Origin of the sequence: Planomicrobium sp. CPCC 101079 (assembly GCF_007859275.1) — a bacterium.
GTDB lineage: Bacteria > Bacillota > Bacilli > Bacillales_A > Planococcaceae > Planococcus.
The window spans coordinates 1-56,724 of sequence record NZ_VOHC01000031.1; the positions used below are offsets into that span (position 1 = coordinate 1).

The window sequence follows — 56,724 nt, forward strand, 5'->3', positions numbered from 1 at the left end:
GCACGCCGCCAGCGTTCGTCCTGAGCCAGGATCAAACTCTCCATTATAGAAGCTTGATTGCTCATGCTGGCGCTCGCCGTCTTAAAAAGACGCGCGAATCGCTTGATCTAGCGAAGCTTGATCAGTAAGTTGTGCTCCGATTGCCCACGGGCAACCATCGCAGAAATTTTATTGCCGCGTTCGGAACGCGCCAATAAACTGTTGTTGACGTTTTGCTGTTCAGTTTTCAAGGTTCAGTCTGTATAGATTGTTTTGTTTTTGCTACTATATAAGTATAACATAAAAACAAGTAACATTCAAACAAAAAATCAAATAAATATTGTTTTTTATTTAAGGTAGAACAAGTAAATTTAAATAAGATAAAAAATAAAAATATCAAAACATTTAATCGTGATAATATTTTGCTGTCGTTCAAATACTATATAAATATAGCAAAACTCTAAAGAAAAATCAAAGAAGTTGCTTACTCTGTTTGACTGTCAAAAAGACATTATCTAACAGGGATATTTATTATATCACCTTGCCTCTGATTATTCAAGTACCTTGCCTACCATGAATCTTTCAATCAATCATTAATCAAAAAGCCGATTAGTGAATAAAAAATGGAAGGAACACAGTACGTAATGGCAAAACTCCATCAATCTTTTATTTTTCGTCCCCCAACGAACACTCTTGACCATCATGGTCAGCCACTTCCTTTTCTGCCCGCCTGCTTCGTGCCCTGCAGCTCTCAATCTTTAAGAAGAATTTCTGCAAGCCTTGCAGCAAAATGTCCGGGCGGCTCAATGGCTTTCACGTACATCCACATTGTATAGGGATCCTCATCTGCGTACCAGTACAGCAAGAACTCTTTCCATTCCTTCAATACATTTAGGCTGCTGCAAGTAGATTGAATTGGCGTAAAGACCTGAAATACCATATGGATCTTCTTCAAGTTTTTGTATTTTGGAATCTCTTCTTACCGGTCCCTCTATAAGCAACCCGGCACAAGTAGACTGTGTAGCCCGTTTGAATAATATGCTTCATGAGGTTATTAATGCCGGTACACTTATAAATCGTGTTGTATGGAACGCGGCCTTTCGTCACTTGAATAACTGCGCCGCCCAACCGAAAAATATCACCGATAAATATTTTCTCTTCCTCCATGTTTTCAACAAGCAAGTTTTCGCCAAAACTAGTCTGCGGCAAAAGGGTCTCGAATTCCTCGTTCCACTGTTTGTAGCGCTCTGCAAAATACACACTAGACGCCCGGTCGGGTTTACCATGGTTCAGTTTATCAGCAACTCCGTCTCCGTCAAATCCGTCGATTCGCAGCATGGCTTCTTCAACCGGCATTTTGCAAGGGTATATGAGAACCATCCCGACTGGCAGCTGTCTCTGCTGAAAAAGCAGGAGGACATTGTCGGGCAAATCGGTACTGAGTTTAATGAAGATTCATTTTTCTTCCTTCATGCCACGGTGAATCCTTACCACCGCAACAAAGGAATCGGAGAAAAATACCCTATCAAGAAAAAAAGTGAATGTTCATTCAACCGAGGTCTCTTTTACTTGTACGCTTTATTTCGTTCGAAAGGATACAAGCTAATTGCTCTGCTTTCAACAAAGCGGAGCTTTTTCTGTTGCCTGAAGAGTTTCCGGCTTTTACGTTTGCCTTGAGTAGACATCCGAATCCGTTTCCGACTGAGTACTGGCAATGGGCTGTACCGGATCCTACTGTTGTCAATGTCTGCATGGAGTCAATGGAACCTCAGAAGCATGTTGCCGAACGTCTTGCCGCAGCCTTACAAGTTATTGACCAATAAATCCGTTTCTTGAAATTCAATTGGCACAGTAATCTATGATGATGAATAAGTGCAGGAATTTGGAAAAGCCCCCTACTGATTTTTAGAAATATAGCCAATTATTCGTATTCCAAATAAAAGAAGAATCAGAAGGGTAACTCCCGAATCTCTGATTCTTATTGTAAGTCTTTTCTGCTCTTCTTTTAACTTCTAATAATATCATGATATGTAAACCTATTTCGTTTCAAAACTCTTACTTTGAAGCCGTTAAGAATAATCTTTTGAATGTATCATTTTTTCTATCAAAATCAGTTTTTCTAAGTTTTCATAAAAAGCCTTTGGAATTAGGAAGGTGAATGTAACTTACTTACTAATAAGTTACATTCAAATCAAAAAGAAAATCTAATACATCGGTGTGTAACTCTTGCTGTCTTTCAATTTCGTTCAGCTGCTCTTTTACCTTTTGAAGGGATTTTAGTAAGACATCAGCAGGTACTTTTCCATCCATGGATTCTATGAGTTGATAAGCGCCTGCTTGGACTTCAAAATTTCCAGTCAAAAAAAGGTGAACAATTGTTTCTAAGTGCTCCGTACAGTCAAAAGGTTCTAAAGCGTATAACAGAGTCCCTCTACTTCCGAGAGTTCTGGGGTCGTTAATTAAGTTAATTAGAGGAGAAATCGCTTCTTCATTCCCAATATCTCGCAAGGTAATAGCGAGTAAGTTTCTTAAATTCTTATCTGAGGTTTGGGAGAGGTGTTTTATCAATATTTGGATTGCTTCGTGATGTTGATCAATGGACATTTCACTCAATAATCGGTCTGCTCTTTCCACATCATTATTTTCAAGTGCACTTTCTAACACCTTGAAGTACATTCTTCTCTTCCACCCCTTCAATTCAATCTAACAGTTAATCTGAATGTAACTTAATTCACAAAAAGTTACATTCGCTTTGAACAAAAGTTCATTTCTCAAACGGATTGATTACCGTCCAACCTTTTCCTACGAATAGTTTGTTTAGCATCCAAAGATGATCTCCACCCACTATCAATAAAATCCGTTCTTTTGGTTTTTCTAAAATCTCACTAATATTTTTTACAATGACCAATTCCCTTTCAATCCACTTGCTTAAGAAAGAAACACCGATTTTTTGTCCATTATTTTCAACGGCCAAAAATGAAAGATACATCTGTTCCAATTCCTTGGTCAATTCTTGGTTATTGAGGTTGCGATAAGATTCAAGTAACGTTTGTTCAGGACTAAGCGCAGCACTTTTTTCGCTAAATGCTTCTACACCTTGTAAAACACCAGGATAATTTTTTTGAATCGATTGATTAAGTACCGTCATTTCCTCTTGAGTTAACGGCCCAGCCCAATTGGCCGCAAAAACTTTTTTATGTTCCAGTTTAGTTGCTAATCTGAATCCTACTTGTTCAATTTCATTCATTTCATATTTTTCTTCGCTCTTGGTATACCCTTTGTTCAACTCTTCTTGCTCACTTCTTTCCCACTCCACAGCAATTTTGCTCGGATTAAAATCTGCGAGAAAATCAACCAGTTCTAAAATTTCAGCCTTCTTATTCCTCAGGACGTCCTCTTGGTAAGCAAAGTGATATGTACCTACTAAGACAATCTCTGTTTCTCTCTCCATCGGTCTTTCCTCTTCTCTCTCCAGTGATAAGTCCATTTATTAATACTTAACACTTTTGAATGTAACTTAACTGCACATAAGTTACATTCAGTTCCCCATATTGCTTACTACCATGTTCTATATCGATACCTTGTCTAATCCAAAATGTTCCGTTAAAGAGAGTATACGTCCCTCTATATCCCACTTATGGTATTCTTCAAAAACTGCCTGAATGTTATTGTCGTAGCGATCTTCCACGAGATACTTTATGGCAAGGAAACTTCGCCAGTAATCAAACATGATACTGGATAAACTGGCTGCATATGAGTTGCTTCCAAATTCATCAAGGGACCGATCCCCATATGCTTCAGTAAATACGTTTACTAATTCTTTTTCGATTGCTGCTATTGTCTCGAATTCATCCGCAGTTAAAAGGAACTTCCTCGACAAGTACTCACACATGCCCTCTTCGAACCAAATGCCGTCTTCTCGTTCATCTCCAAAATCATCTAAAAATAAATTTGAGTGATGCGTTAATTCGTGGCCTAATATTGTAAGTATGTGATTCTCAGAAAGCTGTTCGTAAAAACGCTCAATATGAGGAAGATCATTACCATCCAATTGCTGGATAAATAGCTTTCTCCAAGCTTTTACATCCGGCGTTATGTAAATTGTGTCTTTATTCGTAAATGCAGGAATCGGCAGTTCAGAAAAAATAGATGTTGCTACTTCTGCTGAAGTCCAAACAACGCCTTTTGGTTTGTTTACTAAGGCATACTCTTCTTCTAAGAGTAATTGGTACTCATTTAAACGTTCGCTAAAACGCTGAATAATATCCTGGTGCTTTTCATATTCCTCTATGTCTTCAAAGGTATAAATATGCTTCATTTACTAAACTCCTTCTTTTTAAATTATCTTTTTGACTATATACAAATTATTCTTAAGTAGTTCAAATACTCTTGCATTAATTTTAACATAATTTGGATGATTTTTTTCAGGAAGAAAGCGTTCGTAAAAGTACACGTTTCCGAACGCTTCAAAACAGTAAAGAACAATAAAAAGAACGTTCGTAAACGTGTAAGCACACTTTACGAACGTTCAGCTTTTTCTGTCCACATTTACGAACTGTTTAAAAAAATACATTCTTCCAAATTCTGTTCGTACTCCTAACTAATTTAGCCCTTTTTTTATGGACTGCGTCAGATCAAACAAGAGCCTGCTTTTTTTCATCCGCTTGAAGTACTATTGTCTGCTGGTTAGTCAGTTCCGCTAGTTCATCAACTTTCTTTTGCAGGTATTCAACGTCTTTTTTCTTCATTTCAGTGCAATCCAAACCGTCTAGAATATATTCCTGAATCTCCCAAATTTCATCGTGCCTTTCAACTGGCGCACTTCTTAAAGCCGCTTTCAATGATTCGGTCATCGCAGACATGACTGAAATATCGCTGCTTCCATATTTGGATATTTGGAAAAATGTATGGTAAAGAAGCGTATCGTATGAAGGAAAGTGGTAGACTAGCCGATTGTGGTCAGCAGAATCTGTCAATACCCAGCCTTTTGTCTTCAGCTGGCCTATTTCCCCAAGAAGGCGCCCAATCCGGATCAAAATTTCATTTGCCGTATTCGGATCATTCAGCGAAGGGGAAATTGCGCGTATTGCGACTTCCATCAGCTTTTGGATCGAGTAGCCGATATCTTGTTCTACTGTCCGTTCTGGTCCTGTCTGAAAAAATTTGGCAAGTGCTAGTTCTTCTTCTTCGTCTTGATAGATGCGGAAAATCGGCATATCCTTATAGACATAATCGCCAGTGGTAACCAGGACTTCAATTTCAATATCCCTTTCCTCAGCGAATTTTACCAGATTCACCAAATCAATAAATTGGACATACCCTTCTTCCCCCATCTCTATTTCCTGTTCCCGGCCGCTCGGTTCCCAATTTTCCAAGGATATGTGATTTTTTTCCTGCATTTTTTTATAATTCGATACAACATGGTCGATATCCCCGACTAGCTTATTGATCAATGCAGTCACACGTACATTGGAAGAAATAAAATGGATATAGTAAGCGAAGGTGGCGACACATAAAAAGGAGATGAAGACTCCGAAGCTTGGGGTAAGAACTTCGTGGCCGAACGTTTTGTCCTGCATATACAAGAGGGATAAAGAGGCATAGACAAAACCGCCAACAAAAATTCCAAGGACACGTCTTGTCACCTTGTTATTGATGAAATTTTCTGAGGAACGTGGAGAGAATTGGGATGTGTATGTGGTCAAGACAACTAGCACTGTAGAAAATGTAAATGTGGTCATCGTAAGAATGGCTGCTGCCAAAACCCCCATAATGTCCTTCCCGAGTTCAACATTCGTCAGGAGGATCCGAGGGATGGAATCTGAAAACCTTTCCACTACCAAAAGATCGAAATTGAAAGAGGCGATGGATAATGCAATGGCTACGAGGCTGTATAACGCGGGCGTTATCCAAATTTTCTTCACGAGGACAAACGAGGATGGCTTCAAAATATACCCCACTTTCTTTTATAAATTAGCCTTTCGTTTCCCTTTATTTCCTGTTTTCAAACCTGTTATTCGAAAAAATGCCGCCGTTATCAGAAGCGACCTGAAACATTGGCGTTTCTAAATAGGTTTTTTAACAAATTATTTTAAGTTTCAGCGGAAAAACCCGCTCTTTGTTAACAAAGAGCGGGTTTTTCCAATAAAAAATGATGCACTTCAAAACAGCAGTTAGCTTTGTCGGCTTCTTCTAGTGCTTCATGAAAACCATGGCATTATTTGACCAGCAAAGAGTCCTCCAGCTGCCTCATGGCTGCTGCCGCTTTTTCTGCTGAGACAGGCTCTTCTAGCAGTACATGAATGGTCTCGTTCTCTCGCGTCGACTGAACCGCAATCGCCTCGATCCACTTGCGCGGAATGTTCAGGTCTTCCAAAGAGACCGGCAAGCCGATTTTCCTGTAGAATGCAGCCAATTTTTCTATTTCATCGATTTTTCCTTCTAGCACTAGTTGAACCAGAACTCCGTATGCCACTTTGTCGCCGTGAAGCGCCTGGTGCGACTCCGGTGAAATGGTCATGCCGTTGTGGATGGCGTGTGCGCCTGCCACCCTCCCGTATTTATCGCCGAATCCGCCGACCATGCCGCCAAGCATGATAATTGTTTCCACAACCTTGATAAATGACTGGGACAGCTTACCTTCTTTGGAGTCCGCGATTGCAGCTTCCGCGTTTTGGAACAATTCATCGGCGCATAGTTTCGCAGTGTAATGGGAAACCTTCAAGGCTATTGGGGGATTTTCAAAGCGGCTGATTTGCACGTCTGCTTCATACCACTTGGCAATTGTATCCCCGATGCCCGCAACAAGCAGCGAAACCGGCGCATCAAGTAAAACTCGTGGCTCCACCAACAACAGATCGACGCTTTCGGTATAGACCGTGAAATGGGTCATCGTCCCTTCTTCCGAATAGATGACACTGAGCGGCGTCCAAGGGGCGCAATTGGACGCAAGTGTCGGAACCAGCACCGATCGGATGCTGTTGTCATGGGCGACTCCTTTGGCAATATCGAGCACTTTGCCGCCGCCGGCACCGATAATGGCATCGGCGCCTATGGCTTTGGCAATTTGGGCAATCCGGGCAATTTCAGCCAATGAACTTTCACCGCGGTATTTAACAATTGTCAGTTCCACCGACTCCAGGACGGGGAAATAAGGCTGCAGCGCTTGCCACGATTTTTCGCCAGTCAGAAGCAGCGCTTTACGAATCCCTCTTGCTGACAATTTTTCTTCAAGTTCTTTAAGGACGCCCACATTGCAGCTGTATTCAGCCGGCGCACCTTTTACAACGATCGCTTCCATAAAGCCCCTTCTTTCTTAACGTGATTTCATCCATTCCGGTTTCCCGAATCCTTTAAATTCCGCATCGATCAATTCTTCAAATTCTGGCGACTCGACAATTTCCACCAAGTCCTTTGCCAGCTGTGTATCTTTGTTTTCTGTCTTCACCGCAACCAGATTGCGGTACTGGTCCGGCATATCTTCCAGAACTAAGGCATCAAGAAGATCCATTTCCGCGGCCAAAGCGAAGTTTCCTGGAACGGCTGCTAAATCAGAGCTTTCAACAGCGCGCGGCAAACCGCCTGCTTCAATCGGCTGGAACACCAAGTTTTTCGGATTTTCCTGGATGTCTTTTTCGGAAACGGTCAATTCTTCGGCAGCCGGATCCAATGTGATCAGTCCGTGGTCCTGAAGAACGAGGAATGTGCGGGCTGCATTGACCGGGTCGTTCGGGATGGCGATGGTTGCGCCGTCTTTCACTTCTTCAATCGAATTAAATACATTTGAATAGATGCCCATCGGCGCTGTCGGCACGGTGATGAGGCCAGTCAGGTCCATGTTGTTTTCTTTCGAAAAGTTCTCCAAGTATATAGAATGTTGGAACAGGTTCGCGTCAAGGTCGCCGTTATTGAGCGCATTGTTCGGCTGGATATAATCGCTGAATTCTGTGATTTCCACCGTGTAGCCTTTTTCTTCCAAAGCCGGTTTGAACGCTTGGTTTAGCATATCGCTGTAAGGGCCGGCTGTGCCGCCGAGTTTGACGGTTTTGCTGTCGGCGCTGGATTCCTCTCCGCCGCATGCGGCAAGCAGTGCGAGTATGACGAGTAAGATGGCTGGAAAAAAGAATTTTTTCATGTGTGTTTCTCTCCTTTTTTATCGTTTATCTATTGCTTTTGACGTCCAGTCCCCAAGCTGCTGAAGAATCTGGACGAGAACAATCAAGATGATGACTGTGACAATCATGATGGTGTTGTCGTAGCGGTAATAGCCGAAACGGATCGCCAAATCGCCGATGCCTCCGCCTCCGACGACTCCTGCCATCGCCGAGTAGGCGACAAGTGAAATGATGGTGATGGTGATGCCCTGGACAATCCCTGTTTTTGCTTCCGGAAGCAAGACGTCCTTGATGATCATCCACGGCGTGGCGCCTACCGCCACTGCGGCTTCAATGACCCCTTTGTCGATTTCCCGGAGCGATGTCTCGACGATGCGGGCAAAGAACGGAATGGCTGCCACAGACAGCGACACGCTTGCCGCCGCGGGACCGATGGTCGAGTCCACCAACAGTTTGGTCAGCGGAATCAGCGCGACCAATAAAATGATGAATGGAATCGACCGCACCATATTCACAACAAACCCAAGAACAGATTTGACAAAACGGTTTTCCAGAAACAATCCCTTGTCCGTTACAAACAGCACAATGCCCAGCGGCAAGCCGATGACTATCGCAATCGCCAAAGAGATTCCGATCATATACAAAGTCTCGCCGAACGCCTTTGATATATCCGGCCAAAGTTCCATCATATGTTGAAAATCAAAGCCCATTTTGCAGCACCTCCACATTTGCTCCCCGGCCTTCCATATAGGTGAGGGCTCTGTTGATATTTGCCGGATCCCCTTGGATTTCCATCAAAAACAGCCCAAGCGGCTTTTCTTGTATGTATTCGATAGAGCCATGGAGGAAGTTGCCTTTCACATCGAAATGCTGGACCATATCGGTGATGACCCCTTCTCCCGCCACAGCTCCTTTGAACTGCACTTTGATGATGCTGCCTGTGCAAGCGGCCAGGATCGGTTGGGGTACTTCAAACGACACAACAGACGAAATGAATTCTTTCGTCAAATCAGCTTTTGGTTCCGAGAAGATATCATAAACATCTCCTTCTTCTATGACACGGCCCCTCTGCATGATCGCCATGCGGTCGCATATTTCTTTTACGACATTCATCTCGTGGGTGATGAGGACGATCGTGATATTCAGCTCCCGGTTGATTTTCTTCAACAGGCGCAGTATGGACAATGTCGTATTTGGGTCGAGTGCGGACGTGGCTTCGTCGCACAGCAGGACGGACGGGTTATTGGCAAGCGCCCGCGCAATGCCGACGCGCTGCTTTTGTCCGCCGCTCAGCTGTGCCGGATAGACGTTTTTCTTGTCTGATAGCCCGACCATTTCGAGAAGCTCATCGACCCGCTTTTCGGTTTGCGCTTTCGGCAATTTGGCCGCTTTCAAGGCAAAGGCCACATTTTCCGCAACGGTCTTTTGGCTGATCAAGTAGAAATGCTGGAATATCATGCCAATCTTCAAACGGGCTTGCCGCAACTTCTCGCCTTTCAAGCCGGTCAAATCCAGCCCATCCACTTGAATTTCGCCGCTTGTCGGCCGCTCCAGCAGATTGATGCAGCGTAGCAGCGAGCTTTTTCCTGCCCCTGAATAGCCGACAATGCCGAAGATTTCGCCTTCACCGACCGTCAGCGTCACATCATCGACGCCCTTGACTGTGCCGGTTTTTGTCTTGTAGTCTTTCGATAGACTTTTAATGCTGATCATAATGCGCTCTCCTCTTTCCAATAAAAAAATGCCCCTTTCATTCTGAAAGAGGCACCGAAAATGGATTTGGTTTATCTCCCAGAATGAAATCATTCTGCAGGAATTAGCACCTTTCCAGATCGCTCTGGAGGTTGCTGGACGTCTTCGGGCCTGTCCCTCGGTCTCTCTTGATAAGTTTCCATATGTAATTGTTTAAAGCATGTACCAAACTTTATATGAAAACCTGAGAGCCGTCAATCTTTTTTTGCAAAAATTTTATTTTTCCGCTTTTTTTCAACTAGCATCAAAAAAATTCCCTGCTTTTCAACCGGCATTCGCTGTCTGAACGGGGCTGTTCGACTGCCGATTGGCAATCGCCCCTTTACTTCCCACTTTCCTTCCGCTACACTGAAGCTATCGGGAACACCCGAACACAAAAAACTGCATACCGTTTTCTGCACTAGGGGTGCCCATTTTGGCTGAGATGCAAGCGCAAGCTTCGATCCCTTACGACTCGATCCAGGTAATACTGGCGTGAGGAAGTGCGGCGCATTTCTTTGATAAATCCTTTTTGAATTTATTGGCATAGAGATAGTGGCTGCTTCTTCGCGGATGCAGCCTTTTTTTGTGCAAATTTTTAAGGAGGAAGATAGATATGGACCCATTGCAATGCGGCATGAGCCCGATTGTCGGATTTCGCTTTTCCCTGCATCCGATGACTGGGGATTTTATCAAAGTTATTAAAGGAGCACTTCAGGAGACGGACACGTCAAACGTCTGGATGCACACAGACGATGTGTCTACCGTTATCCGGGGAAAACAGAATCATGTTTTCAATGTGGCAAAAGCCTTAACCCTTCATGCAGCAAAAACCGGAGAACACGTGGCGCTATCAGGCACTTTCTCAATCGGCTGCCCGGGGGATTCAGCAGGCGATGTGTATTTGGACAAAGACGATGTGCTCTTGAATACAGATTCCACCAAACAATATGTGTCTTCCCAGTTTGCGCTTTATCCAATGAACAACCCTGATTATATGGCGGTCATTTACCGTGAAGTCGAACGGGCGAAGCAACGCGGAGTCTTCAATGAGTCAATGCATTACGCAAGCGGCATCCATGGGGATATTCATGACGTATTCGCATTTTACGAAGAGTCATTCACAAACGCCCGCTCAGACGAACACCGCCATCTGGTGATGACCGTATCGATGAGCATTAACAGCCCATCGCATGGAGGTGCTTAATATGCTGAAGTCATGGAAATTAAAAGAAATTGTTTTAATGTCATTGTTCGGCGTTGTCTTCGGCATTGTTTATTTGCTTGCCATTCATTTAGGCAATATCTGGGCAGCCGCGATCGGCCCGATCGCCTATGAATGGATGTTCGGCATTTGGTTCATCGTCTCCATCATCTCGATGCATATTATCCGTAAACCCGGCGCCGCGGTGCTTCCAGAAACACTTGCTGCCATTATTGAAGTGATGCTTGGCAATGCAGCGGGCCCTAGGCTCATTTTATCCGGGGTCATTCAAGGCTTGGGGGCGGAGGCGGCGTTCGCTTTGACTGGCTATAAGCGCTTCAACTTGGCTATCTTCATGCTGGCCGGTGCAGGTTCTGCTGTGTTCAGTTTTGTCTATGGCTACTTCATGTCCGGCTATGCAGCGCTCGATCCTTCTTTTGTGGCGCTGATGTTTACGCTCCGGGTACTCAGCGGCATGATCATTGCTGGTATTGGCGGCAAATATTTAGCCGATAGCTTGCTTGCGACCGGTTCTCTCCGCGGCTATGCTATTGCACGCGCGAAAAACGGTGATGTGGGTGCATGAAGAAGTCTTTTTGCTGCACAATGCATCCTTCCGTTTCCCGGAAGATGAAAATAACACGTTAACTGATGTTTCCTTTAGTGTTCGCCAAGGAGAAAAACTTGTGATTTCCGGTCCAAGCGGCAGCGGCAAAAGCACCTTGCTGTATTTGCTGAACCGCTTATATCCGGCAAACTGCGATGGCATTGTTGCAGGGGAAATCCGGCTCTTCGGCAAACAGGCCGACGAATACTTGCCCGGTGAAATCAACCACCGAGTGGCAACCGTATTCCAAGATCCGGATTCGCAGTTTTGCATGCCGACGGTCGAAGAAGAACTGGCTTTTACATTGGAGAACCTCCACATTCCGCGTGCGGCGATGGAAGAACGGATTTCAGAAATACTGGAGTTGACTGGCTTGTCGGCCTTTCGGCATTCCATTATCCATTCACTGTCGGGCGGTATGAAACAACGTGTTGCGACAGCCTGCGCACTTGCCATGAAACCGGAAGTGCTGCTGCTGGATGAACCGTTGTCCCACCTTGACCCATTTACGGCCCAGAAATTTGTCGTCTGGCTTGACGGGCTGCAAAAAAAATCCGGTTTAACGGTGATAGCGGTAGAACACCGCTTGGACTTATGGGGTGCTTTTTTCGACCGGGAACTTTCAATGGATGGCTTCGGCCGCATAACGGAAGATAAACCGTTCCAACCGAAAAATCCGGTCCTGTTTCCTGCACGTGTTTCAGCCATCGAACCTTCAACCGCATTAACGGTCGATCGAGTTGCAGTGGAAATAAAAAAGAAAAATCTCCTTTCCTGCATATCGTTTGAAGTGAAACGCGGCGAGGTGGTGGTCATCGCAGGCCCGAACGGCAGCGGCAAATCGACGCTGTTAAAAGCACTGTGCGGGATATACAAGCGTTCATCCGGCATCATCCAATCACCTGGAATTGGTTATGTCCCCCAGTCACCCGAGTTTTTATTTTTATCTCAAACGATTGAAAAAGAATTGGCTTTTTCCGGCACCAGTTCTCCGCTAGAAGTTGCAGACTTGCTGGAGCGCTTGGCGCTTGGGCGACTGAAAGATGCGCACCCTTTTTCAGTCAGCCACGGCCAAAAACGGCGTGTCGCCATCGGGGCGATGCTTGCTGACGGCCATCCGGTGCTCTTGATGGATGAACCGACATCTGGCCAGGATTTCGCAGCATTGCAGGAGCTGTTTACATTGATCCATGAGCGCGTTCAAGAAGGTCTAACCTTTTTAATTGTCACACATGACATGGAATTTGCGGCAGCAGTCGCGGATTCTGTTTTGCTCATCAAAGACGGCAAAATGACCGGCAAGTTTTTGGCAAGCGACGTTTGGGGAGATGCATCGCTCCTCGCTGCCCACCAACTTCTGCCGCCAAAAGGAGCCAATTGCCATGCAGCATCTTTTGCATGATATGAACCCTTCAGTGAAGTTCGTCCTTGTGACAGGATCCATGTTGACGCTGGCGTTTTTCTTCAATCCTTGGACGCCCGCCATCTTCTGGCTCGCCATTGTGTTTATGCAGATATTCCTAAGCCGCATGGACTGGAAACTTTGGTGCTTGATGATGCTGCCTTTCACACTGGGTTCTTTCGGTTATTTATGGACAACATTGGTATTTGGCGCACATGACAACAGTGAAGTTATTTGGACAGTCGCCGGAATCTCTGTAACTGAAGAGCAGTGGCAACATGCTTTGTCGTTGTCTTTCCGTGTAATGGCCTTATCGACGTTGTCACTAATGTTCGCCATGACAACCGACCCGGTGAAATTTGTTATGAGTTTGATGCAACAATTAAAGCTTTCACCTAAACTCGCATACAGCGTAATGGTCAGTTATCGGTTTTTGCCCGTCTTGATAGACGAATTCATTCAAATCCAGCAAGCCCAGCGCCTTCGTGGTGTCATTGTTGAAAAGCATTGGTGGCAGCGGCTGTCCAACATGCGCCGACTCCTCTTGCCCATGCTTGCCGGAGCTGTCCGCAAAGCGGAACGCGCGGCGTTCGCCATGGAAGCGCGCGGCTTTACCGGTGCACCCCGCACAGAATTTTTTCATCCAGTCACGGTGACTCGGACAGATATTCTTATGGCTGTTCTATTTTTTATGGTTCTCGTCGGCAGCTGTGCCGGAGGCATTCTTTTGAGCAGATGAATTTGAGCCGCCTGTTTTTGAGGCGGTTTTTCTTGTTTGCTTGTTTTGGTTTTCTTTTTATTTCCTTATGTAATTTATTACATTTATTATATGAATACAAGATTTAACTATCAAAATGGAAAAATCAGCTTGTTCCAGAAGAATTGTAAAACTAGAAATGACGCCGTTTTTGTAAAACCTCCAAACTTCTTCTGCCTTCCTTCTTCTGTAAAGCTGCCAAAACCAGGGCCAATTTTTCTTGTGCAAGCAGCTTCAAGTAGGAATCTGGCCAGAACAAAATGCACCTCTTCTTATCCAAAAAAAAAGAAGGCTGATATTCAGCCTTCTTTTTTGCCATATGTAATTTCATCTTCGTCTTCCACATCGATGCCATTATCGATATGGACAATGGTCCGAAGGATAAGTTTCGCTTTATCGTTATCGAACAGCCAGCGTTCATCCGGAACAATTTCAAATTGCCTCATGATGGTTTCTTTTGACTTGACCGACCCGGCAAATTCTACCGATTGTTTGCCGACAACGGTTTCAATATAGTCAAAATCGCTGTCTTCCCGGTAGTCCTCTACCAATTTGACAACTTTCAACTCAACAAATTCCACATCTTGCTCACCGTCGCCGCCATGAAAGTAAATCGTGCCATTCAAGGTTTCACCTTCATCGAGATGCGGTCTTTCAATCACTGTTTCGACTTTCATGGATCCAAAACCGATGCTTGTTAAAAACTCGCGGAACTTCATATAATGACAACCTCCAAGTATAAGTAATCAATATTTACCACAACGCGCACTTCTTTAAACCGTTAAAGAAGTTCCGTGTAATCGTAATGATTTTCCAAATTGGCTTCGTGTTTGTTGTAGCGTCGCTTGAATAGCTTGTACAGATGGCTCACTAGCACTTTGACCAATGCATAAGCCGGGATACCGAAAATAACACCGACAACACCGAACAAGGACCCCGCTGTCAAGAGCACAAATATGATGGTGATGGGATGAATGATCATCGTTTTCCCCATAACTTGCGGTGATATGATGTTGCTTTCCAATATTTGGACGATCGTCCAGACTATACCGACTTTAACGAGCATGAATGGCGAAATGACAATTGCCACTATAGCTGCTGGAGCAAAGGCGATTGCCGGGCCGATATAAGGCACAATGCTCGTTACTCCTGCGATAAAGCCAAACAGCAGCGAGTAATCCAGTCCTATAATCAAGAAACCGATATACACCATCACGCCGATAAAAGCACCGACAATTAGCTTTCCTTGGATATAAGCTCCGATTTGCTTGTCCGCTTCACTTAATACCACTCTTGTGTCTTGGCGGAAACGCGGCGGCAAGGTTTTAATGAATGCTTCAGGCAGCTTTTCGCCGTCTTTCAGCAAATAGAACAAAATGAACGGGACGATAATAATCGACAACACCACTCCGGTTACCGTGGAAATAAACCCGGTGATTCCTGTCAATACCGTTGTTGCCGTAGTCTCGAACGTTTCGTTGATGGTGTCCGGCAAAGTCGTCAGCAGCTCTTCGATATTGAAATTTGAATTGACATAATACTCGCCGATATACCGATTATTACGCAAAAATGCATCGGTATCTGTCAACAATTGCATAAAATAAGTTGGGAACTCCAAAATCAACCTTTGAGTTTGTTCTCTCAGAAATGGTACAACCAGCACAATCAGCAATGTCAACATGCCTGTTACCCCAACAAATATGATAACAATTCCCCAAAGGCGCGGGATTCTCATGCCTTCGAGCACACGCATCACTGGACGCAGCAAATAAAACAAAACGAGCGCTAAAATGACTGGCAGGACGATCGTTTTCATAAACACAAGCAGTGGGTTGAAAATAAACGACACTTCACGGAAAATGAAAATGACCAAGCCGATTAAAACAAGCGCAATCAAGGTAAACAGCGTATTTGTTCCACCGAGAAAACGGATAAAGTTAGTTGAGAAAAAAGACTGTTTTTCCGGCTCCATTCCACTCCTACTTTCTATATCTGTTGTAACCCCTATTTAATTTTAACATATTATCTGACACTTTAATCAAGCGGTTGCGACAAAAATTCACTTAAAGCTTGCTTGTTTTGCTCGATATCCATTTCGATAACTGAACCCGCGTGTGAGTAAGATGTAAATGAGTAGCTGTTTTCAACTGGAAGCGTCAACCGCTCCACACCTGTTCCGCCGTTCATGGCGATGCTCGTCGCCATTTTTATTTGGTCGGCAACTGTTAGATCTGTTTGGATATAACCTTGAGCAGCACCGGCCAATTTCGGGTATTTCGGAATAGCGGACACCGAAATCAATTCATCTTTCATGGCGGACACAACTTGCTGCTGCCGCCGCACCCGTCCAAAGTCACCATCTTTATCAGCCCGGAAACGCGCATAACCGAGAAGTTCTTTGCCGTTCAAGTTTTGGACGCCTGGATTCAGCGTGACGCCGATATTTTTGGACATTTTTTTCTCAACATCGATTTCTACGCCGTTTGGGGCAGCTATATCGACCAATTTTTCAAAACTCTCGAAGTCGATCATTGCAAAATGATGGATTTCAACACCCATCATCGTCCGCAGCGTGTCAGCCAACAAGGCGACACCATCTTCAACTTGGCCTGTCTCCTTGACCCCTAAATAATAAGCGGTGTTCAATTTGTACGATTGATAGCCAGGAATGGCCGCATAAATGTCACGCATGAATGAAGTAACTTTCACTTCATCCGTCTGTTTGTTGTGGGATACCAACATCATGGTATCAGTCCGTGAAATTTCTTCGCCGCGGGCGTCTACACCCAGTAGCAGGATGTTTTCATAGTCTTGATTTTCAGGATCTCCATCAAATGCGATGGTCGGCAACTCCGAGTTTTCCTCAGCAAGTTTGTGGCCGCTTTGGAATTGCATAAAGACATAAGCTCCTATTGCCAACACGGCAATCAGCAGCAAGAACAGGATTCCGCGCAGGCGGAATCTTTTTTTCTTGCGCCGATTTTTTCTTATTTGTTGTTCTTGTTCCATTAAATGACATTCCTTTCTATACTTCCTTATAGCCATAAGACGTCTACGTGCCTAAAGAAGTTTCTCCATTCTCTTTAAAAACATTTTGTTTGTCGCAATACCACGCTAGTGATAAAATTCACTTTATATAGGCGAGAGGAGACAACCATTCATGACAGAAAAAGCGACATTTGCAGGCGGCTGTTTTTGGTGCATGGTCAAACCGTTTGACCAGTTTGACGGCATTGAAAAAGTGGTTTCAGGCTACACAGGCGGCCATATCGAAAACCCGACGTACGAACAGGTAAAAACTGGCACGACTGGCCATTTGGAAGCAGTGGAAATCACATTCCAGCCAGATGTTTTTCCATATGAACAATTGCTTGAAATTTTCTGGCAGCAAATCGACCCGACCGACAACGAAGGGCAATTCCAGGACCGCGGACCGCAATACCGCCCGGCTATTTTTGTCCACAGCGAAAAACAGCGTGAACTGGCTGAGAACTCGAAACAAGCGCTCGATACAAGCGGCCGGTTCAAAAAGCCGGTAGTTACAGAAATTTTAGATGCGGCGCCATTTTACGATGCGGAAGATTACCATCAGGACTTTTACAAAAAGAGTCCCGACGAATACAAGGAAGACCTGGAAAAATCCGGCAGAGTACAATTTATCGAAGAGAATTGGGAAAAAGTTGACGTTTAATAGGTCAGCTTTTTTCTTTTGCTCCTTCAACAATGTCCAAGAGCTCCAGCAAATCATGAATTTCATAAGTCGGTACAAAATTTGTCAAATTCTTCTTGTGCATTGGATTGAACCAGCAAGTATCTATCCCGTAGTTTACGCCTCCCTGTATGTCCGATTGAAGCGAGTCGCCCACCATCAGCACTTTGCTTTTATCCTTCAGCTTCAGTGTTTTAAATGCGAAATCGAAAATACCCGGATGCGGTTTTTGAAAGCCGGTTTCTTCCGATACAATGAGCTGTTCAAACCGGCCGCTAAGCGGTGAATTCTGGATCCTGGCACGTTGCACTTCTCCGAAGCCGTTGGTGATGATCGCCAGCTGATACCCAGAGAGCTTTGCACAAAGTTCGGCCGCTCCCGGCATTAAGTGGGCTTCGTTGCCCAAATTCCCCAGATATGAACGGCTGAAAAGCATGGCATCAGTTTCCAGCTCGTGTTCAAGGAACAGGCGCTTGAAGCGTTCAGTCCCAAGCTCCCGCAATCCGATCTCCCCTTTTTCCAGATCACTCCAGAGCTTATTGCTGATTTTTCGGTAACTGGCATGATAAGCAGCCATTCCTTCAGGTAATTTATATTCAATAAAAGTATTATGTAAAGCGTTAATCTCTGATTGCTTGAAATCAAACAACGTGTCATCCACATCAAACCAAATCGACCTGTATTTCCCCATCTAATTTCTCTCCCATTATCGTTTTCCTTTCTATTTTAGCTGAAAAATACATAAAATAAGAGCAATTTATCAATTTTGAAAATATAACTATTGACAGACAGTTCTGTTTATTTAAAATCAAATTAGGAGAAATCAACTTCACCAATCACACTTTTTATCCGAAACGTCCGGGGAGGAGTCTTTGTGGACCTAATTGATTCGATCGATCCGTTCATCATGCTATTGGTGATTGTCCCTTTTGTGGTTATTTGTGTAGGAGTTGCCGCTGCGGCTGTTACAAAAAAAGTATACATAGGACCGATTGCAACTCTTGCAGCAACCTTAATCTATAACAATTGGTATTTCTCGCATACTTTTCCTGAAGCCCCTATCCCGATTCCCATGATTTTTTCATGGTGCATCATGTTCCCCTTTTTTTCACTGGTCCTTTCTTGGTTTTTTGTTTCTTTTGCGGGAACCTTTAAAGAGTATTTGATCTTAATCACAAAAGAAAAAAGTTTCTATTCAAAATAAACAGGCGCTGCGCTACGCAGCGCTTTTTTTATTGCTGTTGTGATAAAGCAGGAAGGCAAAAATCGCCAGAAAGGCGATAAACACTAAAAACATAACAAGTGTAATAACGTGAGTCGCGTAGCGATCGTAAAGAAGGCCGATGGCGAACGGGATAGTGCTTGAAATGATATAGCCGCCTGTTTGGATCATGGACGTCCAGCTGTTGACTCCTTCCGCTGTGGTGTTTTCGTCAAGCGGCATGAGCAGGGCGATTGGAAACAAACCTCCAAGCATCAGCCCAAAAAGAACCGCTGCTGCCCAGATAAGTACCGTTCCTCCGACTAATAGTAAAAAAACACCGGCGGCACCGAAAGAAAGGCTGATCACTATCCATAAAAAACGGTTTGGAAATTTTTGCAGCAAAAGCGGAATGCACAAATTGCCCAAAAGCTGGACAGCAGACATGAGCGTCAACACTGCACCCGCCGTTAACACCGACATGCCTTTGTCCATTGCAATAGGGGCAACCCACGTAATAGCTGAAAAAAACAGCGAAGATTGGAGGGCGAAAAAAATCAGCATAAGCCATGCACGCCTGTTTTGCCATGGCGACTGAACAGACTGCATTTCTTCCCCATCTCTTATTATCATTTGCTGCTCTGGTTGTTTGACCCGAAGCCATAAGCCTATGGCTGCAACCGCCAATAACCCCCAGCTTGCTAAAGCGATCGGCCAGTCTGCCGCTGCATAAAAAACGCCCGTAAGCCCTGCGGATAACGTTGCTCCAAATCCAAGGCCGAACGAGTACACTCCGATAAGTGCAGCTGTCCGCGTCGGGAAATTACGTTTTATCATTGCCGAAAGCAACGGGCCGATAATCGCAATAGCCAGCCCAATGAAAAAAGAGCTGATAAACAAAACTGCGTATGACGGAACAAGCCCGCGAAGCAAAGTGAAAAAACCGATTGCCAACAATAAAAGCGTGATGCCGCTTTTGATGCCGAATTTACGATTTACCCAAACTGCAAATGGAGCGAAAAGCCCCATGCAAAATACCGGAACCGAAGTCAGCAAACTCACTTCGCTGTTGCTCAAATCAAGGTCGCTGCGTATTGTTTCCAGAAGTGGACCGATAGAAGAAATAGCCGGCCGCAGGTTCAGGGAGATAAAAAATATAGCCACGACCATCAAGCCTAAAGCTGATTTTTTCGGATGAGCTGCCACGTAATATTTCCTCCTAGCATGTGTATATATACAAACTTGTGTTCCCTGCCGCTTTTGATTAAGATAAAGGTGTGAAAGGCAGGTAATCCGATGAAACTGATAAATTGGAGCTATGCGAAACGCTACAATATAAAAGCTGTTTTTGATGAATTTCCTCACGTCGTGGTGCTGTTCCGCCAAATCGGCGGCTATTATTTCATCTTTTCCATGAAAGGTCTGACAAAGGAACATATTCCGACTCGCAAGGATTACGTCCGCATGGAATATCTGTTAAACAAAGACCTTGGCTTGCTCAACGCCTACAAAGAAAGAAAATATAAATAAGCTATAGAACATTCTGGTTAAGTTTATCCCAGACGGTGGCTGATTGCTATCGATTTCCGGCTGATTCATGGTATACTCTTCTTATTGTGAAATTTAGGAGGTACGTAAAAAATGATAGCAGTAAATGATGTAAGTCTTCGCTTTGGCGACCGCAAATTGTTTGAAGACGTGAACATTCAATTCAACCCCGGAAATTGTTACGGATTAATCGGTGCAAACGGCGCCGGCAAGTCTACTTTCATCAAAATTTTGTCCGGTGAACTTGACGCCCAATCCGGGAATGTTTCGATGGGTTCTGGCGAGCGTTTGGCCGTATTGAAGCAAGACCACTTTGAGTACGAAGAACATGCTGTCCTGGAAACAGTGATCATGGGACATAAGAAGCTTTACGACATCATGTCTGAAAAAAATGCCATCTATATGAAAGAAGACTTCTCTGATGAAGATGGCATGCGCGCCGCTGAACTGGAAGGGGAATTTGCTGAACTGAACGGTTGGGAAGCTGAATCGGAAGCGGCCATTCTATTGCAAGGTCTTGGCATTTCTGAAGACCTTCATGACAAAAAGATGGCTGAATTATCCGGTTCGGATAAAGTAAAAGTTTTGCTTGCCCAAGCCTTGTTCGGCAAACCGGACGTTCTTCTCCTGGATGAGCCTACCAACCACTTGGACTTGAATGCAATCAAATGGCTCGAAGAATTTTTGATCAACTTTGAAAACACCGTTATTGTGGTATCCCATGACCGCCACTTCTTGAACAAAGTGTGCACACACATTGCGGACCTCGACTTCGGAAAAATCCAGCTATATGTCGGAAACTACGACTTCTGGTACGAATCGAGCCAGTTGGCAACACGCTTAGCGAGTGACCAAAACTCGAAAAAAGAAGAAAAGATCAAAGAGCTCCAAGCGTTTATCGCCCGGTTCTCCGCGAACGCTTCAAAATCGAAGCAAGCCACATCACGGAAAAAAATGCTTGATAAGATCCAATTGGATGACATCCACCCTTCTTCCCGCAAATACCCGTTCGTCAACTTCACGATTGGACGCGAAATCGGCAACGACGTATTGACCGTGAAAGACCTTAGCCAACAAGTTGACGGCAATCAGCTGTTGAACAACATCAGCTTCAATATGAGCAAAGACGACAAAATCGTCTTGATTGGCGAGCCCTTGGCAAAATCGGCGCTTCTCCGCATACTTGCTGAAGAAGACGAACCGGCTGCAGGATCTATCCGTTGGGGTGTCACGACTTCACGCGCTTACTTGCCAATCGACAATACCGCTTATTTTGAAGGCAGTGAATTATCGCTAGTAGACTGGCTGCGCCAGTATTCTCCGGAAGACGAAAGCGAAACCTTCCTTCGTGGATTCCTGGGAAGAATGTTATTTTCTGGTGAAGAAGTGAAAAAGAAACCGTCTGTTTTGTCAGGTGGCGAAAAAGTGCGCTGCATGCTATCAAAAATGATGCTGTCGCACGCCAATGTCCTGCTGCTGGATGAGCCAACCAACCACTTGGACTTGGAATCGATCCAGGCCCTGAACAATGGCCTAATCGCTTTCAAAGGCGCCATGGTCTTCACTTCCCATGACCATCAGTTTATCCAGACAATTGCCAACCGTGTGATTGAAATCCGTGAAGACGGCACAATCCTTGACAAGCAATTAACTTATGACGAGTTTTTGGAATGGAAAGAAACTCAAGGCATCACCAACTAAAAATTTAAAAAGCCTTCACTTCCAATTTGGGAGTGAAGGCTTTTAGTTTATCTCGGCAAAGCTAAAGTTGTAACTCAACATAACTCCCAACACCCGCGGCATAAGAGCCGCGGATTTTCTATTATTTCAAGAAGCGTTTGACCAGTCGTCCTGCAGGCAATTTAGAAACGAATTTGCTGCCTGAGTCAGAAATGCCGCGAATCACGCTTAACAATTCTTCGTCCCCTGCCCAATGCTCTTCAATAACTTCATTCGGGAATTTGTTTAGGAGCGTATTGACGATATAGACCGCAACCACTACGTCATCCGCAAATCCTCCAGGTCCAACCAGAATTTCCGGAAGAAAATCCAACGGGGCGAAAAAGTACAAAATACCGGCTCCGATCATGCCTTTGCTTTTTGCGTCAATCCGGTTATCGAACATCATTTTCGTCAATAAATGAAACAAGTCAGGCGCAAACAGCACATACTTGCCCAGCTTTCCTACCAAACCTGATTTATTATCAAGCCAAGTCTGCACTTTCGCGCGCAGTTTTTGGTAGAAGTCCTGTTGTTCTTCTTCACTTGGCAACGGCTTGCTTAAATATTCGTTCGTCATCTTATCTCCCCTCTCAATTCTTCTATAAGTTCCTATACCTTTATTCCTAAAAAACAAAACTTCCTATCGCTATACAAAACAGTTTCTGCTGAATTGAACAACAGCAGCCTCTTTTTGATGAGGCCGCCGCTGATTAAAAGTCCAGATTGACGTTTGCAGCAATCCGTTCCTTTTCTGGCGTTCCTTGGACAACTGGCTATTCTTGTCGCATATAAAAAGAACCGCTCAATGAACGGTTCTTTAAAAAGCTCCACTGTCTCAAGTCATTGCAGTCCTACGGCAGAAAATGCCGCTTTCACACTGTTCACTTCTTCGCTTGATGCGCCATATAGATCAGTTGCAGCTTGAACAGCCGCAGCTTGGTATTGTCTGTAAGATGTATTTGGGGTCAAATATTGGGTTAAAGTACGGTAAAGAATTTTCCCTGTTTTGTCCAGGCCGATTCCTTTAACGGCAACGCTGTAATGTGTTCCGCCATTGGCCAGCAAATAGGCCGCTTTATTGCCAATACCCGAATTGATATGGACGCCTCCGTAATCCTCTGTCCCTAAATAGAGTTTCGAATAATGGTCAGGCTGCCCTTTCGTGGTTGGATCGGCCAATGAACGAAGAGCATCTCCTTTCTGTTTCGGCGTATAAATATCCTCGCCGATCAGCCAGTCAGGGTGATCATCGAAATATCCTTCCACTAAAGCGCCATAAACGTCCGAAATTGACTCGTTGATTGCACCTGATTGCCCTTGGTAAATCAGCTTTGCCGTTGTTGCAGTCACCGCATGGGTCAATTCATGGGCGACTACATCAAGCGATCCGGAAAGCGGACTAAATGTGGTGCCGTCCCCATCTCCATAAACCATTTGTGAACCGCTCCAAAAAGCATTGTTATATTTTTCACCGTAATGGACTGTTGAAATCACCCGTGCCCCCTTGCCGTCGTAGCTTGTGCGTCCATGAATTTTTTTGAAGTAATCAAATGTTTGTCCCGCATAAACATGGGCGTCGACTGCCGCAGCGTCATAAGCTTCGTTGAAAAGGCCATCAGCATCTTGCCAAAGCTTACCTGGCAGCTCCAGCATATTAGCAGCGTCATACGTCAATATGCCTTTGCCGCGTGTACGGTCCAGTAAAAATGAACCTTCGGCGTTTTGCACGGTATAGATGGATTTTTTATCTCCGAGTAGCCCTGTGCCGGCAGAAACGGCGTCTTTCCCTACGGGATCAGCTTGATGGATTTGGTTAAAGGAAGCCAAAATCGCTCCGTTGGCGGCGTCGATAAAATAACGGACATTGCCAGGCTCTGGTTCTAAGTATTCAACTTCACTGCTATAAGCCAGCCTCGCTTCGCCATCGCCGACAAACACTACAAGCGAAGGGCTTTCCTGTTGAATGATATCGGGAGCTTTTTTAAGCTTAGCCGTTAAGTCATTGGTAACTGCCGCTGCTGCTGATGAAGGCTGCAAAAAAGCGTTTTCTTCAGCTGGATCTTGATCCAATTTTGAAATTTGAGTAAGCTCTCCAGAAATGGCGGTCAAAACTCCAGATTGATTGATATGTGCTGACAAGACCGAGCCAAAAACAGGGACGCCATTATACATATGTTGCAGCTTAATATTGGTGAAGCCCAATTCATCCGTCGTTTCACTGATAATGTCTAAAGTTTGTGCTCCTTCTAATTTAATGGAATAAAGGTTTTCTTTTTCTCTTAGATAGGAAAGAACAATTTCGTATGGGTCAGCTTGTGAAGGAACTGTTAATGTTCCAGCAATGAAAACCGGCGCGCCCGTTTCAGAATTAAGGCTTATTTTTTCGCTACTGCTGGTAGTTGCAGCAGTTGCAGATGTAAAATTGAACAACGTCAATGCAAAAGCGATACCTAAGTTCACCCACTGTTTCTTTTCCACATTATTCCACTCCTTCACTTTATCCGATACAAGGTTTAATTATGTCCATCATAATGCCTTGAACATTCAGAATATATAGGTTTCTTCAGCCTTTTTTTCTACCTTTCTCCATGCCTAAATACCTGCAACAAAAAAAAGCGCCAAGAAAAACGATTCCTTTTCCAGTTATGCTGTTGCCCCTTCAAAGAGAGGATGGTTTATTTCAATAAAAAAAGACCCGCTCAGAAATGAGCGGGTCTTGGAGATTAGATTTTAGTTACATTTGTAGCTTGAGGTCCGCGGTTGCCTTCCTCTACTTCAAATTCTACTTTTTGTCCTTCGTCAAGCGTTTTAAAGCCTTCGCCTTGTATCGCTGAGAAGTGAACGAATACGTCATCTCCGCCTTCAACTTCGATAAAACCGAAACCTTTTTCTGAGTTAAACCATTTAACTGTACCTTGTTGCATGTGAACAACCTCCTGAGAATAAAAAATTTGCAATATGGAATTCCCATAAAAAAATTCACATATTCAAAAAAGTACCAACACGTGCTGATCACTTTTTTGAATAGGTGAATAGCTCTTTGTGGTGCAGGTTTTTAATTCATAATTAATTATAACAATTTTTCATAAAAAGTCAAATTAATCTAAAAACTTATTAAAAATTTTAGTTTTGGGTGTATTTTTAAAAATACTTTAGTCTTTTCGGCATATCTTAAATGAAAAATATAATTTTTATCACTTAAGTATCATCTCTTTCTACTATAAATTGTCCCAAAATGTGAATAGAATGTCCACCTTTTTTTCAAATTTTCTGATAGTCTGCAAGTTTGTATTGCCACTTCCTTTCCCGTAAAATAAGAAGGTATAGAACTACAGACGAAACCTTTCATCCATTGAAACGTATAAAGAGAGAGCAGAAAAGGAGGGCCTTTTCATGAAGCCATTTGAAAAATTCGTCATGCGGCACGGAATAAGCCTGCCAATCATGACAGCCGTTTTTCCGGTTTTATACTTGGGAGCGGAAATTGGCGTTATCGCATCCGGAGCTGTGGCAGCTGGATCCTATATCGCAAGCACTTCGACTATTAAACAATTTCAATTTTCTTCCGACTCAAAAAGGTTTCATATGACGCGGAGCGAATATAAACATATAAGAACACAAATCAAAGAAGCAAAAGCGAAAGTAAAACAGCTGCAAGGCAATTACTACCGGGTCCGTTCAATAGCCTACTATAAACAGATTCGGGAAATGGTCCGCCTGGGCCAAAAAATCATCGCCCATGTACAGCAAAATCCGCGTAAGTTTTATCTTGCGGAGCCGTTTTTTTATTCCCACTTGGATACGGCGCTTGAATTGACGGAGAAATATACGTTATTGGTCGGGCAGCCGGTTAAAGACAAAGAATTGAAAATTGCTTTGCAGGACACCCGGGAAACACTTGGCTCGATGATCGGTGTTATGGAAAAGGATTTGAAGAAGGTCCTATCCACGGATGTTGAACAGCTGCGGATGGAATTGGAATACGCACAAATGACACTCGACAAGCAAGAAAGCCAGACACTCGAATTGCCAGCTCAAACAGACAGTGAAGGAGACATGGATCATGACAGAAAACCGATCAACACAAAGTGAATTGGATGATTTACTCGGAAACCCGTTTGGCATGCAGCCAGAGAAAGTTGAAACAAGCGTTGCCGAATCGACCAATGGACGTCCAGTCGCTTTGATGGAACGCTTAACAAAAGAAGAACAGGAAAAAGCACGGAATTTAGCTAAACAAATTCCGGCCGGAAATTATGAAGCGATTTTAACTTATGGCGCTAATGCCCAAAATCAATTAAGCCAGTTTTCCCATAAAATGCTGGATCATGTCCAATCAAAAGACATTGGGCCCGTCGGCGATGTGCTCCATGATTTAATGAGAAAACTGCAGGAGTTAAACCCCGAGGAGTTGTCTCAGAAAAAGAAATCGGGTCTTCGGAAGATGTTTGCGAAAGCAAAATACTCTGTCCAGGAAATGATGACGAAATACCAGAAGCTCAGCACACAAGTGGACCGGATCTCTATCCAGCTCGACCATTCCAAGCGCGGCTTGCTGGAAGATGTCCAGATGCTCGAACAGCTGTATGACCAAAACAAGACTTATTTCCAAGCACTTAACGTTTATATTGCTGCTGCAGAATTAAAGCGCGATGAAATTATGACGGAAACAATTCCCGCACTCCGCAAAAAGGCGGAAGCTTCAAACGATCAAATGGCTTATCAGGAAGTCAACGACATGGCCCAATTTTTGGACCGTTTGGAAAAACGCTTGTACGACTTGCAGCTGTCGCGCCAAATTACCATCCAAAGCGCGCCGCAAATCCGCATGATCCAACAAACAAACCAGACGCTTGCCGAGAAAATCCAATCGTCGATCATGACGTCCATTCCGTTATGGAAAAATCAGATTGCCATCGCTTTGACGCTTAACCGCCAAATGAAGGCCGTGGAAGCCCAAAAGCAAGTCACCGCTACCACAAATGAATTATTGTTGAAGAACTCCGAAATGCTGAAAATGAATTCGATTGAAACCGCCAAAGAAAACGAGCGGGGCATTGTTGAAATTGAGACATTAAAACAAACACAGGAAAACTTATTGACAACGATTGAAGAAACACTTCGCATCCAGGCAGAAGGCCGCAGGAACCGCAAAGCGGCAGAAGTGGAAATCGGCAAAATGGAAGAAGACCTTAAACAGCGTCTTCTTGCCATTCATGATGGCAAGGAAGAAAAAACTCCATATTAAAAGAGAAGCCCCGGAAAGCATATGCTTTCCGGGGCTTCTTCCTTGTTCAGAAATTCTGGCTGGGCTCGGCCCATAACAGCCCAGCCCCCTCACCTTGATTGGATTACTAAATGCAGCGTCCGCTTCAGCAGCCTTAACGTTTGTTCGACAAAGTGTTCCAACGAATCGGCGCTGACTGACTTGTTGCCGTACATCATGCGGTAAAAAGCGGCTTGCTCATCAGAAATTGGCTCGCTGCTCAAAAACAGATGAAGCACTTCGATCCCTTGTTTTTTTGCTTCTGCCACCGCATTCGCTGTATCGACGATCCCATTTTCTGCGTAATTATAGGCAGATGGCTCCCCGTCAGAAAATACCAGCAAGAAGCGGTGCTTTTCGTTTCTTCGTTTGATCCGGTTGGACATCCAGCGGATTGCAAAGCCATCCCGGTTGTCTTCGTGCGCTTCCATGGAAAAGATTGCCTGAGCATGGTCGCGGCTGCCGTCTTCCAGTTTATGCAGCCACTCAAAATAGTTCGGCTGGCTGGCATCGCTCGCTTCAAAAGCATCTTCGTAAAACAGCACGATTTCATGCGGTACATTCAAGCCCCGCAGCACATCGTGGAACATCAAGACCGCTTGCTTTGTCTCATCCAGCTTGTCGATCATTGATGCAGACCCATCAATCAACAAGCAAAATACCGCATCCAATTCTTTTGACGGCGCAGTTTTTCTGTAAAACGGCTTCGGGCGCTCGTCAATGATGAGGGGCATTAAGTTCTTCGACAGACGACCTGCATTCAAATTTTGCCGGACACTTTCCTGACGCTGATTCATGCGTTTCTTTAACTCCTTGAGTAAAGCCCGCACAAACGGCGCCTGCTTTTTTCGCCAACTATCAATAAGCGGTTGATTGTCCGGTTTGATTTGGATTCGGCTTTCGCTGTAGACGACTTGATCATTGGCCGAGCCAAATTTGCCGCTTGCCTTTTTCGGCGCCTTGTCCATCTGGCGGTCTTCTTCCTCGTTTTCCTCTAGATGATCGCCTTTTGAATCGCCCCGGGCCGTTTGCTGAACTTCCCCATCCCCTTGCTCTTCCCTGCCGCCTTCTGCAAATTGGGAGTCTCCACGTTCAAGTTCAAATTCCATCGCCGGCGCTTCTGAAATTTCCGTCTCCCGATGCCAAGACTGGAACCATTCCTCAATCGTTTCGATCTCCTCTTCGTTTTCAGCCTGTTCAGCTTCAATGCCTTCATGGTAATGGAAAGGCGGAACCTTGTCAGCGGAATCCCCGAAAGTGTAATAAGCATGAATCATATCCGCTTCTAGTTGATATTCGAGACGCATCATCAATTGTTCGACGACCCGGATGGAATCTGCGGTCGACCGGCTATCAAACAGATGTGTCCAAGTATAAAATATGGGTTCCAACGCATCGCTGACATTTACTTCTTCTCCGCGCAAACGTAAATATGCCGCATTTAAAAAAGCATCCGCCAAAAAGCCTTTTTGCCGATTTTGCTGAAACTGGCCCTTATGGTATTCCATATAGACATTTTCCCTTACCGCAAATGCTCCAGCAGTACCAGGCCGCTCTCCAGCAACTTTTTCCGTTAGCCGGAACTCTTCCGCACATAACAGCAACTGTTCCTTCAGCTCGGGCAATTTGGACTTTGTACGGCTAAAATGACGCCATGCTTTCAGGTTAAAATGGCGCCAATAGCCCGCCCCTAACAAGTACACATCAGATTTGTAACCATTTCGTTCGATATGCTTTGGCCGGTGTTTCCAGAAAACGCTAATGGAAATAGCCGATTCGGAAGGGCGTACTTCCATTAATTTGCGGGTGGTTACTTTTAGGTAAGGAGCATCTGCCAGTGCTCCAGCGAGCATTTCCATTTGGTGAAGCATCTTTGTATCCAGCGTTTCATTATTGAATTGTATGAAGCGGTTAACTGACGCCATTCTCTTCACCTACTTTTTCCAAGTATGAGCCAAATCCATGAACAGTTCGCGTTCGCTTTCATCTTCCAGTTTTTCGGCAATCGCGTATTGAACTGCCCGCAGCGGATCCATGTGCATGGACAAAGCCGTAGCATCGAGTAAGCTCCGGATTGAAGCAGCTTCTTCGGAAAGCAAACCATTTTCAACTTGCTTCATTAAATCTGCTGCAAGTTCTAACATAAAGGCTTTCAATTGGCCAGGGGCTTCCGGGAATTCACGGTCCCACAATTCAGCCAACTGTCCCCCACTCAAATAAGGAATCGGATAAGCGATAAAGCGGTTTTTCAACGCTTCGTTCATCGGAGTTGTTCCAATATAGCCTTCGTTGATGGCGGCAATTACGCCAAAATCCGGATGCGCTTGGATAACTTCACCGGTGAATGGATTGGTCATCATGCGGCGATGATCCAAAGCACTGTGCAAAATTGGCAACGTTTCGGCTTTTGCCATATTGATTTCATCGATATAGAGAAAATGGCCATTTTTCATTGCTGTAACGACCGGCCCTTCGACAAATTCGATGGCGCTTTGGCCATCGCGTTGAACAAGCGTCTTAAATCCGATCAACGCTTCCGCATCCAGGTCGACGGAACAATTGATGCTTTGCATCGGCTGGGAAAAAGTTGCGGAAATGCTTTCCGCAAGCTTCGTCTTGCCAGCGCCAGTCGGGCCTTTCAACAAAACAGGTTTCCGCAAAGCAACTGCCGATAGTATGTCCTGCCACAAAAATTCATCCGGTGCGATATAACCGCCTTCGCCAATCAATATGCTGTATTCCCCGTGAGTGCGACCGCTTCTTTTTTCAATATCTTTTTCGATTAACGACATTTCTGCTACCTCTTTTCCATAGAAAAAACCGATGAGCAGTCATCGGTTTTTTGTTTTCATTGTTTAACTCCAGTGCATAGCACTTTTCTTATTCAAAATAGGTTTTGTAGTATCCGCCGACTTTTCCGGTGTTATCTACAACGAAGATGAATTCGTCTGTTTCATTTTTCACTTCATATTCGTTTCCAACTGTAAGAACATTGGAAACTAGAAATTTTGAAGCGTTGGTATGCTTGCAGGTTACCGTTCTGATGGTTTCTTTTCCTTGCCATTCGTTGTGAATCACAGTCCTCATCCTTTGCTGTCTGTCTATTCCTCTAGTATAAGGAAAAAGGCGCCGAATATCAAACAAGCTATTTGCGTGCAGTTTTTGTCTGGTAGAAATAGCGGATTACGAAAATTAGGAGGATAAGAATCGAAAGCGCCACAAAAAAGCCTTCGAGATTTTTCAATATACTTTCGTATGCATATGGAAAAGTCCTGCCTAGATTAAAGTAAATCAACATCCATATGCTGCCAGCTGGATAAGCATACATCACGTAACGGGAGAAAGGGAAACGCTCGGCACCGATTACATATGGCATTGCCCAGCGGATGCCGGGCAAGAAAAAGCTGAATGAGATCGCCCAATGCCCTCGTTTCTCTAAAAACACATCGAATCGTGCTAGTGCGTTTTTCATCTGTGTTTTATTCAACCGGCGAATCAAGCGGCTTCCAAACACGCGGCCGATAAAATAAGCGAACGTATTGCTCGAAATCAATCCCAAATAAGCTGAAAGAAAGGCGTAGACTGGATTGAAATAACTCAATTCCGTTAATACCCCGGAAAAAGCGGCGGCTATCTCATTAGGAATGGGCACACCGAAAAGCAAAATCCAATTGAATATAAACATCGCAAAATACCCATATTCATCTACCAGTTCAGCAAAGAAATTGATATCCATCGCTCCGACCGCCTTTAAAAACCATTCTAATCATTCTTATATATATAATGGCAAAAAAAAGAAAGTCCTGCAAATGCAAGACTTTCTTTGATTCATCTTAAGATTCAAGAAGCAAATCTTCCGGGTTCTCGATCAAATCTTTTACCATTTTCAAGAATCCAACAGAATCGCTGCCATCAATCACACGGTGGTCATAAGAAAGCGCCACATACATCATCGGGCGGATTTCAATCGAATCGCCTATAGCAACCGGACGTTTTTGGATGGTATGCATGCCAAGAATTCCGACTTGTGTTCCGTTTAAGATTGGAGTGGACATTAAAGAACCGAATACTCCACCGTTTGTGATAGTGAACGAACCGCCTGTCATATCAGCGATTGACAATTTTTTATCACGTGCTTTTTTAGCAAGATCTGCAATACTCGCTTCGATTTCAGCAAAGTTTTTCTTGTCTGTATCGCGTACGATTGGAACAACTAAGCCTTCTTCAGTCGATACAGCAACGCCAACATCGTAGAATTGCTTAAGCAAAACATCATTGCCGTCAAGTTCAGCATTGACGTATGGGTATTTTTTAAGAGCAGCAGTTACTGCTTTTGTGAAGAATGACATAAAGCCTAATCGTGTGCCATTGTGATCTTGTTGGAATTTGTCTTTTTTGCGGCTGCGAAGCGCCATCACATTCGTCATGTCGATTTCGTTGAACGTTGTCAACATTGCAGTGGATTGTTTTACTTCAAGCAATCGTTTTGCAATTGTCTGACGGCGTCTTGACATTTTCTCACGTACAATGCGGCCGTTTTCTTCATCAGAAGATGGAGCGGCAGCGGCTTTAGGAGCTTCGGTCTTAGCTGCAGGAGCAGAAGCTGCTGCAGGTTTTGAACCATGTGCTTCCACATCTTGAACACGAACGCGGCCCATTGGGTCTACAGGTGAAATTGCTGCAAGATCAATGCCTTTTTCGCGCGCTAATTTGCGTGCTGCCGGGCTTGCAATTGTTCGGTCAGAAGAAGTTTGTTCTTCTGCAGCGACGTCTTTAACGACCGGCTCCATTGTAGCAGGAGCTTCCGATTTAGCAGTTGGTTCTGCTGGCGCTTCTTCAGCTTTTGGTGCTGGTGCAGAGCTTGCGCCTGCACCAGAAGCTGCACCGACAATTGCAATCACTTGTCCAACTTCAACTGTTTCGCCTTCTTGGGCCAAGTGTTCTTGAACAACTCCTGCTTCTTCAGAAATGACTTCAACGTTTACTTTATCTGTTTCCAGTTCAACGATGAATTCGCCTTTCTCCACTGTTTCGCCGGGTTGTTTAAGCCACTGGGCGATCGTTCCTTCAGTAATCGATTCCGCTAATTCAGGTACTTTGATTTCTGCCACAAAAAATTCCTCCTTAGATTATCCCGCTTCAAGACATAACCGCTTCCCGCTCTTTGGCGGGAAAACCGGTTATCCTTAAAAGCCCGATTGGTTCAACTAACAGGTGATTCTTTAGTCTGCCGGGCTTTTTCCCGGCAATTGCAAAGTCTAGATTCTTAAGATTGAGCTAAAGCTCCATCCAGAATTCTTGCTTGTTCAGCTTTGTGCGCTTCTCCATCGCCTTCGGCAGGGCTTGAACGCTTGATGCGGCCATGGTAATTCACCGGTTTGCCGTTTGCGATTTCACGCAAATACGGTTCAGCGAATGTCCAAGATCCCATGTTTTGCGGTTCTTCTTGCACCCATGCAAGTTCTTTGGCGTTCGGATAACGATCCACGATTGCTTGAATTTTTTCAGCTGGGAATGGATACAGTTGTTCGACACGGACGATATGCGCCCATTCGAAACCTGTTCCATCTTTTACACGCTCAGCCAAGTCAATCGCCATTTTTCCGCTTGCAAATAGGATACGTTCCACTTTATCTGTTTCTTTGCCCATTCCAGGCTGTTCAATAACCGTCTGGAAATGGCCTTCTGTCAAATCTTCTACATCTGCCCCTACAAGCGGGTGGCGAAGCAATGATTTAGGCGTCACGATAATCAGCGGACGGATCGAATCTTCTCCAAGCATTTTCGCTTGTCTGCGCATGATATGGAAATAGTTTGCTGCGCTTGAAAGGTTGGCTACTGTCCAGTTGTTTTCGCCGCCCATTTGCAGGTATCTTTCCAACCGGGCGCTCGAATGCTCCGGTCCTTGCCCTTCGTAAGCATGCGGCAACAGCATGACCAGTCCGGATTTCTGGCCCCATTTTGCATGGCTCGCAGAAATAAATTGGTCAAACATCATTTGCGCCATATTCGCGAAGTCGCCGTATTGGGCTTCCCAGATGACTAATGCTTTTTCATTTTCTACATTATAGCCGTATTCATAGCCAAGAATTGCGGCTTCGCTAAGTGGGCTGTTGTAGACAACAAACGAAGCTTTTGCGTCCGAAATATGGTGAAGCGGAACGAGCTCGTTCCCTGTTTTATCATCATGCAGAACAAGATGGCGATGGGCGAACGTGCCGCGCTGCGCATCCTGCCCAGTAAGGCGGATTGGGTTGCCTTCTTGCAGAATTGAGCCGAACGCCAACACTTCAGCGTGTGCCCAATCGATTTTGCCTTTGCCAGCGAATGGTTCTTCGCGGCGTTTTAAAATACGGGCCAATTTCGAGAAAACGCTGAAATCCGCCGGCCAAGAAAGCAGTTCTTCGTTCAATTTAGTCAAAACCGCTTTATCCACGCCTGTTGGAACTTCAGGGAAGCCATTTAATACTGCTTCCGGTATTTGGTTATTGGCGTCGTGCGAGCTATTTTCTTTTACTCGGTCATAAGCTTCTTGCATTTCTTTTTGTGTATCTGCATCAAGCTTTTTAACGTCATCTTCCGTCATGATGCTTTCGCCAGCCAATTGGCGGCCATACAGTTCACGAACGGTCGGATGCTTGTGGATGCCGTGGTACATTAACGGGTTTGTAACCAATGGCTCATCCATTTCGTTGTGGCCATAACGGCGGTAGCCAATCAAGTCGATCAAAATGTCCTTGCCGAATTTTTCCCGGTATTCAAACGCCAAACGCGCAACTGCCACAACTGCTTCCGGATCATCCGCATTCACATGGATAACCGGAATTTCGTAGCCTTTAGCCGGATCTGAAGAATAATGGGTAGATCTTGAATCATATTGCTCAGTCGTAAATCCAATCAGGTTGTTGGCGATCACGTGGATAGATCCGCCCGTCTGATAGCCCGGAATACGGCTGAAGTTCAATGTTTCCGTTACAACGCCTTGCCCCGGGAATGCAGCGTCGCCGTGCACCAGGATTGCATAAGCTTTTTTAGAATCGATGACTGGCTTGCCTTTTTGGTTAGTCAGTTCTTGCGCCGCTCTCGTTTGCCCTGCGACTACTGGGCTGACAACTTCCAGGTGAGATGGGTTGTATGCAAGTTTGATCGTAGTTCCGGCAGGTGAAGTGTAAGCCGCACCCATATGGTACTTCACATCGCCAAACCAGCCTTTTGTGATTTTTAGCGAGCCATCCTCCGGCAAAAATGTTTCATCGCCAACATGGGCAAATCCAGCAAACATCATCTCATACGGTTTGTTCAATACATGTGTAAGCACATTTAAACGACCGCGATGCGCCATCCCGATCATGATGTTTTCTTTTGTTTCGGACAAACGGACAAGTTCATCCATCAAAACAACCAATGTATCGAGCCCTTCGATGGAAAAGCGTTTTTGGCCGACAAATGTTCGGTGAATGAATTTTTCAAATCCTTCTACATGTGTCAAGAGATTCAATAGTTCTTTCTTCTTTTCAGCATTAAGGGATGGTTTTACTTCACCTGATTCAATTTTCGATTGAATCCAGCTGCGTTCCTGCGGCTGTACGATGTGTGAAAATTCATAGGCCACTTTGTCGGTATAAAGCGAACGCAAATACGTAATGGCTTCTAAGCCGTTTTGTATCGAACTTGGCGCATCTGGAAGCAAAAGCGAAACAGGAACTTCTTTCAAGTCCTGTTCTGTCAGCCCGTATGCAGATGGCTCTAAGCGTGAAGCGTCTTTCGGGCGATCGTTTAATGGGTAAATATTCGATGCAAGATGCCCGTGTGCACGAATGGCATCCGCCAATTGAACCGCCGCCAAAACTTTTCCGAATTTGTCTGCAGCCACGTTAGCAGTCGCTGAAGGAGCTGCAGCAGCTGGCTGCTCAACTATTTCAAGGGGTGATCCATACTGTTTGAAAAGCTCAGCAAATTCCGGGTCGATTGCTTCCGGAGATTGCTGATAAATGTCATACATTTCCATTACGTATCCAAGGTTGGGGCCAGTAATGGAACTCCAAGGGGAGTTTGCATCTGTAAACTTGCTAGACATAAAAAAACCTCCAACTATTTGCCTATTGGCATTTACTTGTACTATATTGATTCTTCTATATTTTATCACGCATCCCGCTAGACATAAAGCAGAAGGCGCTTTCGTCAATGAAGAACGAATTTCCCTATCAATCTTACTACTTCCCTGAAAAAAAACAAACCTTTTTCGTGAAAATATTCACACAGTCTGTTTTCTCTGATTTTTTTCATTTATAAAGGACTCGGTGCTTTAAATTTATTCTTGGTTGATAAAATGCACTTGGTTTTTTCCTTGCTTTTTAGCCAGGTACAATGCCGAATCGGCTTTTTTTACAAGCCCGTCCAAATTGTCCGCATCGAGGGGGTATATCGCAACACCTAATGAAACAGTCGGTGAAAACTTTTCCTGGCCAATAGCCCAGCCTTCCGCCAAGTTGTTCTTGAGCCGCTCAATGACTCCTTCAATCTGCTCTTTAGCATGCAAAGGCGCCAAACCGCTTATGGCTACGAGAAATTCGTCGCCCCCGATTCTCGCCGCCAGATCTTGATGGCGGATGCTTTTTTGTATGGATTGGCCAAAATGATAAATAAACTCGTCACCTACATCATGACCGTAAACATCATTGATCTGCTTAAAATCGTCTCCATCCAGATAAAGCAGCCCCACCTGTTCCTTGTTGGCATCAGCCAGCGCTTTCATGCGGGAAAATTCCTGGATGAAAAGCTGGCGGTTCGGCAAACGAGTCAACCGGTCATGATAGGCCATGAACCGCAATTTTTCTTCAAGTTGTTTTCTGTCGGTAATATTAAACATGATCGACAAAACCTGAGAAATGCTGCCATCAGCATCGGATAACGGAATAACGGTGGCATCGACCCAGAATGTTTCTCCGGTTTTCTTTAGGCTTTTGATTTCTCCACGCCAAATGGCTCCGTTTAAAACAATGCCGCGGATTGTCTCATACTGTTCCCTTGTAATGACCGCTTGTCCAATTTCTGCAATATTCATGGCCAACAGCTCTTCATTATCATAGCCGGTTGTCCCTTTGAAATTATTGTTTACAAAATGTATGGTGCCATCCCTATCCCATATCGCTACAAGTGCTGCATAATTAAGTGCATCCTTATAGCTTTCAAGAATATTTTCGGTTTTTTTCAATTCCTTTTTCAATATCGTTTCACTAGTCAGCTCACGCAACACGATATGCAATGCCCGAACCTGGCCGTTTTCGGTGATTGGTGAATAGTTGGCAGAGAATCTCGCCAGCTGGCCGTCTTTCTTTCTTCGTTCAATAATGATTGAAGAAGCGGAATGGCCGGCTATAATTTTTTCGAGCCTGAATTTTATTTCTTCAAACATCCGTTTTTGCGATACTGGCAGTTCGGCGTAGGTTTTGCCGATCCATTCTTCTTTACGCACACCAAATGTGGATTCGTAGGCAGGATTCATGTCGAAAACTCCCAGATTGGCAGTGACCATGATCATGGGATCGACCGAATTGCTTACCAGGGACTGATAAAACGAATAATCTTCTTCCATTTTCTTTTGAGGTGAAACATTTTTCGACACCGCTAAAATGTACGTTTCCCCATTATGAATAAAGGAAGTGACTTCCGTTTCGGTCGCCAATCTATCTTCACTGAATAAATTGTAATCCCGGTACGTATATGGATGATCGGTTTGAAGCGAAAGGCCGTATTGTTTTTTTATTTCAGCGGCTAATGTGGCCGGCATGCTGTCATCAACCGTCAAGCCGGTCAAATCTTTTTTAAAGACCGTTTTGCACATGGGATTAATATATTCGTAAGTATACGAGTCTTGCGTCTGCTTCATGAGAAAAACCAAGTTTTCGGATTTTCCATACAACAGATCGAGCTGTTGTTCAGTAAATGGCCCTGTCATTTCCATCCTGCTTTCTATTGCACAAATTGATCAGACACAGAGGAAGTTTGTTCGATAAACTTCTCGTACAAAGCTTGTTCCTCGAGCTCCTCCGTTGATTTAAAACTGCTATTTTCCACGTCTTCTTCCCAAAGGAATTGATGGACGGATAAAATGGTTGCATTGCCCGTCAATAAGAGCTGGATTTCTTGGCCATTTTTCTCGACTTGGCATTGGACCATGCCGCCCGGGTTGTAGACGTAAACATTGCCAAATGGAACAAGGCCCGCCATGCAGCTGATCAGCGCCGAAGCCGTCATTGCCGTTCCGCAAGCATTGGTAAATCCGACACCGCGCTCGAAAGTCCGCACAAAAATCCCTTCTTCAACCTTGGTGACATAACTGACATTGACGCCGTCCGCGAAATAGTCATTTGGGCCGTTAAACTGTTCCGCCCACTTTTGCTGATGGCTTTGGTCGGCTTGGTATTCGGCTGCAACAATACCGATCAGATGAGGGTTCGGTACAGCTACTGCCGAAAAGGCGATGTCTTCAGAGATGAACGGCAGCGGCTTGAGGATCCACTCCTTGCTGCCTTCATACTCCATCGGCAAATCTGCCAGTTTAAAGGAAACCGGCGAAATTTCAACTGAGTATCTGGCAATGCCGTCCATTAATGTTTTTTCCTTTTTCACTTGAAGCGAAGCTTTCATCGTCTCAATGACTGCTTCTTCAATTCCATCCCGCTCACAGACAAACCTCGCCACACAGCGAAGCCCGTTTCCGCACATGGACGCTTCGGAACCATCGCGGTTAAAGACGCGCATTTTGGCATCTGCAACAGCCGAAGGCAAAACGACAAGCAATCCATCAATGTCCGGATCGATTGCTGCCAATTGCAGCGCAAGCTTGTCATAATCGTTGCGTTCTGCTCCCTCAACCATATAGAACGTATTCATGGAGCCGTGTACTTTTTGCAAAGTCAATTCCATTGTTGTCACCTCTAAATATCGGATTTACCGTTTTTTTGTATGGGCTGCTACCAATTTAGCCATTTCATAGGCCGTTTTCGGAGGCTCAGCTGAAATCATGTTTTCCACTAGCAGCTCTTCATTGGCACGCAGCTGGTTCATCGCCTTCATGAAACTTTCAGGCGTTAAATCTTCCTCTTCGATAACATGGGCAAAGCCCTGGCGCTGGAACAGTTCTGCGTTTAACAGCTGGTCCCCGCGGCTTTTAAGTTTTGAAAGCGGAATTAGCAGCATCGGTTTCTTCAAGGCAAGAAATTCGAAAATTGAATTTGATCCCGCCCGGGAAACAACAAAATCCGTCATATGAAGCAAATGCGAAAGCTCGTCAGTAACATATTCAAACTGGCAATAATTCGCTTTGTCGTGCAGCGCTTCATCAACGTTTCCTTTACCACACAAGTGAATGATATTGTATTGCTTAAGCAATTCGGGAAGGTTGATGCGGATGGCGTCATTGATGACGGCCGAGCCTTGGCTTCCGCCCATAATCATCAATACCGGCATGTCGTTGTCGAAACTGCAAATTTCTTTGCCTCTTGCAGCAGAGCCATCCATCAACTCACTGCGGATCACTGATCCCGTGCACGTGGATTTTTCAGCCGGCACATATTTCAGCGTTTCTTTGAAAACGGTGAAGATATGGTCCGCGAACGGCATGGCAATTTTATTGGCCAAGCCCGGAGTGACATCCGATTCATGGATGATGACCGGAATTGACATTAATTTGCCTGCCATTGCTACAGGGACCGATACGAAACCGCCTTTAGAAAAAATAGCTGCAGGTTTTGCTTTCCGGATAACATTCAGCGCTTGCATCAGCCCCGCTCCTACACGGAAAGGGTCTGTAAAGTTTTTCATCGAAAAATACCGGCGCAACTTGCCGCTTGAGATGGGGTGGTATTTCAAATCGGGGAATGCTCCGGAAATAAGCTCCTTTTCAATCCCGTCTTTTGAGCCGATATATTCGACATTGTAATTCATGTTTTTCAATTCGGGGATCAGTGCCTGGTTCAACGAAACGTGGCCAGCAGTACCGCCTCCGGTTAATAGAATGGTTCTTTTGTTCATTGTACTGTCCTACTCTCTCATGTATATATTCACTTTTACTAGCCGCTTTAAAGCGATATTTTCTATGCTATACTTAGATTTGTTGTTTACTGGCATATTGGAGGATGAAGCATGTACGAAACCGAAACAAAAAAAAGGAAAATGAAACTTTTATTGAAAATTGTATTTCCCATTTTAGTCACACAAGTCGCAATGTATTTAGTAACCTTTTTCGATATTTACATGACTGCACGCTACGGGACAGATGATTTAGCCGGTGTTTCCATCGGATCGTCTTTCTGGGTTCCCGTTTACATCGGCCTTGCCGGCATTCTAATGTCCATCACTCCAATTGTAGCACAATTAATGGGCGCTAAGAAAAAAGAACAAGTAAAAGATACGGTCCAGCAAGGGATTTACCTGGCAGTCTTATTAGCCATTGCCGTATTTTTCTTTTTCCTGTTCGGCAGCAGCTTCTTGCTCGGTTTTATGAAGTTGGAGCCTGCAGTTTCTGATGTTGCAGCCACCTATATTTTCGCAATGAGCTTGGGCCTTGTTCCGTTATTTGTCTATAACGCTTTGCGTTCTTATATCGATGCGCTGGGGTCGACACGCATTACGATGTTTATATCGCTCATTTCCGCTCCGATCAACGTCTTCTTCAACTATTTATTGATCTTCGGAAATTTCGGCTTCCCTGAACTTGGAGGCGCCGGTGCAGGCTATGCTTCCGCTATTACATATTGGCTCATCTTATTTATTGCGATCTGGATTATCCATACGAAAAAGCCGTTTTCGTCGTTCGCCATTTTCACAGGCTGGTCAAAGCCGGTCATATCGAAAATCAGTGAAATCAGCCGGCTTGGCATTCCGATCGGGATTTCGATATTCGCTGAAACGAGCATCTTCTCCGCTGTTACGCTAATGATGAGCACATATGGGACAATCACCATTGCAGCCCATCAAATTGCCATCAATTTCACATCGCTTTTATATATGCTGCCGCTCAGCATTTCAATGGGCGCAACCATTTTAGTCGGTTTTGAAATCGGCGCCAAACGCTACGGGGATGCGAAACAATACAGTTGGATGAGTGTCGGGACGGCAGTAAGCTTCAGCTTTGTCTCAGCTTGCGTGTTGTTTTTCATGCGTGAACAAATTGCCGCGCTGTACTCATCAGATCCCGCGGTTATCGAGCTGGCGGTGCAATTTTTAGTTTTTGCGGCACTCTTTCAATTATCGGACGCCATCCAAGCTCCGGTTCAAGGGGCTCTTCGCGGATACAAGGATGTGAACATCACCTTTATAATGGCACTGATCTCTTACTGGGTCATTGGATTGCCTGTTGGCTACCTCCTCGCCGGATTTACCGGCTTCGAAGCGTTCGGCTTCTGGATCGGCCTCATTGCCGGACTGACAGCCGGCGCAATCACTTTATCCATCCGCCTTATTACAATACAAAAAAAGATTGCGGCTCAATGAGCCGCAATCTTTTTATATAGTTCGGCCAGATCGGTTTTCTCGTCATCTGCCAAGTCTGACTGCTCAATCCGTTCCATCGCCAGCTGAAGTTTTTCTGCCTTGGTTTTTCTTACGCGCGGATGCGTTAATTCATCATTCAATTCGATTCTCACGTACTTTTCGAGTTCTTCCATGCTGCTGATTTTGTCCACAGCAGTACGGTTAGGCCACAGTTTTTTAAATGCCTCGATCATGGCAGCTCCACTCCTTCGAGCCCTTCTCCGATGACCACAATTTGCGGCTGCATTTTCACGTATTCAGGCAGCCACTGCGCCATGCCATATGCGTATTGGAAAGCATGGGGGTATTTATCCCCTTCGAGCGGCACATACCCTTTTATGCGGTAAACGGTTTCCGGAAGCGCGCGCAGCCATTCCTCGAACTTTTCTCTTTTAACACCAGTTTCAAAACGCAATACTTTTGTATCCAAATTCAATTTTGCTACCGGCGCTTTTACAACGCTGCCGAATTTTTTGGCTGTCGTTTTTTCCAGTTGCTTGAAAGGCACTTTCGAATGGACCGTTTGGATAATTTGGGCCGTCGGGTTTAACGATTGCAGTTCATAAACAGTGTTCGCTTGTTCGCCTTCTGTCAGCAAATCCGATTTGTTAGCAAGAATAAGATCGGCATGGCGGATTTGTTCCAAAAACAACGAACGGATTTGCGGCGACAGTTCATTCCGGCTAAGCCAGCGTTTGCTGTCGGCGACCGTGATAATGCCTTTGAAATTCAAGCGGTCCGCAAACAGCGGCGAAAAAACAGCATCCAATGCTTCAACAGGATGGGCTGCGCCTGTCGTTTCAATCAATAAAACATCAAACGTCTCTTCTGCAAGCAAAGTCTGGATTTGCGCTTCCGATTTTTCAGACCCTGAACAGCAAATGCAGCCATCAAGCAGTTCTTTAAGCGGCACGCCCTCTTCCACTGCTTCCGAGTCGAAATTGGTCTGCCCTAACTCATTCATGAAAACAGCCGGTTTTAATCCTTGGTCTTTCACTTGTTGAATTATGTGTTTCAATAAAGTTGTTTTGCCGCTCCCTAAAAAGCCGCTGAACAAATATACATCGATCATCCAATCATCCTTTGCTTTTTGTGATAAGAAAAAGCCCGCAAATGCGGGCTTTTTCGCTTTCTTCATTATTCCTGAATGAAGCTTGTTTTATTCCGCTTCTTTCAAGATGACCTTTTGCGCTTCTTGCAGCATCGGATCATCTTTTTCAATTTTTTCTCGAAGGGCTGTCATGACCGCGTAAGTACTGTCACCTGTCAAAACGCCGTCCGCTTCTATTTTTTCGTCTTCCTGGAATTCTTTCACAGCACTTTCCATCTCTTCTTCGAACACGCCATCGACTTTTCCTACTTCATACCCAAGCGCTTTCAGCATTTTTTCAGCTGTTTGCACTTGCTCTGAAATTGTACCGTCTTTCAATTCGACGCTCGGATCTAAAACAGGCAATGAAGCATACTCAGGGTATTCGACTTTAATATCAGGTTCGATGCCTTTTTCATGAATCCAGTTGCCATCAGGAGTCAGCCATTTAGCTGTTGTGAATTTCAGATTAGATCCATCCGACATATTGTTTGCTGTTTGCACAGTTCCTTTGCCGAATGATTTCTCGCCGATTAATTGAACATTTCCGGATTCGCTTACTGCACCAGCCAAAATCTCGGATGCCGACGCGCTTCCGCCATCAATCAAAAGTGTTACAGGAACTTTCACTTTCGTACCGCCAGTAGCCGTATAGACTTCAGGTTCTGCACCTTTTGCCTGAACTTCAAACAATGTTTTTCCTTCTTCTACAAACAAATCGGAAATATCGAGGGCTGCTGTCAATAAGCCGCCCGGGTTTTGGCGAACATCAAGGACCATTGCTTTCATTCCTTGGCTTTCCAACTCTTCAATGGCAGCAAGCAGCTCTTCATAAGTTTTTTCAGCAAAGCTGGTGATTTGAATATGCGCAACTTTATCGTCATTCATTTCAGCATAGACCGTTTCAATTGGAATTTCATCACGGACAATTTCAATTTTAATCGGCTCAGAGTTTTCGCCGCGGCGAATGGTCAAAGTTACTTTTGTTCCTTTTTCCCCACGGATAAGCATAACCGCTTCTGAAGAACTAAAGCCCTGGATGCTTTTCCCATCCACTTCAGTGATCAAGTCATTCGGCAAAATGCCCGCTTTTTCAGCTGGAGAATTTTTGATTGGAGACACGACGGCTACATAGCCGCTGCGTTCCTGGATTTCCGCCCCAATTCCTTCAAAGCTAGAAGAAATGCCTTCCGTAAACTGGGCCGCTTCTTCTTCGTTCATATAATCAGAGTAAGGGTCGCCGAGCGCTTCGATCATTCCGTTGATCGCGCCATTAACCAACTGGTCACTCTCGACATCTTCATAGTATTCGCTTTCGATCTGGTCGTATGCGGCATAAAGCTTTTGAAACTCTTGCCGTTCCGGCGAATTCACCTGCACTGCTTTATCGTCGCCGAAAGTCAATGCAAAAATTGTCACCCCTGCTGTCAGTAATATCACGGTGAACACTAGCATGATAAATGAAAAAGTTTTCATCCGGATAAAATGCGAAGGAGTTTCTTCAACTGGAGGGATTTGTTCCTGATGATCACCAGGACGCTTTTCGTCCATTTTTCTTCACCACTTTCATAATTGCCTATCTAAAATTCATACATTTCAAAGCCGCGGGCATTAAAAGAAAAAGACTGGCTAAGCAGTCTTCAATCTTATTCTTGTATTGCAGCGTCCAAAGCGACCACTATCATGTCGTTGAATGTGGTTTGGCGTTCTTCGGCAGTTGTTACTTCGCCAGTCAATAAATGATCGCTGACAGTCAAAATAGCCAATGCTTGGCGGCCAAATTTTGCAGCTAATGTATAAAGGGCTGCTGATTCCATTTCAAGTCCAAGAACACCGTACTGCGCCCATTTCTCGTGTTCTGCAAATTCGTTATAGAAAACGTCTTCAGTGAAAACATTTCCGACACGCAAGTTCAAGCCTTTTTCAACCCCTGCATTGTATGCTTTAAGCAACAAATCGAAATTCGCTGTTGGGGCATAAGAGATGCCATTGAAAATAAGTTCGTTCATTTTCGAGTTGGTAGAAGCGCTTTGAGCGATAATGACATCACGCAATTTCACATCTTTGTGGATAGAGCCGCAAGTTCCGACGCGAATTAACTTCTGCACATCGTATTCCTGCATCAATTCTGTTACGTAGATGGAGATTGAAGGTACACCCATGCCTGTTCCTTGAACTGAAATGCGTTTGCCTTTATATGTACCTGTATAACCGAACATATTGCGCACTTCGTTATAGCATGTTACATCTTCCAAAAAAGTTTCTGCGATATACTTCGCGCGAAGCGGATCTCCTGGCAATAAAATCGTATCTGCAATATCGCCTTTTTTTGCATTAATATGAACACTCATTAAAAAAACCTCACTTTACTATAGTCGGTATAATCATACTGGTTTTTCATCTTTAGTGCAATGACGAGCCCTATTGGCTTGAATAGTCATCCCACATTTGGTCGAACGTTGAGGCTTTCATGATCGGGTGCGCTTTTTCTTCGATGTACCGCGAAAGCTTTTCAAAATCGTTTGAAGTTTTTGGGAAGCTCGGGTCCAAAAACATGGCATCTGCAAAACGCGAAAATTCATCAGGGTTTATTTTGCCTCGGTAATTCAAGGCGAAATGGTAAAATGAACGGTCCATAGCAACCTCCTTTCTTATCGGCGAACAAAAACCCGGACTCCAGTCCGGGTTTTTATCATTCAAACAATTGTTTGTATTCGGACAAACCTTCTGCATCCAATTGGTCTTTCGGCACAAACCGTAGAGCTGCAGAGTTGATGCAATAACGCAAGCCGCCAAGCGACGACGGGCCATCCGGGAACAAATGCCCCAAATGGGAATCAGCAGTTGCCGACCGGACTTCTGTCCGTCTCATGCCATGGCTTGTATCAAAGTTTTCTTTGATTTCTTCGGTTTCCAATGGTTTCGCGAAGCTTGGCCAGCCGCAATGCGAGTCGAATTTGTCTTTAGAGCTGAAAAGCGGCTTGCCGGATACGATGTCCACGTAAATGCCTTCTTCAAAATGCTGGTCAAATTCGTTGCGGAAAGGAGGTTCCGTACCATTTTCTTGTGTAACGTGATATTGCATTGGCGTCAATTTTTCTTTTAAATCGTCTTTCATTGCCCTGCACCCCAATTCTTTTCGATGAATCCAGCCCGACCGGAACCGACAGAATACCGGTTATAGTGAGCAGGATTTTTCTTATAGTAATCCTGATGGTATTCTTCTGCCAAATAAAACGGCTTAGCTTCCAAGATGGGCGTTGCCACCGGTTTTGAAAACTTGCCGGAATTGTTTAATTCCTGCTTGGATTTCTCTGCCGCTAGCCGCTGCTCCTCCGAATGGTAAAAAATCGCCGTTTGATAAGAAGAACCGCGGTCAAAAAACTGGCCGCCAGCATCTGTTGGGTCAATCTGTGTCCAAAACACATCCAACAGTTTTTCATATGGGAATATTTCCGGCTGGAACGTAATTTGAACCGCCTCCACATGGCCCGTTGCATTCGAACAGACTTGTTCATAGGTCGGGTTCGGCAAATCGCCTCCCGTATAGCCGCTGACTACTTCTTCAATTCCCGGAAGCGTATCGAACGGTTTGACCATACACCAAAAACACCCTCCGGCAAATGTAGCTTTTTCAGTTTTCATGTTCCCACTCCCATCTTTATGGTCGGACGGTCACTTCCAGGCGAATATCATCTTCTTCCAAATCAAAAGAAGACGCCCGCACGGAAATTCCATCCTCCAACGGTATTTCCGTCAGCTTTAGCAACACTTCATTTTGCTTAGGGTTCACTTCCATGAAATCGGGAAGCTCCACTGAATCTCTTAACAACTTTAACGCAGATTCGGGTGGAATATCCAGCATTCCGATTTCCACTGATTGTTGCTTGAGCAATAAATTCCCATCTTCTTGTACGTAAGGATTAAATTTCAGCAATATCGGCAATGTTTGGGTAAAAACCGTCAACTCTGTGGACAGATTCACTGCCCCATTCAGCGACAATGTCAGCGGCACTGGAGAATCAGCCATTTCTTTTTGGATATACGTGTTGGCAATTCCTTCAAAATCCGCTTTTGTCGTACGGACCATAAGAGAGTTCCCTTCTATTTGATCCCTTTTAACTGCCCCGAAGGCACTGTAATCGGCAGCTGGAGTCGTCACGTACATAAAAATCCCTAGTATTGCCAGCAAATTTATCGCAAGCAATGTTATAAAAGCCATCCGCCATTTCTTCACCTGCTGCCACCCCCCTCCTACTCTTGGAAACTGAACCCGCATTCTTCCATGCGTTCGATGATGCGCTCTGTCATTAAATCATAGCCTTTGCTGTTCGGATGAAAAAAATCCGTGTGGTAAACCAAATTGTCGTTGCCGATAAACAAGTCATTAACAGGCACAAAACAAGCTTGTGGATCGGCTTCGGCTACCGCTTCCATACTGCTATTATACTCTGAAATGATTTGATCAAACTCCTTGACGTCCTGGGTGATCAAAGAAAACGGGTTGTAAATGCCTAACACGATAATCGGAACCGTCGGGTTAATGGATCGGATGGAAGAAAAAATTGTCCGATACCGATTTTCGTATAAAATCAATTCATCTTCAAAAGCTTCCACAGTCAGTGAAAACAAATCGCGTTTAACAATGCGCATGACATCATTTCCGCCAATCGTCATGACAATATAATCTGCCTGTGCCACAGGTCCAGTCAATTCGCCTTTCTGAAACATTGCGAGCAATTGATCGCTCCGCCGCCCCCGCTTGGCCGTGTTTTCCACTACTGCGCCACGGACGCCAGGCCATTCTCTCATTTCTTGTGTGAGCCTGCCAACATAGCCGCCGATATTTTCTTCATCTCCTACCCCTTGTGACAACGAATCACCAAGAGCCGTTACAAGCAGCGCCTGAGGCACAAAATTGGGCGGAACTGTATAAGCTGAAAAAGCAGATGGAATTCTCGGTTCTGCTTCTTCATTTCCAAAAATGAAAGGTGAATTGCATCCCGCTAAGAAAACCATGACTGCAAGTGAGATAAACAGGATGCGTTTCACATCATTCGCTCCTTTTAGATCATTAATCCGTGTAATACATGAACCCAATCGCGCCAATTCCGGTATGGGTAGAAATAACTGGCGTCGTGTAATCAAATTTGATATTGGAATATCCCGCTTCTTCAAGCTGACGGCGAAGCGGTTCTGCCATCGCCAATCCTCCAGCATGAGCAATGCCGATGCCTTTGACGACTTTGCCTGCTGTGTTTGCCTTAATATCATTAAGCAAATACTGAACAGCTTGTTTATGGCTTCTCGCTTTAGCAACAGGGGTATACTCACCGCCATCAAGCGAGGCAATCGGCTTTATCTTCAAAAAAGAACCAACCATGGCACGCCCCTTGCCAATGCGGCCGCCTTTCACCAGATTATCGAGTGTATCCACTACTACAAATAATTTGGTGTTTTTGCGGATTTCTTCAACCCGTGCGACGATTTTTTCCACCGATTCGCCGGCCATTGCCATTTCTGCAGCTTCTATCACTTGAAAACCGAGTGCATGTGCGATATAGCGCGAATCGATTACGGTGACATCCGAATTGGACAGTTCAGCAGCAGTCCGCGCCGATTCAACAGTGCCGCTCATGCCGCCAGTCATATGAATGGAAATGATTTTATCGCCATTTCCTCCGAGACTATCATAGAGTTCTTTGAAAACCCCTGGTGCTGGCTGAGAACTTTTCGGCAATTCCTTGGATTTCTCCATCAATTCTAAAAAGGATTCCGGCTCCAAGTCCACACGGTCCAAATAAGTTTTTCCTTCTATTTGTATTGTCAGCGGCACAACATGCAAATTGTATTTACTGATGATATCCTCCTTTAAATCTGCTGTGGAATCTGTCACTATATGAATCTTTGACATGAAGTCACTTCCTTTTTTCTATAATCCTATTGTAAAAATTTTTCAGCCTTGCGGCAAACGATACGTATATTTCTACATTTTGCATAAAAAACAGACCTTTTCAGATCTGTTTTTCTTTTAAATGCGGGTTTATTTATTATTCCGTTCAAAAATCAAATACGAAAAAGGAGTACCGTTTGAAAGTAATTCTTCAGATTCCGATACCACCCTCCAGCCTTCTCCATATTCCGGAAAGAAAGTATCGCCTTCAAAAGGTTTCTTGATCAACGTAATGTATAGCCTGTCAGCGCGCGGCAAAATTGACCGGAACACTTCTTCTCCGCCGATGACCATAACCTCCTCGTGAACTTCTTCAGCCAACTGGATAGCTTGGTCAAGCGAATGGACTACATCGGCGCCTTCAACTTGATATTCGGCATTGCGGGTAACAATGATATTCCGGCGCTTAGGCAGCGGGCGCCCTATGGATTCATAAGTGTTCCGCCCCATGACGATTCCTTTGCCAACCGTGTGTTTTTTAAAATAAGCCAAATCTTCTGGAATATGCCATGGCAATTGGTTGTCTTTGCCAATGACCCTGTCTGGATCATGTGCCACCATTAACGAAATCATATCTGTTCCTCCTTATACTGCAACTGGCGCTGAAATTCTAGGATGCGGATCGTAGCCTTCAACCGAGATATCTGATAGGGTCAAATCAAAAATCGAATCAACGTTTTCGTTTATTTTAAGTGTCGGCAATTTTTTCGGTTCTCTGGCCAATTGTTCATTTACTTGTTCCAGGTGATTTGTATATAAATGTGTGTCTCCTGTTGTATGGACAAAATCGCCTACTTCTAGTCCGCATTCTCTCGCCACTAAATGTGTCAGCAACGCGTAAGAAGCAATATTAAAAGGAACACCTAAAAAAACATCGGCGCTTCTTTGGTAAAGCTGGCATGATAATTTGCCGTCCGCCACGTAAAATTGGAACATTGTATGGCAAGGCGGGAGCGCCATATCATCCACAAATTCCGGGTTCCACGCTGTTACCAGATGGCGTCTAGAGTCAGGATTGTTTTTGATCGCTTCGATCACGTTGCGAAGCTGGTCGATTGTGCCGCCTGTTGTGGTCGCCCATGAGCGCCACTGTTTCCCGTACACCGGCCCCAAATCACCGTATTTCTCTGCAAATGAGTCGTCCGCTAAAATTTTTTCCTGGAAAATGGCCATCTGTTCTTTATAAACAGCTGCAAATTCCTGATCTTTTTGCGCCCGTCTGCCAAAGTCCGACATATCCGGCCCTTTGTATTCTTCGCTTTCGACCCATTGAGCAAATGCCCATTCGTCCCAAATGTGGTTGTTTTCTGCAATCAGTGATTGGACATTTGTATCGCCTTTGATAAACCACAGCAGTTCTGAAACGATCAACCGGAACGCCGTTTTTTTTGTTGTCATCAATGGAAAACCTTCGCTCAAGTTATACCGCATCTGATAGCCGAAAACGCTCAGCGTTCCGGTTCCCGTACGGTCCTCTTTTCTTGTTCCATTATGTAAGATGTGTTCGCATAAGTCTAAATATTGTTTCATAATTTGTTCCCCTCCGTTATCCTTTCTATAATAACAAAAAAACATGAAAAAAAACCGTTACAACTGTAACGGTTTTTTACGACAGCCATTTAGGCGGTGTATCTTTTGACCAGTAAATGTCGCCAAGAGCGTAATGTTTTTGGTAATTATCCTCCGCTAAATGATAATGGAAATTAAAGAAATAACCTTCTTGCGGCTTTTTCTCTGTTCTTACATGGAAACGGATTTCATCTTTTTTAGTATTCGTGTCGTAAATGTGAAATATTTTTTCAGCATAATCCCCAGCGGGTTTTTCGCTTATCGCCAGCTGGTTTAACTTTTCAGCGCCGAGGCTTCCAAGATGCATATCGATTGCTTGCTGGATATTCGGCAAAATTGCAGTTTGGAACTCGTCTTGGATAACAGGCCCAATTCGGGAACCGAACTTCATATAAGCTTGTTCTTCTGATGTCTGATAGAACGAATCAATCACTGTCCGCCCATTGTCATAGTACTCGCTTAAGTCAACCCAATCGTACGTATAATCTTTGTTTTCATTTGCCGCTGCATGTGATTTCTGTGATCCCTTTTCGTCAAGAATGGTTTCCCATAGTGTATGGTTCGGGGAAATCGCTCCTAATGTCAGGACGGCTACTGCAATCATCAGCGATTTTTGCCACCAGCTTTTCATCAACATCACCCTCATTTTTGAACAATTTCTTACTTTGCATTGCTATTTTAGACGAATTTTTATGGGTAAAGGTTTCATCTTCTTGTATTTCATTGTACAATAAAGTTATTCATTTAGCTCTGTTTTTTCGAAAAAGGAGGAAATTTCTTGGATACTTCATTATTAGCCGGGCTTGGCCTTTTAGGCATGCTTGCGTATTTGATCTCATTGCATTATACAGACTAATCTCTTAAAAAAATGATTGAAAACTTACTATCCATAAGAAGTTTTAATAGCAGGCGAATCCGAATCAATCGGGTTCGCCTGCTATTTTTCATAAAAAGCAGAAAACTGCGCTTTGTTCATTTTTTCTGTTCTTTTTTACAATCGGATCGGCCTAATGAAAAGCCTAAAGCGATTGCGATACATAAATAAGCGATATTATCCTGCGTCAACCAAAGAACAAAAAAAGGCAATGCAATCGCCATGCCATATCCGGACCGGTTTGTCATCCACTCATCTCCTCTGTGGCTATATGATACTTATATACGGCAGCCGCGAGACAGAGTTTCATTTTGCATAGAAAAAACTCCGAAATCAATCATTTCGGAGTTTTTCTGCTTGGCAATCGATGACGCCGTAATGGAATTTTGTATTGGGCCGCACACGCCTTTGGAATCCGAACGTTTCAAAGTCACCGGATCTAAAATGCGCTTTTAGCACAACACTCTTTCGGGCTGCCCGCACTGCTTGATCTATCCATGCCTGTGTCAATTGGCCGGTGTTTGCAGTCTTACGCAGCGGCAAAAAATTAGATGACTCCCGGATTTCTTCAGTGAACATCGGATCCATATAGACAACATCAACAGAGTTGTCTGGAAGCGTAGACAAGTAAGCGAGTGCTTCCATATGAATAACCTGGATTCTTCTCATCGCTTCATTCAAATGAGGCATTTTTTCATATCCAGCCAATCCTTGTTCAATAACGTAGGCGATTATCGAATGCGATTCGCACCCGACAATCGTGCCTTTCTCTCCCACCCATTGTGAAGCTACAATGGCATCTGATGCCATTCCAAGTGTACAGTCGACAAACGAGTCGCCGCTTTGCAGGCCGGATACTTCGATCAACGGATCATCTGCAATCGGCCGCTTTGTCCGAAATGCAGAAGAATTGGGATGAAAAAAGAACGGCTCTGTTTTACCCAACGGATAAAACTCGAGGCGTTCTTTTGCGGCGACCAGCACATCACAGCCCAACTCTTCATGAAGTTTGTCGATGGAGCGCTTATTGCGCTCAAAAAACGGAATAGCCAGATTCCGTGCAACCTTTTCGGCTTTCTTTTTTAGCGCTTCCGTCGGCCGGTACGCCGTCGTTACAATTGCCTTCACTCAGCAGCTACCTGCTCCAATGCCTGCAGAAGATGGTCGCGTATATGTTCAACTGGATGGCCTTCAATCTGCTCACGCGGGATAAAATACGCCAGTTGCCCGTCTTTCAGCAAAGCAACCGACGGAGATGAAGGCGGAATTTCTTCAAAATAATTGCGCATTTGCGCAGTCGCCTCTTTGTCCTGACCAGCAAATACGGTAACCAAATGTTCGGGTTTTGCATCCGCTTGCCTTACCGCTTCAATGACCGCCGGACGAGCAAGGCCCGCGGCACAACCGCACACGGAGTTGATGACGACTAAGCTAACTCCTTTTGCTTCACTCATATGCTCGTTCACTTCTTCAGCGGTAGCCAGTTCCTTGAAACCTTCATCGGTCAATTGCTGGCGCATCGGAGCAACGATGCCTTTCATATATTCGTCATATGCGTTCATATTATCGCCTTCTTTCTTTAAATTCATTCACGCTTGGTGGAATGTGTTTTCTCTTCTCATTCTAACTCACTTATTGCGTTATTTCATTATTTCCAGCTCGAGACACGCTTATTCCGTTAGTTTCAAGTCTGCTTGATGGAATAAAAGAGAAAGCTATCGGACACTTTAAAGTCGAAGATTATCTTTTGCGTTTGAAGAGCTTCGTAAAAAAGCTGAAGGAGTTTTTGTCGTTCTCTCCGTATATCGCTTTATATCTGGCTTCGATATCTTTGGAGGCAAAATATTCCGCTTCATAAAATTGAATCGGCTCGATTCTCATCGTAACTATGCTGCCTTCCTCATTTTTTAATTCGCACCGATGCCACTGCCCACTTGGGTTGCTTTCATAATCGTTATTAATGAGGAAGTATTTCTCCATAAAGGGTCCAGCTGTACCATCGCCGGATATTTTAAACTCGATTGTTTTATTATAATTCAACAATGCTTCTTCATAATCCAAGTAGTCACAATATGTCTCCTTTTCTATAATAGAAGAATCTTCCGTACTTGTGATTAAACGATACAAAGTATTTTCCATTGTATAACCCCCTTAAAAAATTCTCATAGGGTTATTATACGCCTTCAGTAGTTAAAAAGCACTATGATTTTACTGCTTCCATAGCTGTTTAAGATTACGTTTTATTCTTTTCCGGTAAATAAATATACTTAAATAATTATTTGATTTTTCTAAAAAAAAATCATCTATTTCCTTCAATAACAATTTTCCTCGGGAAAACTCTTTAATTTTAAGCATGCAACTACAAAAGCCATCCTATTTGGATGGCTTCAATAAAGATATATGTATACCTTCGACAGTTGGCGGGCGAAGGATAATGAATTTCTCGCATTCTTCTATCGTATATTCCTGTAAAAACGATTCAACATCCATTGGATGTTCAATTTCTGTTTCTCTTATTATTTCCCTGGCTATTAAATAGCTCCGCGATTCATTCAATGTTCTTCCATTTACTGTAATATTCACAAGGCATCCCCCTTAACATAATTATAAGATTATCATACTTTTTTAAGGAAGTAACGCTTATTCTGAACTAAAAACTATAGAAATATATTTAAAATATAAGAAATATATGATTCTATTGATTCATAAACTAGTCCTTTTATCTTCTTTCCCCTTCCAATGAAGGAGTTTTCATCTATTTTCTTAACAAATAATAAATACGAGTTTTTGGAAAGCAGTAGGTGAATATCATTTTGTGTCGAATTGATAAAGGGAAAGGAGGTGCTCACTATGGGGAATATGCAAGAAACCATCAATGTTCTTCGGATTGCAATGGAGGGGGAATTTGGCCGTGACAACTCCTTATCGTTCATTACGCCGGCAGGCATCTATTTCGGAAAACTTTTGGCGATCAAAGAAGAAACAAGAGAACCTGCTAATGCGGATGAGCTTGTGCCGATCAATTATTCCAAAGCCAACTTCTATACGAGATCCGAGCTGAAAAGCCAGGACAACCATTTTTTGGAGGATTTGGATTTTAGTGAAACGATTCTGCTTGAAGATGTCAAATTCAAAACCGGCAAAACGGTCAACCACATTAAGCATGCGGTGCTCAATATCAACCAAATCATCTCGGTCCAACTGGTGGCTAACTCGGCCATTGACGATGTTTTGAAAAATTATTAAGTTTGTCAAGTATCCGCGGTGCACTAGGAGCTGCAGTTTTATTGCAGCTTCTTTTTTGTTGCAGAAAGTTCTAATTCCAGCTGTTTTTTTCTTCCCCGTTTAGCAAAAAAGCTCAAAAAAAAGAGCGTCCAATAGGACACTCACCACCTAAATACAAGTTCAACCGACTTTAAGTCTTTCACCAATTTTTTTTCATTTGTTGAATGAGAAACCAATTCAACATCAGGCTGGCATAAATTTTGAGTGAAATGATCGGAGATTTCGTCTGCCGCGACATGCACATCCACTTCTTCGCCACCCCATGTATCGCCGTCCACGAAATGATAGATCAAGTTGAATTTTTTGGGCATCGTACCCCTCCTTTCTTTTTCTATATTCGGCAAAGAAGGAAGAATCCCTGCACAATTCGGCTTTTTTCGTATTCAAGTCAAGAAATGCTTTTATTTTGTTTCGTGTATTCACTGTTCATATAGGACAACATCTCACCGAACACATCGTAGTCATACCATTCGAACGGAACCGTTTGAGAGACATCGTTCCCTGCTTTAATATGCAAGCTTGTTGCACTCAATTGCACAATGTGCCGATCATCAGCATTGTTCTTGTCTTTAATTTCCTTGCCGACATATCTTTTTTTCACTTTATTGAACAATGCGTCACGCTCGCCTTCATCGCTGAATTCCCACGATTCGTACTTTCCTTGGCAAAGAAGTTCAATACTGAAAATATCTGTTTCCATAGCTATCTCCCTCCTATTTCACCACTGCTTACGTTCGGTGAAATACTATGTGTTTAATGGAGTTTACCTCTTTCTCAGAGCAGAGAAACATTTTGTTTTGCCGCAAACGGAAAAATGCATAAAAAAAGCTGGCCCAAGCGCGCTGTTAACATGGCTTAGACCAGCTTTCCTGTTGATATCAATCTTCTTTCATCGCCTGGCGAGCTTCGGTCATTTGCTTCCAAACCGACCCTTTTGCTTCTTCGCCCTGTTCAATCCGGGCAATCGCCATTTTGATTTGCAGCTTGACTTCAAATTCCGGATCGTTTTCCGCTTCCTTTAAAGCGGGCAACGACGCTTCGGTTCCTGTTTCGTACAGGAACATTGCCGCTCTCCAGCGGACCAGTTTGTTTTTGTCTTTTAACGTCTCAATCATGATCGGCTCAAATTCCGGAAAGCCGAGATCACTGATGGCATCCCCGGCAGTTCTCCGGACAGCCCAGCTTTTGTCTCTCATCGCCCGTTCCATATAAGGCACCACTGCTTGATCCTTGATGTCCCCCAAATAAATGGCAGCTTGCCGGCGAATGGACATTTTTTCATCTTCCAGCGCATTTGCCAGAAGCGGCAAATCATCCAGTTCGCCTTCGTTCATCTGCTCAAGCAGCTGGAAACGTGTTTCCCAATCAGGAACATCGAATTCTTCTGCTGTGACTTTCCTGCCGCGGACGAATGTTTCCGTGTCTTCAGCCTGGTTCTCTGAAATCAAGCCATCAAGGCGGCTTTGGGGATAAGCCGCTTCCAGTTCTTCAACCACGCTTTGGCCGATTTCTTCCTTTTCCCCGTACCGGACACCGTAATCTGCCCATTTGCGCTGCAGCAAATAATTTTCTTCTGTCGGGTCCATGACTGCGCTCATGGCTCGAGTAAAGCGCTCCGGCATTGCAAAACGCTTTTCAGACAAGTTATCAAAGACTTTCACTTGCAGCGGAATGCCTTTAAACTGCTGAACGTGTACGTAGACTTCCCCGAAGTGTTCATCAATTTGAATCTCATCGTTCGCGCCTTTGCTGTCTTCTCCAAATATGCGTCGGACTTCCGCCAAAATCGCTTCCCAGTCAAATTTCGCGATTCGTTCGACCGCAAGAAAATCAGCAACGTGGTATACGCACTTAACGCCTTCCACTGCCAGGATTTTCCGCACTTCCGCCGGAGCGCCTTCCAGATTGTTCTCGTTGTAATTATGGCTTTTGCCAAACGGCAGTTCCTGGTCGATGATGACTTTCATCGTATTCGGGCTTGGAGTCGGTTCAATTGTTTTGATTTTCACACAAGGTCCCTCCTGTTCGTTTTATGACTCTGCAATTTCCTGGAGATAAGTCCACCGTTCAATCATCTGGTCATATTGCTCGGTCAGTTTATCAATATCTTCCGTTATTTTGTTCAATTTTTCAAAATCTGAACCACAAGATGCCATTGCTTCTTGCCGCTGTTCGATTTGCGCTTCCACTTCCGCTATATCATCGAGAATCGTGCTGTATTCTTTTTGTTCACTATACGTCATTTTCTTTTTCGGCTTTTCGGGTTTTGGCGCTTCTGTTACAAGTTCAGGCTCAGTCATTTGCTCCACTACAGGCTCTGGTTTTTCTTTGATAAATTCGGTATACAACCCTTGATATTCCAGAATCTGCCCCGTACCGGTTGTCCATAGCTTATGGGCGATGCGGTCCAGGAAAAAGCGGTCATGCGAAATGGTGATAACGACGCCCGGGAAATTTTCTAAAAAGTCTTCTAAGACAGACAATGTTTGTATATCCAAGTCATTTGTCGGTTCATCCAAGAATAAAATATTTGGCTGTTCCATTAATAATTTTAACAGGTAAAGGCGCTTTCGTTCGCCACCGGACAATTTGCCAATCAATGTACCATGGGCATTGGAAGGAAACAAAAACCGCTCCAGCATTTGTGTCGCCGATAACCGGACGCCTTTTGCGGCTTCATAGTCGCTGGAAATTTCCTGAATATACTCGATCATACGCTGGGATTCATTCATTTCAGGCAAATGCTGTGTGAAATGTGCAATTTTAACGGTGCTGCCGTATTCAATTTTGCCTTCAGTCGGCTCATACTCGCCAGCAAGCACTTTCATAAGTGTTGATTTACCGGCACCATTCGGGCCGACAATGCCGATGCGATCGCCTCCTTGCAGAAGGAAACTGAAGTTACGGAAAATAACGTTATCGCCAAAAGCCATTCCCAAATTCTCGCCTTCGATAATTTTTTTGCCAAGGCGTTGACTTTGCATGGACAATTCCAGAGACGTGTTGTCATTTTCTTTTTGTACATTTTCTTTTATTTCTTCAAAGCGCTGAATGCGTGCTTTTTGTTTTGTCGAGCGCGCTTTCGCGCCGCGCCGGATCCACTTCAATTCTGAACGGAAGCGGTTTTCCAATTTTTGCTGCGAAGAAGCTGCCATTTCATCGCGAATCGCTTTGTTC

The 56,724-nt window shown here is 44.3% G+C and carries 63 protein-coding genes and 2 riboswitches (1 of these 65 only partly in view); of the genes, 14 read left to right on the plus strand and 49 right to left on the minus strand.

Annotation, left to right across the window (positions count from 1 at the left end):
* Positions 1-730: 730 nt before the first annotated feature.
* The gene (locus tag FQV28_RS16240) at positions 731-919 is read right to left on the minus strand and encodes a hypothetical protein (RefSeq protein WP_146497565.1); all 189 of its coding nucleotides are present in this window, start codon (positions 917-919) and stop codon (positions 731-733) included.
* Positions 920-930: 11 nt separating this feature from the next.
* Positions 931-1,359, minus strand: coding sequence for an MOSC domain-containing protein (locus FQV28_RS16245; RefSeq protein ID WP_146497566.1), 429 nt, complete (start codon positions 1,357-1,359; stop codon positions 931-933).
* 260 nt (positions 1,360-1,619) lie between these two features.
* Between FQV28_RS16245 and FQV28_RS16250 the strand changes: the two genes are divergently transcribed.
* Complete coding sequence (locus FQV28_RS16250) at positions 1,620-1,802, plus strand: hypothetical protein (protein ID WP_146497567.1); 183 nt, start codon at positions 1,620-1,622, stop codon at positions 1,800-1,802.
* 349 nt (positions 1,803-2,151) lie between these two features.
* Here the strand turns inward: FQV28_RS16250 and FQV28_RS16255 are convergent, their stop codons facing one another.
* The 4 genes from FQV28_RS16255 to FQV28_RS16270 form a co-directional block, all read right to left on the minus strand.
* The gene (locus tag FQV28_RS16255) at positions 2,152-2,655 is read right to left on the minus strand and encodes a HEAT repeat domain-containing protein (protein WP_146497568.1); all 504 of its coding nucleotides are present in this window, start codon (positions 2,653-2,655) and stop codon (positions 2,152-2,154) included.
* Positions 2,656-2,743: 88 nt separating this feature from the next.
* Positions 2,744-3,430 carry a DUF5694 domain-containing protein gene (locus tag FQV28_RS16260; protein ID WP_146497569.1) on the minus strand — a complete coding sequence of 229 codons (687 nt, stop codon included), beginning with the start codon at positions 3,428-3,430 and terminating at the stop codon, positions 2,744-2,746.
* 117 nt (positions 3,431-3,547) lie between these two features.
* Positions 3,548-4,297, minus strand: a complete 750-nt coding sequence (locus FQV28_RS16265) for a hypothetical protein (RefSeq protein WP_146497570.1) — start codon at positions 4,295-4,297, stop codon at positions 3,548-3,550.
* 316 nt (positions 4,298-4,613) lie between these two features.
* Positions 4,614-5,903: a DUF2254 domain-containing protein gene (locus FQV28_RS16270; RefSeq protein WP_255472995.1), complete on the minus strand. Its 1,290-nt coding sequence runs from the start codon at positions 5,901-5,903 to the stop codon at positions 4,614-4,616.
* On the opposite strand from FQV28_RS16270, the gene FQV28_RS19595 reads away from it, so the two are divergent.
* Positions 5,794-6,048, plus strand: coding sequence for a hypothetical protein (locus FQV28_RS19595; RefSeq protein ID WP_255472996.1), 255 nt, complete (start codon positions 5,794-5,796; stop codon positions 6,046-6,048). The genes FQV28_RS16270 and FQV28_RS19595 overlap by 110 nt on opposite strands.
* 148 nt (positions 6,049-6,196) lie before the next feature.
* Here FQV28_RS19595 and FQV28_RS16275 read toward each other — a convergent pair whose 3' ends face one another.
* Genes FQV28_RS16275 through FQV28_RS16290 form a run of 4 tightly spaced genes read right to left on the minus strand, consistent with a single transcriptional unit; the run spans position 6,197 to position 9,806 of the window.
* Positions 6,197-7,279: an iron-containing alcohol dehydrogenase family protein gene (locus FQV28_RS16275; RefSeq protein WP_146497572.1), complete on the minus strand. Its 1,083-nt coding sequence runs from the start codon at positions 7,277-7,279 to the stop codon at positions 6,197-6,199.
* 15 nt (positions 7,280-7,294) lie between these two features.
* A complete protein-coding gene (locus FQV28_RS16280) occupies positions 7,295-8,113 on the minus strand; it encodes a MetQ/NlpA family ABC transporter substrate-binding protein (protein WP_146497573.1) in 819 nt (272 codons plus the stop codon).
* A gap of 18 nt (positions 8,114-8,131) precedes the next feature.
* Positions 8,132-8,803, minus strand: a complete 672-nt coding sequence (locus FQV28_RS16285; protein ID WP_146497574.1) for a methionine ABC transporter permease — start codon at positions 8,801-8,803, stop codon at positions 8,132-8,134.
* Positions 8,793-9,806 (minus strand): methionine ABC transporter ATP-binding protein, encoded by a 1,014-nt coding sequence (locus FQV28_RS16290; RefSeq protein ID WP_146497575.1) that lies wholly within the window; start codon positions 9,804-9,806, stop codon positions 8,793-8,795. Before FQV28_RS16290 ends, FQV28_RS16285 begins: the two co-directional genes overlap by 11 nt.
* Before the next feature lie 68 nt (positions 9,807-9,874).
* Positions 9,875-9,983, minus strand: a riboswitch (SAM riboswitch).
* Positions 9,984-10,237: 254 nt separating this feature from the next.
* Positions 10,238-10,343, plus strand: a riboswitch (TPP riboswitch).
* 97 nt (positions 10,344-10,440) lie between these two features.
* On the opposite strand from FQV28_RS16290, the gene FQV28_RS16295 reads away from it, so the two are divergent.
* Genes FQV28_RS16295 through FQV28_RS16310 form a run of 4 tightly spaced genes read left to right on the plus strand, consistent with a single transcriptional unit; the run spans position 10,441 to position 13,776 of the window.
* On the plus strand, positions 10,441-11,031 hold the full coding sequence (locus FQV28_RS16295; protein WP_146497576.1) for a YkoF family thiamine/hydroxymethylpyrimidine-binding protein: 591 nt from the start codon (positions 10,441-10,443) through the stop codon (positions 11,029-11,031).
* Position 11,032: 1 nt separating this feature from the next.
* A complete protein-coding gene (locus FQV28_RS16300) occupies positions 11,033-11,614 on the plus strand; it encodes an ECF transporter S component (RefSeq protein WP_146497577.1) in 582 nt (193 codons plus the stop codon).
* Complete coding sequence (locus tag FQV28_RS16305; RefSeq protein ID WP_255472985.1) at positions 11,580-13,037, plus strand: ABC transporter ATP-binding protein; 1,458 nt, start codon at positions 11,580-11,582, stop codon at positions 13,035-13,037. The genes FQV28_RS16300 and FQV28_RS16305 overlap by 35 nt, the downstream gene beginning before the upstream one ends.
* The gene (locus FQV28_RS16310) at positions 13,018-13,776 is read left to right on the plus strand and encodes an energy-coupling factor transporter transmembrane component T family protein (protein WP_146497578.1); all 759 of its coding nucleotides are present in this window, start codon (positions 13,018-13,020) and stop codon (positions 13,774-13,776) included. The genes FQV28_RS16305 and FQV28_RS16310 overlap by 20 nt, the downstream gene beginning before the upstream one ends.
* Before the next feature lie 317 nt (positions 13,777-14,093).
* On the opposite strand, the gene FQV28_RS16315 is transcribed toward FQV28_RS16310, so the two are convergent.
* The 3 genes from FQV28_RS16315 to FQV28_RS16325 all read right to left on the minus strand — a co-directional run bounded on the left by FQV28_RS16315 (position 14,094) and on the right by FQV28_RS16325 (position 16,803).
* Positions 14,094-14,513, minus strand: coding sequence for a sporulation protein (locus FQV28_RS16315; RefSeq protein WP_146497579.1), 420 nt, complete (start codon positions 14,511-14,513; stop codon positions 14,094-14,096).
* A 62-nt stretch (positions 14,514-14,575) separates the two neighbouring features.
* Complete coding sequence (locus tag FQV28_RS16320) at positions 14,576-15,766, minus strand: AI-2E family transporter (RefSeq protein WP_146497580.1); 1,191 nt, start codon at positions 15,764-15,766, stop codon at positions 14,576-14,578.
* Between the two features lie 62 nt (positions 15,767-15,828).
* Positions 15,829-16,803 (minus strand): LCP family protein, encoded by a 975-nt coding sequence (locus FQV28_RS16325; protein WP_146497581.1) that lies wholly within the window; start codon positions 16,801-16,803, stop codon positions 15,829-15,831.
* Positions 16,804-16,954: 151 nt separating this feature from the next.
* On the opposite strand from FQV28_RS16325, the gene msrA (FQV28_RS16330) reads away from it, so the two are divergent.
* Positions 16,955-17,485: a peptide-methionine (S)-S-oxide reductase MsrA gene (gene msrA / locus FQV28_RS16330; protein ID WP_146497582.1), complete on the plus strand. Its 531-nt coding sequence runs from the start codon at positions 16,955-16,957 to the stop codon at positions 17,483-17,485.
* A gap of 4 nt (positions 17,486-17,489) precedes the next feature.
* Here msrA (FQV28_RS16330) and FQV28_RS16335 read toward each other — a convergent pair whose 3' ends face one another.
* On the minus strand, positions 17,490-18,194 hold the full coding sequence (locus FQV28_RS16335) for a YjjG family noncanonical pyrimidine nucleotidase (RefSeq protein ID WP_146497583.1): 705 nt from the start codon (positions 18,192-18,194) through the stop codon (positions 17,490-17,492).
* A 183-nt stretch (positions 18,195-18,377) separates the two neighbouring features.
* On the opposite strand from FQV28_RS16335, the gene FQV28_RS16340 reads away from it, so the two are divergent.
* Positions 18,378-18,707, plus strand: coding sequence for a hypothetical protein (locus FQV28_RS16340; RefSeq protein WP_146497584.1), 330 nt, complete (start codon positions 18,378-18,380; stop codon positions 18,705-18,707).
* Positions 18,708-18,719: 12 nt separating this feature from the next.
* Here FQV28_RS16340 and FQV28_RS16345 read toward each other — a convergent pair whose 3' ends face one another.
* On the minus strand, positions 18,720-19,910 hold the full coding sequence (locus FQV28_RS16345) for an MFS transporter (protein ID WP_255472986.1): 1,191 nt from the start codon (positions 19,908-19,910) through the stop codon (positions 18,720-18,722).
* A gap of 90 nt (positions 19,911-20,000) precedes the next feature.
* Between FQV28_RS16345 and FQV28_RS16350 the strand changes: the two genes are divergently transcribed.
* Complete coding sequence (locus FQV28_RS16350) at positions 20,001-20,234, plus strand: hypothetical protein (RefSeq protein WP_146497585.1); 234 nt, start codon at positions 20,001-20,003, stop codon at positions 20,232-20,234.
* Positions 20,235-20,345: 111 nt separating this feature from the next.
* Entirely contained in the window at positions 20,346-21,953 is a 1,608-nt protein-coding gene (locus FQV28_RS16355; RefSeq protein ID WP_146497586.1) for an ABC-F family ATP-binding cassette domain-containing protein, read from the plus strand.
* A gap of 121 nt (positions 21,954-22,074) precedes the next feature.
* On the opposite strand, the gene FQV28_RS16360 is transcribed toward FQV28_RS16355, so the two are convergent.
* The 3 genes from FQV28_RS16360 to FQV28_RS16370 form a co-directional block, all read right to left on the minus strand.
* On the minus strand, positions 22,075-22,551 hold the full coding sequence (locus FQV28_RS16360; protein ID WP_146497587.1) for a YkvA family protein: 477 nt from the start codon (positions 22,549-22,551) through the stop codon (positions 22,075-22,077).
* A gap of 263 nt (positions 22,552-22,814) precedes the next feature.
* The gene (locus FQV28_RS16365) at positions 22,815-24,452 is read right to left on the minus strand and encodes a M4 family metallopeptidase (protein ID WP_146497588.1); all 1,638 of its coding nucleotides are present in this window, start codon (positions 24,450-24,452) and stop codon (positions 22,815-22,817) included.
* 245 nt (positions 24,453-24,697) lie between these two features.
* Positions 24,698-24,898, minus strand: a complete 201-nt coding sequence (locus tag FQV28_RS16370) for a cold-shock protein (protein WP_036803234.1) — start codon at positions 24,896-24,898, stop codon at positions 24,698-24,700.
* A 469-nt stretch (positions 24,899-25,367) separates the two neighbouring features.
* Between FQV28_RS16370 and FQV28_RS16375 the strand changes: the two genes are divergently transcribed.
* Complete coding sequence (locus FQV28_RS16375) at positions 25,368-26,066, plus strand: 5-bromo-4-chloroindolyl phosphate hydrolysis family protein (protein ID WP_146497589.1); 699 nt, start codon at positions 25,368-25,370, stop codon at positions 26,064-26,066.
* Complete coding sequence (locus FQV28_RS16380; RefSeq protein WP_146497590.1) at positions 26,038-27,222, plus strand: toxic anion resistance protein; 1,185 nt, start codon at positions 26,038-26,040, stop codon at positions 27,220-27,222. The genes FQV28_RS16375 and FQV28_RS16380 overlap by 29 nt, the downstream gene beginning before the upstream one ends.
* 89 nt (positions 27,223-27,311) lie before the next feature.
* On the opposite strand, the gene FQV28_RS16385 is transcribed toward FQV28_RS16380, so the two are convergent.
* The 9 genes from FQV28_RS16385 to FQV28_RS16425 form a co-directional block, all read right to left on the minus strand.
* On the minus strand, positions 27,312-29,165 hold the full coding sequence (locus FQV28_RS16385; RefSeq protein WP_146497591.1) for a vWA domain-containing protein: 1,854 nt from the start codon (positions 29,163-29,165) through the stop codon (positions 27,312-27,314).
* Positions 29,166-29,174: 9 nt separating this feature from the next.
* A complete protein-coding gene (locus tag FQV28_RS16390; protein WP_146497592.1) occupies positions 29,175-30,032 on the minus strand; it encodes an ATP-binding protein in 858 nt (285 codons plus the stop codon).
* 88 nt (positions 30,033-30,120) lie between these two features.
* The gene (locus FQV28_RS16395; protein ID WP_370455144.1) at positions 30,121-30,327 is read right to left on the minus strand and encodes a DUF6501 family protein; all 207 of its coding nucleotides are present in this window, start codon (positions 30,325-30,327) and stop codon (positions 30,121-30,123) included.
* Positions 30,328-30,385: 58 nt separating this feature from the next.
* Positions 30,386-30,976: a DedA family protein gene (locus tag FQV28_RS16400; protein WP_146497594.1), complete on the minus strand. Its 591-nt coding sequence runs from the start codon at positions 30,974-30,976 to the stop codon at positions 30,386-30,388.
* A 97-nt stretch (positions 30,977-31,073) separates the two neighbouring features.
* The gene (odhB, locus tag FQV28_RS16405; protein WP_146497595.1) at positions 31,074-32,351 is read right to left on the minus strand and encodes a 2-oxoglutarate dehydrogenase complex dihydrolipoyllysine-residue succinyltransferase; all 1,278 of its coding nucleotides are present in this window, start codon (positions 32,349-32,351) and stop codon (positions 31,074-31,076) included.
* A gap of 155 nt (positions 32,352-32,506) precedes the next feature.
* Positions 32,507-35,317 carry a 2-oxoglutarate dehydrogenase E1 component gene (locus FQV28_RS16410; protein ID WP_146497596.1) on the minus strand — a complete coding sequence of 937 codons (2,811 nt, stop codon included), beginning with the start codon at positions 35,315-35,317 and terminating at the stop codon, positions 32,507-32,509.
* A 234-nt stretch (positions 35,318-35,551) separates the two neighbouring features.
* Positions 35,552-37,198: a sensor domain-containing diguanylate cyclase gene (locus FQV28_RS16415; RefSeq protein WP_146497597.1), complete on the minus strand. Its 1,647-nt coding sequence runs from the start codon at positions 37,196-37,198 to the stop codon at positions 35,552-35,554.
* 14 nt (positions 37,199-37,212) lie between these two features.
* Positions 37,213-38,169 (minus strand): diaminopimelate epimerase, encoded by a 957-nt coding sequence (dapF, locus tag FQV28_RS16420; RefSeq protein ID WP_146497598.1) that lies wholly within the window; start codon positions 38,167-38,169, stop codon positions 37,213-37,215.
* A gap of 24 nt (positions 38,170-38,193) precedes the next feature.
* Positions 38,194-39,276, minus strand: a complete 1,083-nt coding sequence (locus FQV28_RS16425; protein ID WP_146497599.1) for an undecaprenyldiphospho-muramoylpentapeptide beta-N-acetylglucosaminyltransferase — start codon at positions 39,274-39,276, stop codon at positions 38,194-38,196.
* Positions 39,277-39,387: 111 nt separating this feature from the next.
* Here FQV28_RS16425 and FQV28_RS16430 point away from each other — a divergent pair, with 111 nt between their 5' ends.
* On the plus strand, positions 39,388-40,737 hold the full coding sequence (locus FQV28_RS16430; RefSeq protein WP_146497600.1) for an MATE family efflux transporter: 1,350 nt from the start codon (positions 39,388-39,390) through the stop codon (positions 40,735-40,737).
* Here FQV28_RS16430 and FQV28_RS16435 read toward each other — a convergent pair.
* From FQV28_RS16435 to FQV28_RS16515, 18 genes are all read right to left on the minus strand, one after another.
* The gene (locus FQV28_RS16435) at positions 40,731-40,970 is read right to left on the minus strand and encodes a hypothetical protein (RefSeq protein WP_146497601.1); all 240 of its coding nucleotides are present in this window, start codon (positions 40,968-40,970) and stop codon (positions 40,731-40,733) included. The genes FQV28_RS16430 and FQV28_RS16435 overlap by 7 nt on opposite strands.
* Complete coding sequence (locus FQV28_RS16440; RefSeq protein WP_146497602.1) at positions 40,967-41,848, minus strand: CobW family GTP-binding protein; 882 nt, start codon at positions 41,846-41,848, stop codon at positions 40,967-40,969. The genes FQV28_RS16435 and FQV28_RS16440 overlap by 4 nt, the downstream gene beginning before the upstream one ends.
* A gap of 87 nt (positions 41,849-41,935) precedes the next feature.
* Complete coding sequence (locus tag FQV28_RS16445; protein WP_146497603.1) at positions 41,936-43,417, minus strand: lmo1851 family serine protease; 1,482 nt, start codon at positions 43,415-43,417, stop codon at positions 41,936-41,938.
* Between the two features lie 95 nt (positions 43,418-43,512).
* Positions 43,513-44,217, minus strand: a complete 705-nt coding sequence (gene deoD, locus FQV28_RS16450) for a purine-nucleoside phosphorylase (RefSeq protein ID WP_146497604.1) — start codon at positions 44,215-44,217, stop codon at positions 43,513-43,515.
* A 70-nt stretch (positions 44,218-44,287) separates the two neighbouring features.
* A complete protein-coding gene (locus tag FQV28_RS16455) occupies positions 44,288-44,503 on the minus strand; it encodes a YozE family protein (RefSeq protein WP_146497605.1) in 216 nt (71 codons plus the stop codon).
* Positions 44,504-44,558: 55 nt separating this feature from the next.
* Positions 44,559-44,984 (minus strand): peptide-methionine (R)-S-oxide reductase MsrB, encoded by a 426-nt coding sequence (msrB, locus tag FQV28_RS16460; RefSeq protein WP_146497606.1) that lies wholly within the window; start codon positions 44,982-44,984, stop codon positions 44,559-44,561.
* A complete protein-coding gene (gene msrA, locus FQV28_RS16465; RefSeq protein WP_146497607.1) occupies positions 44,981-45,511 on the minus strand; it encodes a peptide-methionine (S)-S-oxide reductase MsrA in 531 nt (176 codons plus the stop codon). Before msrA (FQV28_RS16465) ends, msrB begins: the two co-directional genes overlap by 4 nt.
* Positions 45,512-45,527: 16 nt before the next feature.
* Positions 45,528-46,103 carry a YpmS family protein gene (locus FQV28_RS16470; RefSeq protein ID WP_255472987.1) on the minus strand — a complete coding sequence of 192 codons (576 nt, stop codon included), beginning with the start codon at positions 46,101-46,103 and terminating at the stop codon, positions 45,528-45,530.
* A 17-nt stretch (positions 46,104-46,120) separates the two neighbouring features.
* Positions 46,121-46,918: a GDSL-type esterase/lipase family protein gene (locus FQV28_RS16475; RefSeq protein WP_146497609.1), complete on the minus strand. Its 798-nt coding sequence runs from the start codon at positions 46,916-46,918 to the stop codon at positions 46,121-46,123.
* Positions 46,919-46,940: 22 nt separating this feature from the next.
* Entirely contained in the window at positions 46,941-47,780 is an 840-nt protein-coding gene (locus FQV28_RS16480) for a DegV family protein (protein WP_146497610.1), read from the minus strand.
* Between the two features lie 129 nt (positions 47,781-47,909).
* Positions 47,910-48,392: a dihydrofolate reductase gene (locus FQV28_RS16485; RefSeq protein WP_146497611.1), complete on the minus strand. Its 483-nt coding sequence runs from the start codon at positions 48,390-48,392 to the stop codon at positions 47,910-47,912.
* 12 nt (positions 48,393-48,404) lie between these two features.
* Positions 48,405-49,349, minus strand: coding sequence for a thymidylate synthase (locus tag FQV28_RS16490; protein ID WP_146497612.1), 945 nt, complete (start codon positions 49,347-49,349; stop codon positions 48,405-48,407).
* 76 nt (positions 49,350-49,425) lie between these two features.
* Entirely contained in the window at positions 49,426-50,019 is a 594-nt protein-coding gene (locus FQV28_RS16495; RefSeq protein WP_146497613.1) for a YpjP family protein, read from the minus strand.
* A 341-nt stretch (positions 50,020-50,360) separates the two neighbouring features.
* The gene (locus FQV28_RS19320) at positions 50,361-50,510 is read right to left on the minus strand and encodes a hypothetical protein (RefSeq protein WP_186763922.1); all 150 of its coding nucleotides are present in this window, start codon (positions 50,508-50,510) and stop codon (positions 50,361-50,363) included.
* An 85-nt stretch (positions 50,511-50,595) separates the two neighbouring features.
* Positions 50,596-51,390: a class I SAM-dependent methyltransferase gene (locus tag FQV28_RS16500; RefSeq protein WP_146497614.1), complete on the minus strand. Its 795-nt coding sequence runs from the start codon at positions 51,388-51,390 to the stop codon at positions 50,596-50,598.
* Positions 51,387-51,824, minus strand: a complete 438-nt coding sequence (locus FQV28_RS16505) for a BrxA/BrxB family bacilliredoxin (RefSeq protein WP_146497615.1) — start codon at positions 51,822-51,824, stop codon at positions 51,387-51,389. The genes FQV28_RS16500 and FQV28_RS16505 overlap by 4 nt, the downstream gene beginning before the upstream one ends.
* Before the next feature lie 178 nt (positions 51,825-52,002).
* Entirely contained in the window at positions 52,003-52,401 is a 399-nt protein-coding gene (locus FQV28_RS16510) for a hypothetical protein (RefSeq protein WP_146497616.1), read from the minus strand.
* A gap of 234 nt (positions 52,402-52,635) precedes the next feature.
* Complete coding sequence (locus FQV28_RS16515; RefSeq protein ID WP_146497617.1) at positions 52,636-52,845, minus strand: hypothetical protein; 210 nt, start codon at positions 52,843-52,845, stop codon at positions 52,636-52,638.
* A gap of 267 nt (positions 52,846-53,112) precedes the next feature.
* On the opposite strand from FQV28_RS16515, the gene FQV28_RS16520 reads away from it, so the two are divergent.
* Complete coding sequence (locus tag FQV28_RS16520) at positions 53,113-53,508, plus strand: hypothetical protein (protein ID WP_146497618.1); 396 nt, start codon at positions 53,113-53,115, stop codon at positions 53,506-53,508.
* A 140-nt stretch (positions 53,509-53,648) separates the two neighbouring features.
* On the opposite strand, the gene FQV28_RS16525 is transcribed toward FQV28_RS16520, so the two are convergent.
* The 4 genes from FQV28_RS16525 to FQV28_RS16540 all read right to left on the minus strand — a co-directional run.
* A complete protein-coding gene (locus FQV28_RS16525) occupies positions 53,649-53,858 on the minus strand; it encodes a hypothetical protein (RefSeq protein WP_146497619.1) in 210 nt (69 codons plus the stop codon).
* A gap of 77 nt (positions 53,859-53,935) precedes the next feature.
* A complete protein-coding gene (locus tag FQV28_RS16530) occupies positions 53,936-54,247 on the minus strand; it encodes a hypothetical protein (protein ID WP_146497620.1) in 312 nt (103 codons plus the stop codon).
* 178 nt (positions 54,248-54,425) lie between these two features.
* Positions 54,426-55,556 carry a conserved virulence factor C family protein gene (locus tag FQV28_RS16535; RefSeq protein WP_146497621.1) on the minus strand — a complete coding sequence of 377 codons (1,131 nt, stop codon included), beginning with the start codon at positions 55,554-55,556 and terminating at the stop codon, positions 54,426-54,428.
* A 21-nt stretch (positions 55,557-55,577) separates the two neighbouring features.
* A protein-coding gene (locus FQV28_RS16540) for an ABC-F family ATP-binding cassette domain-containing protein (protein ID WP_146497622.1) crosses the window boundary here: on the minus strand, positions 55,578-56,724 show its 3' portion. 734 nt of this gene lie beyond the right edge of the window; 1,147 of the gene's 1,881 nt are visible here — the last part of the coding sequence; its start codon lies off the right edge, out of view; its stop codon occupies positions 55,578-55,580.

Bases quoted from the DNA above. Each gene is read 5' to 3' on its own strand.
- FQV28_RS16485 (WP_146497611.1), bottom strand. From the start codon at position 48,392: ATGATTTCGTTAATGGTGGCACATGATCCAGACAGGGTCATTGGCAAA.
- FQV28_RS16260 (WP_146497569.1), bottom strand. From the start codon at position 3,430: ATGGAGAGAGAAACAGAGATTGTCTTAGTAGGTACATATCACTTTGCT.
- FQV28_RS16435 (WP_146497601.1), bottom strand. From the start codon at position 40,970: ATGATCGAGGCATTTAAAAAACTGTGGCCTAACCGTACTGCTGTGGAC.
- FQV28_RS16385 (WP_146497591.1), bottom strand. From the start codon at position 29,165: ATGGCGTCAGTTAACCGCTTCATACAATTCAATAATGAAACGCTGGAT.
- FQV28_RS16240 (WP_146497565.1), bottom strand. From the start codon at position 919: ATGGTATTTCAGGTCTTTACGCCAATTCAATCTACTTGCAGCAGCCTA.
- FQV28_RS16285 (WP_146497574.1), bottom strand. From the start codon at position 8,803: ATGGGCTTTGATTTTCAACATATGATGGAACTTTGGCCGGATATATCA.
- FQV28_RS16525 (WP_146497619.1), bottom strand. From the start codon at position 53,858: ATGCCCAAAAAATTCAACTTGATCTATCATTTCGTGGACGGCGATACA.
- FQV28_RS16295 (WP_146497576.1), top strand. From the start codon at position 10,441: ATGGACCCATTGCAATGCGGCATGAGCCCGATTGTCGGATTTCGCTTT.
- FQV28_RS16390 (WP_146497592.1), bottom strand. From the start codon at position 30,032: ATGTCGTTAATCGAAAAAGATATTGAAAAAAGAAGCGGTCGCACTCAC.
- FQV28_RS16400 (WP_146497594.1), bottom strand. From the start codon at position 30,976: ATGGATATCAATTTCTTTGCTGAACTGGTAGATGAATATGGGTATTTT.
- FQV28_RS16455 (WP_146497605.1), bottom strand. From the start codon at position 44,503: ATGGACCGTTCATTTTACCATTTCGCCTTGAATTACCGAGGCAAAATA.
- FQV28_RS16325 (WP_146497581.1), bottom strand. From the start codon at position 16,803: ATGGAACAAGAACAACAAATAAGAAAAAATCGGCGCAAGAAAAAAAGA.
- FQV28_RS19320 (WP_186763922.1), bottom strand. From the start codon at position 50,510: ATGACAAACCGGTCCGGATATGGCATGGCGATTGCATTGCCTTTTTTT.
- FQV28_RS16290 (WP_146497575.1), bottom strand. From the start codon at position 9,806: ATGATCAGCATTAAAAGTCTATCGAAAGACTACAAGACAAAAACCGGC.
- FQV28_RS16315 (WP_146497579.1), bottom strand. From the start codon at position 14,513: ATGAAGTTCCGCGAGTTTTTAACAAGCATCGGTTTTGGATCCATGAAA.
- FQV28_RS16320 (WP_146497580.1), bottom strand. From the start codon at position 15,766: ATGGAGCCGGAAAAACAGTCTTTTTTCTCAACTAACTTTATCCGTTTT.
- FQV28_RS16355 (WP_146497586.1), top strand. From the start codon at position 20,346: ATGATAGCAGTAAATGATGTAAGTCTTCGCTTTGGCGACCGCAAATTG.
- FQV28_RS16495 (WP_146497613.1), bottom strand. From the start codon at position 50,019: ATGAAAAGCTGGTGGCAAAAATCGCTGATGATTGCAGTAGCCGTCCTG.
- FQV28_RS16370 (WP_036803234.1), bottom strand. From the start codon at position 24,898: ATGCAACAAGGTACAGTTAAATGGTTTAACTCAGAAAAAGGTTTCGGT.
- FQV28_RS16490 (WP_146497612.1), bottom strand. From the start codon at position 49,349: ATGAAACAATATTTAGACTTATGCGAACACATCTTACATAATGGAACA.
- FQV28_RS16445 (WP_146497603.1), bottom strand. From the start codon at position 43,417: ATGGACGAAAAGCGTCCTGGTGATCATCAGGAACAAATCCCTCCAGTT.
- FQV28_RS16300 (WP_146497577.1), top strand. From the start codon at position 11,033: ATGCTGAAGTCATGGAAATTAAAAGAAATTGTTTTAATGTCATTGTTC.
- msrA (WP_146497582.1), top strand. From the start codon at position 16,955: ATGACAGAAAAAGCGACATTTGCAGGCGGCTGTTTTTGGTGCATGGTC.
- FQV28_RS16380 (WP_146497590.1), top strand. From the start codon at position 26,038: ATGACAGAAAACCGATCAACACAAAGTGAATTGGATGATTTACTCGGA.
- FQV28_RS16480 (WP_146497610.1), bottom strand. From the start codon at position 47,780: ATGTCAAAGATTCATATAGTGACAGATTCCACAGCAGATTTAAAGGAG.
- FQV28_RS16335 (WP_146497583.1), bottom strand. From the start codon at position 18,194: ATGGGGAAATACAGGTCGATTTGGTTTGATGTGGATGACACGTTGTTT.
- msrB (WP_146497606.1), bottom strand. From the start codon at position 44,984: ATGAAAGACGATTTAAAAGAAAAATTGACGCCAATGCAATATCACGTT.
- FQV28_RS16395 (WP_370455144.1), bottom strand. From the start codon at position 30,327: ATGAGGACTGTGATTCACAACGAATGGCAAGGAAAAGAAACCATCAGA.
- FQV28_RS16430 (WP_146497600.1), top strand. From the start codon at position 39,388: ATGTACGAAACCGAAACAAAAAAAAGGAAAATGAAACTTTTATTGAAA.
- FQV28_RS16280 (WP_146497573.1), bottom strand. From the start codon at position 8,113: ATGAAAAAATTCTTTTTTCCAGCCATCTTACTCGTCATACTCGCACTG.
- deoD (WP_146497604.1), bottom strand. From the start codon at position 44,217: ATGAGTGTTCATATTAATGCAAAAAAAGGCGATATTGCAGATACGATT.
- FQV28_RS16245 (WP_146497566.1), bottom strand. From the start codon at position 1,359: ATGGTTCTCATATACCCTTGCAAAATGCCGGTTGAAGAAGCCATGCTG.
- FQV28_RS16310 (WP_146497578.1), top strand. From the start codon at position 13,018: ATGCAGCATCTTTTGCATGATATGAACCCTTCAGTGAAGTTCGTCCTT.
- FQV28_RS16520 (WP_146497618.1), top strand. From the start codon at position 53,113: ATGGGGAATATGCAAGAAACCATCAATGTTCTTCGGATTGCAATGGAG.
- FQV28_RS16275 (WP_146497572.1), bottom strand. From the start codon at position 7,279: ATGGAAGCGATCGTTGTAAAAGGTGCGCCGGCTGAATACAGCTGCAAT.
- FQV28_RS16360 (WP_146497587.1), bottom strand. From the start codon at position 22,551: ATGACGAACGAATATTTAAGCAAGCCGTTGCCAAGTGAAGAAGAACAA.
- FQV28_RS16510 (WP_146497616.1), bottom strand. From the start codon at position 52,401: ATGGAAAATACTTTGTATCGTTTAATCACAAGTACGGAAGATTCTTCT.
- FQV28_RS16425 (WP_146497599.1), bottom strand. From the start codon at position 39,276: ATGAACAAAAGAACCATTCTATTAACCGGAGGCGGTACTGCTGGCCAC.
- FQV28_RS16415 (WP_146497597.1), bottom strand. From the start codon at position 37,198: ATGACAGGGCCATTTACTGAACAACAGCTCGATCTGTTGTATGGAAAA.
- FQV28_RS16410 (WP_146497596.1), bottom strand. From the start codon at position 35,317: ATGTCTAGCAAGTTTACAGATGCAAACTCCCCTTGGAGTTCCATTACT.
- FQV28_RS16350 (WP_146497585.1), top strand. From the start codon at position 20,001: ATGAAACTGATAAATTGGAGCTATGCGAAACGCTACAATATAAAAGCT.
- FQV28_RS16255 (WP_146497568.1), bottom strand. From the start codon at position 2,655: ATGTACTTCAAGGTGTTAGAAAGTGCACTTGAAAATAATGATGTGGAA.
- FQV28_RS16505 (WP_146497615.1), bottom strand. From the start codon at position 51,824: ATGAACGCATATGACGAATATATGAAAGGCATCGTTGCTCCGATGCGC.
- FQV28_RS16530 (WP_146497620.1), bottom strand. From the start codon at position 54,247: ATGGAAACAGATATTTTCAGTATTGAACTTCTTTGCCAAGGAAAGTAC.
- FQV28_RS16440 (WP_146497602.1), bottom strand. From the start codon at position 41,848: ATGATCGATGTATATTTGTTCAGCGGCTTTTTAGGGAGCGGCAAAACA.
- msrA (WP_146497607.1), bottom strand. From the start codon at position 45,511: ATGAAAACTGAAAAAGCTACATTTGCCGGAGGGTGTTTTTGGTGTATG.
- FQV28_RS19595 (WP_255472996.1), top strand. From the start codon at position 5,794: ATGGAATCTGAAAACCTTTCCACTACCAAAAGATCGAAATTGAAAGAG.
- FQV28_RS16265 (WP_146497570.1), bottom strand. From the start codon at position 4,297: ATGAAGCATATTTATACCTTTGAAGACATAGAGGAATATGAAAAGCAC.
- FQV28_RS16375 (WP_146497589.1), top strand. From the start codon at position 25,368: ATGAAGCCATTTGAAAAATTCGTCATGCGGCACGGAATAAGCCTGCCA.
- dapF (WP_146497598.1), bottom strand. From the start codon at position 38,169: ATGGAATTGACTTTGCAAAAAGTACACGGCTCCATGAATACGTTCTAT.